We start from the raw sequence: 57,134 nt of genomic DNA, 5'->3' as shown, positions 1-57,134 counted from the left end.
TCTACAAGCCCCAGGGCAATCTCAACATGCACGCGGGTTATTCCGACGTCGATGCGGGCGACCGCCACATCGCCGGGATCGTCGAGGCGCTGAAAGCCTCGCCGCAGTGGGAGAGGATGCTGGTTGTCATCACCTTCGATGAGAACGGCGGCTGGTGGGACCACGTCGCGCCGCCCAAGGGTGACCGCTGGGGGCCGGGCACGCGCATCCCCGCGCTGATCGTCTCACCCCATGCGAAGAAGGGCGAGGTTGACCACACGATCTATGACACCGGCTCGATCGCGCGCTTCCTCACCCGTCGCTTTGGCCTGCGCAAGCTGCCGGGGCTTGTCGAGCGGGAGCAGGCGATGATCGCGGCTGGTGGCCCGCCGCCGGGTGACCTGACAGGCGCGCTGCGCTTCGGCTGATCCCACCGGGCGGGCGGATCAGTTGGAAGGATTGAGCCGCCCGGCCTCCAGGATCGGCAGGCCGCCTTCGGTCGGCACGTAGATGATCTGCCCCTGGGACTGCTCGAGGTTCTGGATGTAGAGATAGCGCAGGTAGCCTTCGGGGCCGCCCAGGCTGTCCGCAACGATGCGGTTCGCTTCGGCGAGACCCTTTGCGCGCTCGACTTCGGCGGCGGCTTTCAGCTTGGCGCTGTCGAGTGCGGCCTGCGCTTCGAGCACGGCGATACGGCGGTTCTGCGTTGCCTGCGCCAGTTGGGCTTCGCCCGCAACCTGGGCGTTCCAGACGCGCAGGCCATTGTAGGCGGCGCACGATCCGAGGCCTCCGCCGACGAGCACGACGATCAGAAGAATAAGTGCCAGGCCGACCCGGATCAGGCTGTCGGACGTATGCCCCATGTGCGAACCCCTCAGTTGCTGTTAGCGCCGTGTCTAGCAGGATGGGCGCGCTACACCAGCGGAACCGGATCAGGGGCGTGCGATATTCAGCTTGTATTCCCTAGAGTTGACCGCTCTGTGCCGCGCGAACGAGGCGGGTCAGCACCTGGTCGAGCGCGGAAAGAAAGCGCGAGCGGTCCTGTTTGGAGAAAGGCGCAGGGCCGCCGATCTGATCGCCCCCGGCACGAAGGTCGGCCATGATCGCGCGGGTCGCGATGGCACCGCCGATGGAGGCCGTGGTGAAGGGCTTGCCATTGGGCGCCAGCACCTCGGCACCCGCCTTCAGGCAACGGTCCGCCAGCAGGATGTCGGCAGTGATGACGACCGAGCCCTTGCCGCAGTTCTCGGCGATCCAGTCATCCGCGGCATCGAAGGCATCGCTCACGATCTGGCGCGTGACGAGGGCGCTTTGCGGAATGCGGATGATCTGGTTGGAGACGGCGACGACCGGCACCTTGTAGCGGGCGGAAACCTTGTAGGTCTCCTCCTTTACCGGGCAAGCATCGGCGTCGATCAGGATGCGCAGGGAGGTCAAACCGAGCGAGGCCGCCTTAGCCGCACTGCCCGCGCTGGAGCAGCTTGTGGTCGGCCAGCACCAGCGCCATCATCGCCTCGACCACGGGGACGCCGCGAATGCCCACGCAAGGATCGTGGCGGCCCTTGGTGAAGAGTTCAGTCGCCTCGCGCTCGCCCTTTTCGTTGGGGCGGGTGACGGTGGGCTGGGGGGTGAGGATCGAGCTGGTCGGCTTGAATGCGACGCGGCAGGTCACCGGCTGGCCGGTCGAGATACCGCCCGCAATGCCGCCCGCGTGGTTCGCCAGGAACTCGGGCGCGCCGTCGGGGCCGGTCTCGGTGTTGGGGCGCATCGGGTCGGCGTTGCCTTCCCCGGTCAGACGCGCGGCGGCAAAGCCATCGCCGATTTCCACGCCCTTGACCGCGTTGATGCCCATCATGGCGGCGGCAAGGTCGGCGTCGAGCTTGCCGTAGAGTGGGGCGCCCCAGCCTGCAGGCACGCCGCTGGCGTAGCATTCGACCACCGCGCCAACCGACGATCCGCTCTTGCGGGCATCGTCGACGATGGCTTCCCAGCGCTTGGCTGCGGCCGGGTCCGGGCAGAAGAAGGGGTTGTTGCCGATCTCTTCCAGATCAAAGTTCGCCGGATCGATAAGGTCGCCGCCAATCTCCGAGACATAGGCAACGATGGTGACTTCGGGGATGACGAGGCGGGCGACCGCGCCGGCGGCGACGCGGCTGGCGGTCTCGCGCGCCGAGGAACGTCCGCCGCCCCGATAGTCGCGAAAGCCGTACTTGGCGTCATAGGCATAGTCCGCGTGGCCCGGGCGATAGGCACGCGCGACGTCCGAATAGTCCTTCGAGCGCTGGTCGACGTTCTCGATCATCAGGCTGATCGGGGTGCCGGTGGTGCGCTGCACGCCGTCGGGTGCCTCGAACACGCCCGAAAGGATGCGGACCGCGTCGGGCTCCTTGCGCTGCGTGGTGAACTTGCTCGTCCCCGGACGGCGCGCGTCGAGGAAAGGCTGCACCACGCTCTCGTCCAGGGCGAGGCCCGGGGGGCACCCGTCAACGACGGCGCCGATGGCGGGCCCGTGGCTTTCGCCCCAGGTGGTGAATCGGAACAGGCGGCCAAACGTGTTTACGGACATAGCGGGCGCTTTGTCGCGCAACGCATCGTTTGTCCAGTATTAGCGCTTGCATACGATTGTTGCGGGCCCCATCTCGGGCCGCGATGTTTCTTGTCGTCTTCCGCAACCGCAAACGCGCGGATATCGATAGCGTGGCTTACGCGCGCGATGCCGCCGCGATGGAGGATCTGGCGCGCCGCCAGCCCGGCTTACTTGCCTTCAAGAGCTATACCTCCGAGGATGGCGAGGTCGTGGCTCTCTCCGAATGGGGAGACGAAGCGGCCGCACGTGCCTGGGGGCGTCAGGCCGAACATGCGCGGGTGCAGGGCGAGGGACGCCATCGTTACTATCAGAGCTATACCCTCTTCGCGTGCGATTCGCCGCGAACCCATGAATTCGAGAACAAGGAGGCCCCCTCGTGAGCCTTGAAGTCTACGGCATTCCCAACTGCGACACCGTGAAGAAGGCCCGCAAGTGGCTTGAGGCGCGGGACATCGAGTACACCTTCCACGACTACAAGAAGGAAGGGGCCGATCCGCAGAAGCTGGCCGCCTGGGTCGAGGCCGAAGGCGTCGAGACGGTCCTCAACACGCGCGGAACCACCTTCCGCAAGCTGTCGGACGAGGACAAGGCCGATATCGATGCGGCCAAGGCGGTGCGGATCATGGCCGAGCACACCAGCACCATCAAGCGCCCGGTCGTCGAGCACGCCAAGGGTATCTTGGTCGGCTTCAACCAGATGCAGTGGGAAGCGGTTCTGAAGTGAATGAAGTTTAACAGTCGAAAGGCGCAGGTCCGAGGGCTATCGCCCTCGGGCTCCCCAAACTGTCGGGCTCACCTGTGTCGCGCCGCGGTGTTCGAGAAAGGTGAGGTTGCCGATTGTGGGGTCAAGGGGCGATGGCCCCTTGAAAATCTACTTCTTTTTCAACCCTCGACCGAAGTCCCGAACAGCGCAGCGGCCAGGCCGAGCACGGTCAACGCACCGAATCCGCCAATGCGTACAGGCCCGGCGCCCGCCGTGCGCGAGCGGATCGCCGCAAGCGCGGACTGGATCGCGTAGTAGAGCGCAAAGGCGCGGCTGGCGAAGCTGACGATCTCGAAGACATCGGCCAGCCAGGTGAGGGCAAGCCCCGAAGCGATCAGCAGGACATAGGTGGGCTTCATGCCAAAGCGCTGGTGCGTGAGTTCGGCGACGAGCCCGCCCGAGCCGTTGGTGTCGGCCACCGCGGCGCTGAACTGGGCGCTCAAGGCGGCGAGGATCAGCAGCGGTCCCAGAATGGCTGAAACGGTGCGCATCATGTCGATGATCGCGGTTTCGCTGAGTTCAAAGCTGCCACTGCGAAAGCTCATGGCCAGGAGCACGACGTAGGCCATGTAGATGGCGCTGGCGATTGCCTGGGCCAGCTTCATGGAGCGCTGGCGCTCTGTGGCGGTATAGTGATCTCCCAGGTAGCGCGAGGTCTCGAAGCCCTGCACGGTAACGATCAGGCCGAACATCAGCTGCAGGGCGGGCCAGGGCGCGAGTGTCATGCCGCTGCGCGTGACCGTGCCGGTCTCCCACTCGATCCCGGCGTGGACGCACAACGCGCCGATGAGGGCGGCGATGATGATGAGCTTGACCGAGACAGTAAGCTGCTCGAGCCTTTCGAGGAGGGAAAAACCCTTGGTGAGGCCCGCCAGAAGGATCAGCGCATAGGCCCCCGTGGTGATGAGCCGCGCGAGCGTGTCGGAAGGCGCGCCGAAAATGCGCGCGGCAAAGGCGCCGAAGAGGTTGAGATAGTAGGCAACCGAGATCACGTAGGCGAAGGCGAGCGCCCAGCTGGAGATGCGCTCCAGCCCGGTCGAGAGCGGGGTCTCGTGCGCGCCCTCGTCCAGACGGGCGATGTTGGTGCGGATCGCCGCGCCGAAGAGGTAGCCCGCGAGGCACAACAGGGCCATCGCCGCGATGCCCCAGGTGCCAAAGCTGTCGGTCAGGATCGGCCCGAGGATGAGGAACCCGCTGCCGATGATGGAGGCCAGCGGCGTGATCCCGGCGCGCCACAGCCGGGCGCGCGACAAACGCGGCCAGGCGAGCAGCGCAGCGGTGCCGAGCCCCGCAAGCGCGAGGGCGATCTCAATGCCAAGCTGGCCCATGGGTGCCGGGTTCAGTCCTCGGACGCACCCGCGCGGCGCGCGGTCACGATGAAGTTGAGCGAAAGATCCTCGGAGAGGTGGAGCCCGCGCGTCGGTGACCAGGAGATCCCGGTGGGCTCACCCAGTGCCAGGCCCGCCTGTGTGGCAAGCTCGGTCAGTTCCTCGAAGGTGGGGAAGGCCGACCAGTCGTGCGTGCCGCGCGGGACCATGCCGAGCCGCTCGGCGCCCTCGACCAGTAGCAGGCGCGAGAGTGCGCTGCGGTTGGGGGCCGAGAGGATCATCAGGCCGTCCTCGGCAAGCGTGGCGGCAAGACCTTTCAGGAACGCGGCCTTGTCGGCGACATGCTCGATCACCTCGAGCGAGCAGACAAGGTCGTAGCCGGCAAGGCCCAGGCTGGAGAGCTCACCGCAGCGGTAGTCGATGGCCAGGCCCGAAGCCTCGGCGTGGGCACTGGCGGCCGCGATATTCTCGGGCGCGGCGTCGACGCCGGTAACCTCGCCGCCCAGGCGCGCGAGCGGTTCGCACAGCAGGCCCGCTCCGCATCCGGCGTCGAGCACGCGGCGTCCGGCCAGAGGCTTGAGCGCGCGCGAATCGCCTCCGAAATGCGCATCGATCGCCTTGCGAATGAAGCCAAGGCGCACCGGATTGAGCTTGTGCAACATGGCTGAGGATCCCTTGGGATCCCACCATTCCGCGGCCATCGCGCCGAAGTGGGCGGCTTCCTCGGGGCGGATCGTTGCCGGAGTGGGCGCAGCCGGATTCGCCTGCTCGGGCGCACGGGGAGTTGCATTGTTCATAAGACCCCCCTAACAGCGCGCCCGAACCTTATCCATATTGCGCGTCGATTGAAATTTTCGCAAACCGTCGCGCAATCCCCTTTTTAGACGGGAGCACTGACACCTTGGCCCGTATCGTGATGAAATTCGGCGGCACCTCCATGGCCGGCACCGAGCGAATCCGGCGCGTGGCGGGTATTGTCAAACGCCAGCAGGAAGCCGGGCACGAAGTGGCCGTGGTTGTCTCTGCCATGGCGGGCGAGACCGACCGGCTGGTGAACTTCTGCCGCGAAGCCAATGCGCTCTATGACCCGGCCGAGTACGACGTGGTCGTCTCCTCGGGTGAGCAGGTGACCTCGGGTCTCCTCGCGCTGACGCTGCAGTCGATGGGCTGCAAGGCGCGTTCGTGGCTGGGCTGGCAGGCGCCGATCAAGACCGACGACGCCCACGCCAAGGCCCGCATCGAGGAAATCGACCCTGAAGGCGTGCTCGCCTCGATGGCCTCGGGTGAGATCGCCGTGTTCCCGGGCTTCCAGGGCGTTTCGCCTGACGGGCGCGTGACCACGCTCGGCCGCGGCGGTTCGGACACCTCGGCGGTCGCGGTTGCCGCGGCCATCGGCGCGGACCGCTGCGATATCTACACCGACGTTGACGGGGTCTACACCACCGACCCGCGCATCGTCGCCAAGGCCCGCAAGCTGCCGCTCGTGACCTACGAGGAAATGCTCGAACTCGCCTCTGTCGGCTCGAAGGTGCTGCAGACCCGCTCGGTCTCGCTCGCCATGAAGGAAAACGTGCGCGTGCAGGTGCTCTCCTCGTTCATCGACGAGAACGCCCCCCCGGCGGACGACCTGCCCGGCACGATGATTGTCAGCGATGAAGAATTGGAAGAAAGCGACATGGAACGCCAGCTGATCACCGGTATCGCCGCCGACAAGAACGAGGCGAAGGTTACCCTTACCCGCGTGCCCGACCGTCCGGGCGCGGTGGCCTCGATCTTCACCCCGCTTGCCGAGGCGAACATCAACGTCGACATGATCATCCAGAACGTGGCGAAGGAAAAGGGCGAGACCGACGTCACCTTCACCGCGCCGATGGCCGATCTTGCACGTACGCTGGCCATGCTCGAAGAGCGCAAGGAGCAGATCGGCTTCTACCGCCTGATCTCGAACGACAGCGTCGCCAAGATCTCGGTCGTGGGCGTGGGCATGCGCAGCCATGCGGGCGTTGCGGCGACCATGTTCAAGACGCTGGCGGATCGCGGCATCAACATCCAGGCGATCACCACCAGCGAGATCAAGGTCTCGGTGCTGATCGACGCCGACGAGACCGAACTGGCTGTGCGCGTGCTGCACTCCGCCTATGGGCTCGACGCCAAGGGTTGATCCCAGGCCCCGGCTGCGGCCGGAGCGACATCGCATTGCAAGCGGCTCGGAAGGCTCCATGAAGGAGTTTTCCGGGCCGTTTGCGTGTGGGCGTCAGGCGAGATCGTCCTCGCGGACCCGGGCCAGTGTGACGAGATAGGTGCGCACGTCCGCCGGCCAGTCCGCCACGGCCTCGCCAAAGGCGGCCATGTCGCCCGCAAAGAGCTGGCGCGCCGCGTCCTCGAACCCTGGATAGTCCCCCGCAAGAGCCGACATCGCGCGGTAGCAGCGCTCCTGCGCGGTGCGCTGGGCCGTGCGTCCGCCATCGGCCCGCCGCGCCTCATCGACAAGCCGGCGTAGCGCCTGCGAAGCGCCGCCCGGCTGGCGCGCGAGCCAGTCCCAGTGGCGCGGCAGCAGCGTAACTTCGCGGGCGGTGACACCCAGGCGTGGCCGGCCGCGTCTGCGGGGTGGTTGCGGCTCCTCCGGGGCAGGCTGCGCGGTATCCCGCCAGTCGAGATCGACCACCCGGCCGCTGGCGTCCTCGAACACCAGGACCCCGGTTGGGTCGGCACGAAGCTCACGAACAAGCTGGGCGCGGGTGCCTGTGGTCAGGCGCGTGCCCTCGCGAAAGGCGGTGCAGGTATCGGCGGGCAATGGGTTCATGATTTTGCCCGGGTAAATTGATCTGGGGTCTCGGTCAATATATCCGGGTGAAAATGGTTCGCCGCGAAGGGAGACTCAAGCCATGATGAACAAGGAACACCGCAAGAGCCTGAAGGCCGATTACCGCGGCAAGGTTGCGCGCCCGGGTGTCTACGCGCTGCGCGCCAGCGATGGAGAGGTGTGGGTGGGGGCGGCGAGCGATCTCGACACGATTGCCAACCGGGTCCTTTTTACGCTCCGCCAGGGGACAAGCCCGCACCGCAGTCTGCAGGCGGCGTGGAACGCGGCGGGTGGGGGCGGCCTTGCCTGGGAAGAACTGGAAGAGCTGGACGGGGAGGAGCTTGGCCTTGCTGTTCCGCGCGTGCTCAAGGAGCGTCATCTGCACTGGCGTGAGAGGCTGGGCGCGACGCGCATCTGAGGGCGCACTCGTGCGCCCTGCTTTCGTGCGTATATTGCGACACAGCGGGCGTCATAGGCGCTTTTTTTCGTGTTGATTTACCGCTACGCGGATAGTGTCGGGCTTGAGAATGTATCGTGCCTGCCCGTGCAACCTAGTCTCACGCGCAATAATAGAACGGGGCGCAGCGTAGTGACGGAATCGGGGCAGGGCGAGGCCGCTCACCCGTGCGAGAACATTGCGCCGGCCGCCTGCGAGGCGTCCTGGCCCGCGCCCCGTTCGCAGAGCCTATCTGGAGTACATGATTTGAAAGCCAACCTCCCCACCGCACGCCGCACGCCGACGCGCCGCGTGCTCGGGCGTCTTCTCCTGATGGCGACCTGCCTGGTTCCGGCGGGCGCTCTGGTCGTGGGCGGCATGGCGAACCGGGCCGAGGCGCGCGCGGCGGCAAGCTCCGAGGATGCGGCGGTCACCGCGCGGGCAAAGGCCCTGCTGGCGCAGATGACGCCCGAGGAAAAGGCCGGCCAGCTGGTCCAGTACTTCTATCTTGGCGAAGCGTCGGCAACCTCGTCCGAAGCGATGACGAGCGCAATCAGCGTGGAAGACGCCGTGGCGCGCGGCGAGGTGGGCTCGCTCCTGCTGATGACCGATCCGGTCGAGATCAACCGCCTGCAGAAGATCGCAGTCGAGAAGACGCGCCTGGGTATTCCCCTGCTGTTCGGCTTCGACGTGATCCATGGCTTCCACACGATCATGCCGGTGCCCCTCGCAATGGCCGCGTCCTGGGACCCGTCTGTCGCCGAGAAGGGCCAGGCGGTCGCGGCGGCAGAGGCGCGCGCGGCGGGCGTCAACTGGACCTTCGCGCCGATGGTCGACATCGCGCGCGATGCGCGCTGGGGCCGTATCGTCGAGGGCGCGGGCGAAGACCCGGTGCTGGGCGCGGCGATGGCGGCCGCACAGGTGCGCGGCTTTCAGGGCGAGAAGATCGGCACCCCGGGGCGCATCCTGGCCGGTCCCAAGCACTTTGCCGGTTACGGCGCGTCGCTTGGCGGACGTGACTACGACGAGGTCAACCTCTCCGACAACGAGCTGCGCAACGTCTACCTCCCGCCCTTCAAGGCGGCCATCGATGCAGGCGCGGGCAACATCATGGCGGCCTACATGCAGCTCAACGGCGTCCCTGCGACGACCAGTTCGTGGCTGCTGAACGAAGTCCTGCGCAAGGAATGGGGCTTTGACGGCTTTGTCGTCTCCGATGCCAACAACGTCTCCTCGCTGGTGCGTCAGGGCGCTGCGGCGAACCCGGAAGAGGCCGCGGTCCGCGCGATCCGTTCAGGTCTCGACCTGTCGATGGAGATGCCGTCCAGGACCAGCCCGATGCTCTCGCTCGCGCAGTCGCTGAAGGACGGCACGCTCGATGCAAAGACGCTCGACACGGCCGTGCTGCGCCTTCTCGAAGCCAAGATCCGGCTCGGCCTGTTCGAACAGCCTTACGCGGATCCTGCGAAGGCCAAGTCCGTGGCCGCCAAGGCCGAGCACCGCGACATCGCGCGCATGGCCGCCGAGCGCGCCGCGGTCCTCCTGGAAAACGGCAAGGGCGTGCTTCCGCTCGACACCAGCAAGACCCAGTCGATTGCGCTGATCGGCCCCTTCGCGAATGCGCCGCACGACCAGCTTGGTCCCTGGGTGTTTCCCGGCCCCAAGCCGACCGGCGTCAGCGTTCTGGAGGGGCTCAAGGCCAAGCTGGGCGATACGGTCAAGGTGACCTATGCACCGGGTGTGGCGATCCCCAAGCGCATCAACCGCTCCTTCTTCGATGACATCAACCCGCCGGTCGATCTGCCCGAATTCGCAGAGGCCGACGAGGCTAAGACGGCCGCGGAGTTCGACCGCGCGGTGGCCGCGACCAAGGCCGCAGACGTTGCCGTCCTGGTCCTGGGCGAGGCGCAGAACATGGCAGGGGAAGCCGCCTCGCGTGCCTCCTTCGAACTTCCCGGCCAGCAGCAGCGCTTGCTGGAAGAGGTCATCGCGACGGGCAAGCCGGTCGTCGTCGTCCTGATGAACGCACGTCCGATCAACCTGCAGGGCGCCAAGCCCGATGCCGTGCTGGAAGCGTGGTATCCGGGCTCCGAGGGCGGCCCCGCCATCGCCAACCTCCTCACCGGCGACGCTGTGCCGGGCGGCAAGCTGCCGATCAGCTGGGTCCGCGACGGCTCGCAGGCGCCTTTCAGCTATGATCGCATGATCTCGCACGCTCCCTGGGGCGCGGACACGCGCTACTGGGACCAGGCGAGCAACGCGCCCCTCTACGAGTTCGGCTATGGCCTGAGCTACACGACCTTCGAATACGGCAACCTCACCGTGGCGAAGGACGCCGTGGCCAAGGGCGAGCCGGTCGAGGTGTCCTTCGATCTTACCAACACCGGTTCGCGCGCCGCGGACGAGGTGGCCCAGCTCTACATCCACCAGCGTTCTGGCACGTCTTCGCGCCCGGAACGCCAGCTCAAGAAGTTCCGCCGCATTGCGCTCCAGCCGGGCGAAACGCAGCGCGTCACCTTCACGCTGACGGCGGACGATCTGCGCTATTGGAGTTCGGTCACCAAGGACTGGATCCAGGATGCCAGTGTCTTCGACGTATGGGCAGGTGGCAGCTCCAAGGCCGATCTGGCAGGGGAGTTCACGGTTACGCCGTAAGGGCGTCGAGTTACGCGACCCCGGTCCCTCGTGGACCGGGTGGAACGTCCGCCGGGCATGGTCTCATGGGGGTGAGGCCTTCGTGCCAGGCGGATCGCGACGCGGCCAGGGGGCGGGGGGATTGCCCCCTGGTCGCGCTTTATTCCCGACAGGCCAGGCCGTCGGGAAATGCTTGTGCGAGGGTGTGCCCGGCATCTGGCCGGGCCCGCGATCAGGCCGCGACGCGCCGCAGTTCGGCAAGCCGCGCGGCAATATGTTCCTGCTCGCGCTGCATCGCGCCGGTGTTGCGATCGTTGAAGGCGTCGAGCATGCGCGCGATGCTGGGTTCAAGTTCTGAGAGGCCGCCTGCGGCAGGCGCGGTTGCAACTTTATCCAGGCATCGTGGATATCGATAACGTCGGGGCGGACGCCCATGTTGGTCGTGCTGGCGGCAAGCCGAACGGCGGCCTCAAGGTCGAGGACGTCCTCGAAGGTTTCGCCACTGAGCTGGTAATCTGATGGGATCTGCATGACTTTCCGAAATGGGGCGGCTGAGGTCAGCCCTTCGGTCTTAGATAGGAACATGCAGCAGCCTTTGTAAAATGAACGTCAGTTCATAACGGAGGTGATCCGATTTGGTTCCCGCTTCGCGTCTTGTCGGGGACGATTCGTGCCCTTATGGCGCTTCGTTCGGCTTCACGCGCAAAGGACCTTCGATGACCGCACACGACAAGACACTCGCCCTGATGGCTCGGGGGCGCGAATTCCTCGGGACCGAGACGGCGATCCTGTGCGGCGCCATGTCGTGGGTGTCCGAGCGCAACCTGGTTGCCGCGATCAGCAATGCCGGCGGCTTTGGTGTGATCGCCTGCGGGGCGATGACCCCCGAACTGCTCGATGCCGAGATTGCGGCCACGAAGACGCTGACACAAAAGCCTTTCGGCGTGAATCTCATCACCATGCACCCCCAGCTCTTCGAGCTGATCGCGATCTGCGCGCAGCACGGTGTGGGCCATGTCGTGCTGGCCGGTGGCATTCCGCCCAAGGGCAGCGTCGAGGCGATCAAGGAGGCCGGTGCCAAGGTGATCTGCTTTGCCCCGACGCTGGCCCTTGGCAAGAAGCTGCTGCGCTCGGGCGCCGACGCGCTGGTGATCGAGGGCAACGAGGCGGGCGGCCACATCGGCCCGGTTTCCACCTCCGTTCTGGCGCAGGAAATCCTGCCGACGCTGGCCGAGGACAACATCGTCTTCGTGGCCGGCGGTATCGGCCGCGGCGAGGCCATGGCGGGCTACCTCGAAATGGGCGCAGCGGGCGTGCAGCTGGGCACGCGCTTTGCCTGCGCCAGCGAATCCATCGCGCACCCCGATTTCAAGAAGATGTTCTTCCGTGCCTCGGCGCGCGATGCCATTGCCTCGGTCCAGGTCGACCCGCGCCTGCCGGTGATCCCGGTTCGCGCGCTGCGCAACAAGGGCACCGAGGCGTTCACCGCCAAGCAGATCGAGGTCGCCAAGAAGCTCGATGCGGGCGAGCTCGACATGGGCGAGGCCCAGCTCGCGATCGAACATTTCTGGGCCGGCGCCCTTCGCCGCGCGGTCATTGACGGCGATGTCGAAGGCGGCTCGGTCATGGCGGGCCAGTCGGTCGGCATGGTCAAGGCCGAGGAGCCGGTGGCCGAGATCATCGCGGCGCTCCTTGTCGAGAGCGAGGCCGCGCTGACCAAGCGTTCGGCGGCCTGAACGCCCGACTTCTGCCCTTAGCTGTGCCAGGCACCTGCCGGGCAGGCCTCGGGAAGTCACATTTTTGCAGGTGATCAAGGCCGTCCTGGGCTCGACATCCGGGGCGGCCTATCGCATTCTGAACAGACAGGAATTCATGTTGCCGTTCGATGCGGGCAAGGGCGCGCGCCAGATGCGTGCCGCAACTTGCCATCCCCCCGGTTCGGTCGGCTCCTGGAACACGCTCAAGACGAGGAAAGAAACATAGTGTCGCAGCCCCTCATTCTCGCGCTGTCGTGTGCGGACAGGCCTGGTATCGTCGCGCGCGTGACCGGCTATCTCGCGCAGTGCGGGTGCAACATCGTCGAGGCGCAGCAGTTCGATGACCTGCTCGAAAACAAGTTCTTCATGCGCGTGGCCTTTGATCCGGGCACGACCGACCGTGAAGAGATCCGCGAGGGCTTCGGGCCCATCGCGCTGGAATACGGCATGGCCTGGACGATGCAGCGCCGCGACCGTGCGCGCCGCGTCCTGCTCATGGTCAGCAAGTTCGACCACTGCCTGGCCGATCTGCTCTATCGCCAGCGCATTGGCGAGATCAACATGGATATCGTGGGCGTGGTCTCGAACCACCCGCGCGAGGCGGTGACGACGCACCTGCTCGACGGCATCCCCTTCCACCATCTCCCGATCACCAAGGAGACCAAGCCCGAGCAGGAAGCCAAGCTGCGCGCGCTGGTCGAGGAAACCCGTGCCGAGCTGGTCGTGCTGGCCCGCTACATGCAGGTCCTCTCGGACGACATGACCCGCTATCTCTCGGGCCGCTGCATCAACATCCACCACTCGTTCCTGCCCGGCTTCAAGGGTGCCAAGCCCTATCACCAGGCCCACGCGCGTGGCGTGAAGATGATCGGCGCGACCGCGCACTACGTCACTGCGGACCTCGATGAAGGTCCGATCATCCATCAGGACGTAGAGGCCGTGACCCACGCCGCGACGCCCGAGGACATGGTGCGCAAGGGGCGCGACATCGAACGCCGCGTGCTCGCCGAGGCGGTGCGCCTGCACCTTGAGGAGCGCGTTCTTCTGAACGGTGGCCGCACGGTCGTCTTCAAGGGCTGATGGCCCGAAAACTGCGTTTCGTGAATGGCCCGCCCCGCGCTGATCGGCAGGGGGCGGGCCTTTTTGCACGATGAGGGCAACTGTGGGCCTCGCCAGCGCGTTGCCTGCCCGATAGTCTGGCGCGAGCGCCAAGCGAGGGAGACGAGGTTCCATGTGCGACGAATTCACCGAGGCCGATGATGCGGTGCGCCGCTCTGGTGGGCTCAACCGCCGCCAGTTCGCCGCGCTGGGCGCAGGAGCGGCTCTGGTCGGCTGCGCGGGCAAGACCGGCAGTGCCGGCGAAGAAGGCTCGGACCTGCGCGAGCGGATGGTCTCGATCACCACCGAGGACGGCGTGTGCGATGCCTTCTTTGTCCACCCCTCGACCGGGCGGCATCCCGGCATCGTGATGTGGCCGGACATCGCGGGCCTGCGCGATGCGAAGAAGATCATGGCGCGCGCGCTGGCCGCCGAGGGCTACGCGGTTCTTGTCGTCAACCAGTACTACCGCTCCAGTCCCGCGCCGGTGCTGACCAGTTTTTCCGACTGGCGTAGCGAGGAGGGCAAGGCGAAGATCGCCCCCATGCGCGAGGCCTTGAGCCCCGAAGCGGTGACCCGTGACGGCGTAGCTTTCGTCGCGTTCCTCGACGCGCGCGAAGAGGTTGATACCTCCCGCAAGATCGGCTCGAACGGCTATTGCATGGGCGGCCCCTTCACCGTGCGCACGGCCATTGCCGCGCCCGAGCGGGTGGGGGCGGCCGCCTCCTTCCACGGGGCCGGCCTTGTCACGGGAGAGCCCGACAGTCCTGACGCGCTGCTGGACGAAACCAAGGCATCCTATCTTTTCGCGATCGCGCGCAACGACGATGCGCGCCAGCCCGAGCAGAAGACGAAGCTGCGCGAAGCCGCAGCGCGCGCAGGCCGCGAGGCGGAGATCGAGGTCTACGACGCCGATCACGGCTGGTGCGTGCCGGATTCTCCGGCCTGGGACCCTGATGAGGCCGACCGCGCGTGGAAGCGGATGATGGTGCTGTTCGGCACTTTGTGAGGCCGCTTGGCATTTGCGCGGCGATGCCCATATCGCGTGCCTGAGACAGCGGAGAAGCCGATGACCGACGACAAGCTTGCCATGACCGAAGCCGAATGGCGCGAGAAGCTCACGCCCGAGCAGTACCATGTGCTGCGCGAGGCCGGAACCGAACGCGCCTTTACCGGCAAGTACGACAAGAACTATGCGGACGGCACCTACTTCTGCGCCGGGTGCGGCGCACCGCTCTTCACCAACGAGGCCAAGTACAACTCGGGCTGCGGCTGGCCCGCCTATACTGCCCCGGTCGAGGAAGATGCGGTCGAGACGCGGCGCGACATGTCGCACGGAATGGTGCGCGTGGAAGTGCTGTGCTCGCGCTGCGAGGGACACCTGGGCCACGTCTTTCCCGATGGCCCGGGCCCGACGGGCCTGCGGTATTGCATCAACAGCGCCTCGCTGGATTTCGAGCCGGAGGACGGCGAGTAGTCAGCCTCAAGGAAGAAAGAAGGGGTTCCGAGGGCCATCGCCCTCGGGCTCCCCGAACTGTCGACCCCACCTTACACGCGCCACGGTGGGTAAAAACGGTGAGATTGCCGATCTTGGGGTCAAGGGGTGATGACCTCTTGAATCCTGTCCTTTGCTTCTGCGGTGCACCGGCCTCTCGATGAAGCGCTGAACACGCTCGAAGGGCGCTGTTAACGGCAGGTTACAATTCCATCTGCAAGGTGTAGGGCGTCGAACGGACAATCGTCGTCCGCAAGAGGGAATTCCACTACTCCGATGGCCAAGAAACCCGGCCGGGGCTCCGCATCCGGCGCGTCCCCCCGCAAGAAGTCGCCGTCCAAGCCGCCGCTGGCGCGCCGCATCGTGCGCGGCGTGCTCATCTGGGGCACGGCGCTGGCGCTACTCGGCGCGATCTTCCTCGGCACAGCCGTGTTCTTCACCATGCGCGAACTGCCCGGGATGACCTCGCTCAAGAGCAGCCAGAACGGGCAGATGATCGTCGTGCGGGCGAACGATGGCTCCGAACTGGTCTCGCTGGGCCCCAGCTACGGCAAGTGGCTGAGTTACGACCAGATTCCCAAGGTGATGAAGGACGCCATCGTCTCCACCGAGGACCGGCGTTTCCGCGATCACATCGGCGTTGATCCGGTGGCGCTGGCACGCATCTTCAAGGTGCGTGTGGAGCGCGGGCACTTCCGCGAAGGCGCTTCCACGATCACCCAGCAGCTGGCGCGCAACATCTTCCTCAACAACGCCCGCACCTTCGGGCGCAAGGGGCGCGAGATGATTCTGGCGCTCGCCATGGAGCGCAAGTTCAGCAAGGACCAGATCCTCGAGCTCTACCTCAACAAGGTCTATTTCGGCGGCGGTGCCTATGGCATCGACGCGGCCAGCCGCAAGTTCTTCGGCCATCCCGCGACCGAGCTTTCGACCGGCGAGGCGGCGATCATCGCAGGCCTGGTGAAGGCCCCGTCCCACTATTCGCCGACCGCGGACGTCGAAGCCTCGATCGGGCGCGGCAAGGTCGTGCTCGGCCTCATGGCGGAAACCGGCGCGATTTCGCAGGCCGAGGCCAATTCGATCGACCTTTCCGAGATCGAGATGGCGGTCGATGCCGGGCAGAACTCGGTCCGCTACTTCACCGACTGGGCGCTGCCCCAGCTCGACATGCTGCTGCCCGAAACCAGCGAGCCTATCGAGGTGTGGACCACGCTGGACCCCAAGATGCAGGAGGCGGCAACCAAGGCGGTCGATGCCAACGCGCCTGAGGGCGCGCAGGGGGCGCTCGTCAGCCTGGACCGCGATGGCGGCGTGCTCGCGATGGTGGGCGGCACCGACTACGTCACCTCGAACTACAACCGTGCGACGAGCGCGGTGCGCCAGCCCGGTTCGGCCTGGAAGCTGTTCGTCTACATGGCCGCGCTGGAAGCGGGCTACACGCCCGATGACAAGGTGGTCGACGAAGCCGTGACGATCGATGGCTGGAGCCCGCAGAACGCCAACCGCAAATACTCGGGCGAGATCGACGTGCGCACCGCCTTTGCGTATTCGAAGAACACCATTGCGGCCAAGCTGGGCTCGGAAGTGGGCTTCGGGACGGTCGCCAGCATGGCGCGCCGCTTTGGCATTTCCACGCCGGTCTCCACCAATCCCTCGATGGTGCTGGGGACTTCGGAAGTGCGCGTGATCGACATGACGCAGGCCTTTGCCGCAGTTTCGGCCGGGGGCACGTCGGTTGAACCCTTCGGTATCCGCAAGGTCACGACGACCTCGGGCGAAGTCCTCTATGAGCACAAGTCGGTCCAGGGCAAGATGCTGGTCCCGCCATACGTGGCGGCGGGCATCACCGACCTGCTGCAGACCACGGTGGCCACGGGCACCGGCCGTGCGGCGCAGATCGGGCGTCCGGTCGCGGGCAAGACGGGCACGACGTCTTCCAACAAGGACGGTTGGTTCCTCGGCTTCTCGAGCGGGATCACGACGGGTGTGTGGATGGGCCGCGACGATGCCAAGCGCGTGGCGGGCCTTTCGGGCGGACACGCGCCTGCGCGCGCCTTCCATGACTACATGGCCGTCGCGGTGAAGGGCCGTCCGGTCGAGCAGTTCGAGACCGAGCTCAAGCTTCCCGAATGGCAGCTGGAACCCGACGACGAGTACCTCCAGGGCGACCCGGATGAGTATTACTACGTCGATGAGTACGGCAACGTCGTCTACCCCGACACGCGAGGCCCGGGCGCGAACGGCGATGAACCGCTTTACGAGGATGGTTCGGGGGTTGGCGATCCGGCCTATGGGCCAGGGCCGGCTCCGGCCTATGCCCCGGCGCCCGCTCCGCAGGGCCCCGCCGCGGCGACTGATGATTTTCTCAACCGCGCGACCGGCCGTCAGCCAAATGGGCCTCCCCCCGTCAACGTGACACGCGGGCAGGGCAGTCCGCGCCCTATGCGCACACCTCCGCCTCCGGCGCCCGCAGCGCCGGGGCAGGTACCTTACTAGCGATGTTCAGGAGCGGGGGCGGACCGGACAGGGTCTGCCCCCGTTGCCGTTCAGAAGCTGTCCCGGTCGAGTTCGGGAAGGTCGAGCGCGGCGCATAGGGCCGCACGCGCGGTGATGCACTGGGCCCAGAGCTGGGGGGTCGCGAGGTCCTCGGGCGCGATTGTCTCGGGCCAGTGGGCTTCGACCACGGCGGCGATGGCGTCGAGCTTCTCGGGCGTGGCAAGAAAGCGTGCGTCCACGTCAGCCGGATCGGCGACTACGCGAAGGCGCAGGCAGGCGGGACCGCCGCCGTTCGCCATGGATTCGCGCAGGTCGTGGAGGAAGAGCTGGCGGATCGGACCGTTGCCCGCGACATGCTCCTCCAGCCAGTTCCAGACTGCGGGTGTCTCGCGCGCTTCGCCGGGCAGCACCAGCGCGGCTTCGCCCGAAGGGAGTGTCACCAGCTGGGCGTTGAACAGGTAGGACGTGATCGCATCGGCAAGGCTGACCGCGTGGGCAGGCACTTCGACAATCTCGATTTCGGGCAGCTTGGCACGTAGCTCGGAATAAAGCGCGTCCTTGTCGGCGAAGGCCTGCTCGTGCGTGAAAAGCACGCGCTCGTTGGCGACTGCGACGACGTCGTTGTGGAAGGCCCCCCCCGCGATGGCCTCGGGCGACTGGAGCGCGAAGACGGTGCGGGCGGGATCAAGTCCATGTCGCCGCGCGATAGCCTCGCTCGCTTCGCGGTGCTGGCGCGCGGGGAAGGGGCCGCCGGTCTCGCCGTAGACGAAGACCTCGATGCCCGGCGCGTCATGGCGCGCGCACAGGCGCATGTGGTTCGCCGCGCCCTCGTCGCCGAACGGCGCGGGGACTGGCGCGTGGACGGCGAAGGCCTCTTCGTCCGAAAAGGCGAGGAGAAGCTGGGCCAGCGTCTCGCGCCACTCGTGGCTGCGGTGGGGCATGGTGACCAGATTGGCGACCGTGATGTGGCACCGGCCATCGGCGCAATCCGAAGCCGGGCTGACCGTGCCCGCGTTTGCGGCCCACATCGAGGAAGCGGAAAGCGCGTTGGCGCGCAGCGCGGGACTGGCCTCTTCGATGGTCGTGCCCAGCTGCTTCAGCCAGCCCTCGTCGGGGCGGCGCTGGGGCAGGAACAGGCCCTGCCGCAAGCCGCGCTCAAGGTTTGCGCGCATCTTGGCAAGGCCCTGGAGCGCGGCCTCGCGCGGGCGCGCGATCTTGCCGGTGTTCTTCGCCGAGGCGAGATTGCCGAGCTAAGGCCGGCGTAGTTGTGGCTGGGGCCGACGATGCCGTCGAAGTTGATTTCGGTGATCATGGTGGGCGGGTCCTCAGACGGGCGCGATGGTGACGGTGTCGCCGGGGGCGACCTGCAGGAGTGCGGCGCTTTCCGCGTCAAGCGTGATCGCGCCGCTGCCAGCCTCGTCGACTTGCGCAAGGCAGGCCCGGAAATCGGCGAGCTTGCCGCACGAGACGATGTGGCTGGGCGGATCCTCGCTGGCAACCGACAGGCTGGCGATGCGCACGTCCTGGGCGTCCTGGATGGTGCGGATGCGGTCGGTCTCGGCCATCATCGAGGGGCCGCCGTCGAAGATGTCGACGTAGTTCTGGAAGGCGAAGCCCTCGCTTTCCAGCATGCGTTTGGCCGGGCGGCCCGAAAAGTGCGGCTGGCCCATGACCTGCCGCGCGGCCTCGGAGAGGAGCGCGGTATAGATCGGGTGCTTGGGCATGAGATCGGCAATGAACTGGTGGCCGTGGCGCGCGTTGAACTCGTCCGCGTCGCGAAAGGACATGTCGAAGAAACGCCCGGCCAGCCCGTCCCAGAAGGGGGAGTTGCCGGCATCGTCGATGGCGCCGCGCAGTTCCGCCAGGGTGCGGTCGGCAAAGCGTGCGCGGTGGCCGCGCATGAACAGATAGCGGCTGCGCGCGAGCAGCTTGCCCACTCCGCTCGCGCGTTCGCCCGCATCGAGAAACAGCCCGCCCACCTCGCTCGACCCGTCAAGGTCGGTGCACAGCGTCAGCATCTCGGCGCGGAAGGTGCGGTCCAGCTCCTTGGAGTGCTGGGTGATGCGTCCGATGCGGTAGGAGTAGAAGGGGTACTTGATGCCCACCTGCGAGAAGATCTGGCAGGTCCCGGCAATGCGTCCGGTCTCGGTGTTTTCCAGGATGAAGAGGAAGAGATCATCGCCCAGAGTCTCTTCGGTGCGGGCGAAGGAGGCGGCCGCCGTCACCAGTTTGGTGCGCAGGGTGGGGCGGTCCGGCGGGAGGTTGGTGAAGCCACCGCCCGTCGACTTGGCCATGCGGTAGAGCGCTTCGAGGTCCTTTTCGCGGGCGGGACGCAGAAGGAAGGTCATGCAGGCAGGCCTTTGCGGTCAATGCGGTGAAGAACAAGCGCGGTCAGCTGCGCGCGCGGGGCGAGCGAGGAGGCGAGCATGAACTCATCGGGGGAATGGATCGCGCCGCCCAGAACCCCCATCGTGTCGAGGACAGGTACGCCGGTGGCGGCGATGTTGTTGCCATCGCACACCCCGCCTGTGTCCTTCCAGCTCATCGGCTGGCCAAGGTCCGAAGCGGCTTTAGAGACGACACCGTAAAGCGCATCAGTCCGGTTCGAGATCGGCTTGGGCGGGCGTGAGACGCCGCCGTGGACGTGGATCGCGACTTCGTGAAGGCGGGTGACATCGGCAATCGCGGCCTCGACCAGCGCTTCGGCGGCTTCGGCCAGTTCGGGCGTGCGCGGGCGCAGGTTGAAGTGGAGGATGGCGAGGTCCGGCACGGTGTTGTTGGGGCCGCCGCCCTCGATCCGGGCGGGGTTCACCGACAAGCCGTCGCGCCGTCCCGCAGCCAAGCGCAGGGCAAGGTCGCTGGCGGCCAGGATGGCGTTGCGCCCGTCCTCCGGATTGCGCCCTGCATGGGCCGAGCGGCCGTGGATCACCACCGCGTAATTCCCCGAGCCAGGCCGTGCGCGGGCCATCGAGCCATCGGGAAGCGCGGGCTCGTAGGTAAGGGCAAAGAGCTTGTCCTTCGCAAGCCGGGCAATGAGGGCGTTCGAGGACAGCGAGCCTGTCTCCTCGTCGGCGTTGATCATCACATCGTAGCCCAGCGTCGGCTGCGCCTTCTCGTAAGCCAGGAGCCCTTCGAGCATGAGCGCAAGGCCGCCCTTCATGTCCGCCGTGCCGGGGCCGTGCAGGGTGTCGCTATCCAGCCAGTCGCAGGTCTGGAAGGGGTGCTCCCGGGCATAGACCGTGTCCATGTGGCCGGTCAGGATCACGCGCCGTGCCGCTTCGGGGCGGACCGAGAGGACGAGGTGGCGCCCGTGGGGCTGGGCCTGCGGCCTGCCTTCGCTGTCCACCTTCTCGACCTCGGTCGGTTCGACCAGCGAGATCTCGCCCGGCAGCTGCGCGAAGGCATCGCCAAGCTTGCGCGCCATGCTGGCGAGCCCGTCCAGGTTGGCGGTGCCGCTGTTCACGCCCGCCCAGTCGAGCGTGCGCGCCTCGATCGGCGTGCGTTCGATGGGCGCGATCAGCGCCTGTTCCTCGTGGGTCAGTCCGGTCATCCGGCGCGGTCCTTTCCCTGTTTGATCATTTTTCGAGTACGAAACATAATTATAACGGGAGGGCAAGCGCGGGGTTCCGGCTCAGTGTTCCAGTGGGCGGATGCGAGTTCGCCACGCCCGATAGCGACGCTGGATAAGTACAAATCCCATATAGAGCGCGGGGATGGCGACTATCGCCCAGAGAACAACGAAAAGAGCTACCTCGTAGGGGCCGTGATGGCGAAGGAGCCGGAAGCTGTACCAGAGATCCTGGATCAGACACTTGTGATGGCAGGAAAAGCCATAGGCCTCTCGCCAACCGATCTGTGCCGAGAGCCACGTCGCAAGGCCAGCGTAGGCAGCGATCACGGCAACTGTTGCGGCCACAAGGACGATCGACCGCTTCCAGCCCAGGTGTCGGAACAGGGCAAACGTGTGCCTTAGATTGCTCACCCGTGCGCGCCGAACTCGTTGGCGATGGCCGTGGTGATGCGAAGGCCCAGTGCGTGGCTGCGCTCGATTGGCTGGATGTAGTCCTCGTGGATCTGGCCATAGCCTGCCGCGCTGCCATCGGGGTATTCGCTGGGCTCGTCGATCTCGAAGTCCTGGATCGAAGGGAAGTGGATCGGGAAGGCGCGGCGTAGCTGGGTAAGGGCATCTTCGGTGCGCAGGGTAAAGACCATCTCCAGCACGTCGTCACGGCTGATGTCGTTGGCACGGCTGAAGGCCGGGACCATGACCGCGCGCAGGAACATGTGCTTCATCAGCGCGATGCGCAGGGCCTGGAGCACGCCCAGCGAGCGGCGGGTGTGCTCGCGGTCGGGGAGGGGCTGCTCGTCGGGGACAAGGTCCATCAGCTTGTGCAGCTTCATCGCGTCCACCCGCAGGCGCGAGGCGAGGCGGCGAAAGACGCCGGTGCGGTCGTCCTTGGTGAGGTACTCGCCGATCTTGAGGCAGGCATCGGTGATGTACTGCTCATCGCCCCGGTACGGACGGCTGGCCCAGTAGGCGGAGTTGAACAGCTCGCCGTAGGCGCCCACCGTCTTGATCGAGGCGATGGAATCGGCCGCGCGCACAAGGCGCATGATCTGGCGTCCGCGCGCGCTGTCCTTGAGCAGCTCGGCGATCTCCTCGACGTTGCCATCCGCCGCGGTGCCTACGCCCGCGATCACGTTGACCGGATAGCCCAGCTGCTGGAGGATCGCGTTGTGCGGGATCGCGCGGATCTGGCGCAGGTTCATCGTGCGGTCCGAGGCGAGGTCGGACTGGCGGCGCGACTTGCGGCTGCCGGTGTCGTTCAGCATGCCCAGGCCAAAGGCGGTGATCGCGCGGGAATAGGTGCTCGATTCCAGGTGCGCGTGCTGAACGCTGCGGATGTTGCGGTAGAAGTCGAGGCTGAGGTCGGTCCTCCGGTAGAAGACGTCGGTCTGCGCTTCGGGGTCCGCGCCCCAAAGCGGCCGTTCGGCCATGCGGGTGAGCGTTGCGAGCGCGAGCTCGTCTGAGCCAAACCACAAGTAGCCATCGCCGCCCTGGAAGGAGACTTCGGGTTCCAGCTTGATCCCGGCGCGCAGGAAGCGGCGGCGGGCCCAGGGCGACATCTGCCAGTCGAAACGGTCATCGACGCTGGAGGGGTGGCAGCCTCGGCCCATCGATTCGCCGCCGGTGTTGAAGATGAGCGCGGCAACATCGGTCATGGCGTTGGCCGCCATGGCTTCGGCCAGGCGCCCCTGCAGGCGCTCGATGGCCAGCGCGGCGGGGATCTGCCCGACGAAGCGGCCCGCGTCGGAAAAGCCGGTCTGGATGCAGACCCGGCCGCGCAGGCGCGCATAGTCGCGGAAGGCCGGTTCGGCGAGGACGGCGTCGAGGAAGCGGCCCCCGTGTTCGAGCGCGGTCTCGGTCTCGAACAGGGGGGAGACATCGACCATGTCCTCGATCCCGAACTTGCGCGCGAAATAGAGCGCGGCAAGGACGGTGGTGGGCTGCTCGCATTCGGCGACCAGCATGCGGATCGGGGAATCGGCATCGATGTGGGCCAGGATCTGCGCCATGGCGAGGAACTGGCGCACGGCGGTGCTGTTCTCGATGGCGAGCGCCGCGAAGTTGGACTTCACCGGCTTCACCTCGGCCAGCAGCTCGCGCATGCGCATGAGCGCGGCCTGGCTGGAGAGGGAGAGCTTGCCGTCCGGGTCGATGCGGCGGCGGATCGCGTTCTGGAGCTGCGAGGCGTTCACGCGGAAGTGGATGCCGCCCATGCCCAGGCCATCGGCGCGCATCGCGGCGGCGACAACCAGCAGGTCGCGCGCGGTCTCCTGCCCGGCGTGGCGCGCTTCTTCTTCCAGTTCGACGATGGTGCCGTCGAGGCTGACGATCTTGTCGGGATGCGCGGCGGTGAGCGCGTTGGCGGCCCTGGACAGCGCGCCGGGATCGGAGAAATCCTGGGCAAAGAGGGTGGCCATCTCGGAGGTGTGGGCGGCCGCGCGCGCCAGGCGCCCCGCGATCTCGGGTTCGAGCGCCTCAAGGCTGGCCGCATAGCCTTCCAGCCGCATCGCCTTTTCCTGGAGGCGGTAGCGGATCGAGGTGTTCCACGAGATGTCGGTGCGCCCGTCCATGTCGTAGCCGACCCAGGTGGCAAAGCGCACGGGGCAGGGCTGAAGGCTCTTCCAGCGCTTGGGCCAGCGCGTTGCGGCCAGATCAAAGAGGCGCCCGGCCATGCGGTCGCGCGCCTTCTGGCCCCGGGCCAGGGCGGCCATGGCCTTGGCGTGTTCGTAATCGAGACTGATGGTGTCGCGGGTGGCGTCCGCCGTGCAGACGCTGGCCTGCGAGAAATCGCCGGTCGAAGCGGAGCCGGCCACGGCCTCGGTCTGGGCCTCAGTCAGCAGGAATGTCGGGTGCGCCGTGAAGACGACATGTCCGGCCGGGCGCTGCCAGCGTGCGGCAAAGGCGGTGAAATCGTCCTCGCTCGCCGCCGTGTCGAGCGCGGTGTCGTTCGCTTCGGGGGGGAGCGTGCCCAGGATCCGGTCAAGCCGGGCGGCGCGGGCGCGCAGGCCCTCGCACTCCATCTCGGCGACCAGCGCCTCGATGTCGTCGAGCGACATCTCCCCGTTTTCCAGCTTGCGCGAGAGTTCGAGCCCGAGCTGGAAAACGGGATTGTAGAGCGGCGTTTGCGCTGTGAGCTTGTGCAGTTCACGAAGGCGGGCGGTGAGGTCCTCGACGGTGGTGAGGGCGGGTCCGGTCATCGTCATGTCTCCTTCGCGAACTGCAGGCAGGTGGGGAGGGAAAGGGGTGGGATCAGGCCTTCAGGGCAGCGGCCTCGCGCGCATCGGCCTCGATCCTGGCGACATCGGGCGCGCCCTTGGGCACCATCCAGCTGCCGCCGACGCAGATGACCGCATCGAGGGCAAGCCAGTCGGGCGCGTTGGCGAGCGAAACGCCGCCGGTGGGGCAGAACTTGGCCGCCGCGAGCGGCGCCGAAATGGCCTTCAGCGCCGGGGGGCCGCCTGCGGCCATCGCCGGGAAGAATTTGAGGCGCTCAAAACCCATGTCGAGCGCGAGCATGACATCGGTCGCGTTCGACGTGCCCGGAAGCAGCGGGGCATCGGCCTTGAGCGCGGCTTCGCCAAGCTGCGGGGTCAGGCCGGGCGAGACCAGGAATTCGGCGCCCGCATCGAGCGCTTTTGCCATGTCGGTCGGGTTGAGCACGGTACCTGCGCCGACAGTTGCGCCGGGCACGGTCTTCATCGCCTTGATGACGTCGAGCGCGCAGGGGGTGCGCAGCGTCACTTCAAGGGCCGGCAGGCCACCGGCGACGAGCGCCTCGGCGATCGGCACGGCGTGGGCCACATCCTCGATCACGAGAACGGGAACGACAGGGGCGAGGCGCATTACGGCCTCGACGCGGGCTGCATAGTCGGACATCAGGAAAGGTGCTCCCGGACATAGGCCGCGGCGGCTCCGAAGAGGCCGGGCTGGGGATGGGTGATAAGCTTGACGGGAAGGTTTGCCATCATGTTGGCAAAGCGCCCCTTGGCGCAGAACTTCTCGGAGAAGCCGGACTTGAGGATGGTCTCGCGGATGCGGTAGCCAAGGCCGCCCGCGATGACGACGCCGCTGGCGCCCTGTGCGAGGGCGTAATCGCCTGCCGCCGCTCCCAGCGAAAGACAGAAGCGGTCAACCGCAGCGGCGGCCAGCGGGTCTTCCTTGGAATCGGAGGTGCCCGCGGTCCAGATCTCGATGTCGGTCTTGTCGACATGTGGGGTCTGCTGCATCGCGGCCAGGGTCTCGTAGATATCGACGATGGCGGGTCCCGAGACCACGCGTTCGACCGAGACGCGGTTGTGGCGCTTGCGCAGCCGCGCCAGGATCGCATCGTCGATGAGGTCGAGCGGCGAGAAGTCGATGTGGCCGCCCTCGGTCGCCTGGACGTGGTAGCCCTTCACGCCGTCGCGCCAGACATGGGCGACGCCAAGGCCCGTGCCCGGCCCGAGAACGCTGAGGGTTCCGCGCGGGGGCAGGGGGGTGTCGGGGCCTGCGAGGTGGATGAATTCGCTCTCATCGGCGCAGGCGACCGCGTGGCCCACGGCCTCGAAATCGTTGACGATGGTGAAGCTGGTGGCGCCGAGGCGCTCCTCGATCATGGCCGGGCGGATGATCCAGGGGTTGTTGGTGAACTTGATCACCTCGCCCCCGACCGGGCCGGCCACCGCGAAGGAGACGGCCTTGGGGAGCGTGCCCCCGTTCATCTGGGCAAAGGCCTGCCAGGCGAGCTGGAAGCTGCCGTGGTCCTTGGTGTGGAGCGTTGCCGGTTCACCCAGCGTGATCGCGCCATCGGCATCGACCGTGGCAATGGCAAAGCGGGCATGGGTTCCGCCGATGTCGACGGAGACAAGCTGGGTCATCTCTCTCTCCGGTTGCCCGGCCATGCCGTTATTCGGCGCAGCTTCGGGCCGTGCGATGGTCCCGGCCGCGCTCACAGGCCGGCGACCTGGAGCATGGCCGAGCCGCCCTGTTCCGCGCCGCTGGCGGACAGGCGGAACATGGCGAAAAGCTCGCGGCCCATGCCCATCGCGGGCTTGGGCGCTTCAGCGGGCGCGCGGCTGGCAAGATCGGCGGTGGTCGAAAGCTCGCCCGTCTCGGCGCAGACCTTCACGATGTCGCCATCCTGGAGGTAGGCCAGCGGGCCCCAGTTGCCTTCGACATCCGCGAGCGCTTCGGGGGTGACGTGGATCGCGGCGGGGACCTTGCCCGAGGCGCCGGACATGCGCCCGTCCGTTACCAGCGCAACCTTGTAGCCACGATCCTGCAGGATGCCGAGCGGCGGGGTCAGCTTGTGCAGTTCGGGCATGCCGTTGGCGCGCGGGCCCTGGAAACGCACGACGACGACGACGTCGCGGTCGAGCTCGCCTGCCTTGAACGCGGCGGAGACCGCTTCCTGGGTTTCGAAGACACGGGCCGGTGCCTCGATCGTCCAGCGCTCCTTCTCGACCGCGCTGGTCTTGAAGGTGGCGCGCCCGATGTTGCCTTCGACAAGGCGCATGCCGCCATCGGGCTGGAACGGCTCTGCGACAGTGCGCAGCATGGTGTCATCGCCCGAGGTTTCGGGTGCGGGCTTCCAGGTCAGCTGGTCGCCGTCCATCGTGGGTTCGGTGGCGTAGGCGCGCATGCCGCCTTCCGCGATGGTCAGGACGTCCTCATGGGCAAGGCCAGCATCGAGCAGTTCGCGCACGACCCAGGCCATGCCGCCCGCGGCGTGGAAGTGGTTCACGTCGCCCGATCCGTTGGGGTAGACGCGGGTGAGGAGAGGAACGGCCGAGGACAGCTCGGAAAGGTCCTGCCAGTCGACAAGGATCCCTGCCGCGCGCGCCATCGCGGGAATGTGGATGGCATGGTTGGTCGAGCCGCCCGTGGCGAGGAGGCCCACCATGGCGTTGACGATGGCCTTTTCATCGACGACTTCGGCCATCGGGCGGTAGTCGTCGCCCTTGCGGCTCATTGCGGCGACACGGTGCGTGGCGGCACGGGTGACGGCCTGGCGCAGCGGCGTGTTGGGCGGCACGAAGGCGGCGCCCGGCATGTGCAGGCCCATCATCTCCATCATCATCTGGTTGGAGTTGGCCGTGCCGTAGAAGGTGCAGGTGCCCGCCGAGTGGTAGCTGGCGCTTTCGCTGGCGAGCAGTTCCTCGCGGCCGACCTTGCCCTCGGCGTAGAGCTGACGGGTCTTCTGCTTCTCCTTGTTGGAGATGCCGCTGGGCATGGGGCCTGACGGGATGAACACGGCCGGGAGGTGGCCGAAGCGCAGCGCGCCGATGACGAGGCCGGGCACGATCTTGTCGCAGATGCCCAGCAAGGTCATGCCGTCGAACATCGCGTGGGACAGCGCGACGGCGGTCGAGAGCGCGATGGTGTCGCGGCTGAAGAGCGAAAGCTCCATGCCATCGAAGCCTTGCGTGACGCCGTCGCACATGGCGGGCACGCCGCCTGCGACTTGCGCGGTCGCGCCCACTTCACGGGCATAGAGCTTCATCTGCTCGGGGTAGCGACCATAGGGCTGGTGGGCCGAGAGCATGTCGTTGAAGGCGGTGACGATGCCGATGTTGATCGTGCTCATCGCCGCGATCGCGCCCTTGTCCTCGCCGCTGGCGGCAAAGCCGTGGGCCAGGTTCGAGCAGGACAGGAACGAGCGGTCCGAGTGCTTTCCGGCTTCGCCGCGCACCATCTCCAGGTACGCCGCGCGGCTTTCCTTTGAACGTTCGATGATGCGGTCGGTGACGCGGTCTACCACGGGGGCGAGGTGGGTCATGGGTATTCTCCTGATCGCGCTTCACGCCGCCTGCCCGGCCGAGGGGGACGGCGCGTGCGCGTGCAATCTTCAAGTTTCCGGCCCGAAAGAAGGGCCGCGAGAGGTCGCAGGCCGGCCTTATTCGTGCCAGGTCACGCCGTCGCGCTCGGCAAGGGCGATGGCGGCGGACGGTCCCCAGCTTCCAGCCGTATAAGTCTTGGGCTCGATCCGGTGTTCCTCCCAGGTGGCGCGGATCGCGTCGATCCACTCCCACTGGGCTTCCACTTCGTCCGGCGCACGAACAGGGTCTGGTCACCTTCGATCAGGTCGAGCCAGAGGCGTTCGTAAGCGATGCGCCGCTGCGGTCCGGCAAAGGCGTCGGGCATCGAGATGGCCAGCGGGATTGCGCGCAGGCCAAAGCCCTCACGGTCAAGCCCGGGCATCTTGGCCATGAGCGAGAGCGTGATGTTCTCGTCCGGCTGGAGCGAAATGACGAGGCGATTGGGCACCGTGCGCGCGCCGCGTCCCGAGAAAATCGAGTGGGGCACGTCGCGGAACTGGACGACGACCTCGGTCGTGCGCTTGGGCATGCGCTTGCCCGTGCGCATGTAGAAGGGCACACCCTGCCAGCGCCAGTTGTCGATGTGGGCCTTGATCGCGACGAAGGTCTCGGTGCCGGACGGTTTGCCCAGTTCCTCGTCGTAGCCGGGGACGGCTTCGCCGTTGATGGCGCCTGCGCGGTACTGCCCGGTGACGGTTTCCTCGGCCTTGATCTGGCGCAGCGAGCGCAGGACCTTGACCTTTTCATCGCGCACCGTCGTTGCCTCGTAGGAGACGGGCGGCTCCATCGCGACGAGCGCGAGGAGCTGGAGCATGTGGTTCTGCACCATGTCGCGCAGCGCACCCGAATCGTCGTAGTACCCCACGCGTGATTCCAGGCCCACAGTCTCGGAGACGGTGATCTGGACGTGGTCGATGTGCGCTGCGTTCCACAGCGGCTCGAACATGAGGTTGGCAAAGCGCAGCGCGATCAGGTTCTGGACGGTTTCCTTGCCCAGATAGTGGTCGATGCGGAAGATGCGGTCCTCGGGGAAGGCCGAGGCAACGGCATCGTTGATGACCTTGCTGGAGGCAAGGTCGATGCCCAGCGGCTTCTCGAGCGCGATGCGCACGTTGGGGCCAGCCAGGCCGTTCTGTTCAAGGCCGCGGATCGTCGGCTCGAACAGGCTGGGCGCGGTCGAAAGAAAGATCGAGAGGCCCTGCTTGGGCTCGCCCACCTTGGCCGCGAGCGCCTTGTACCCTTCCGGGTCGTTCGCATCGAGTTGCTGGTAGAACAGGCGGTTGAGAAAGGTCGCCATGCCGCCGCGGCGTTCGGGCGCGAGGAACTGCTCCAGCGATTCGCGCGCGAAGTTGCGAAACGCCTGGTCGTCCATCTCGGAGCGCGCGGTGGCGATGATCTGGATATCGGGATCGAGCAGCCCTTCGGCATCCAGCGCGCAGAGCGAGGGCAGAAGCATTCGACGCGAAAGGTCGCCCGTCGCGCCGAACAGGAGGAGTCGATCGGAAGTGAATTTGGTCACGTAAGCCTTTCCACCTGAGGCCGAGCTCCTCCTCCCGGCCATCGTGAATCTTGTGTCACGGCCTCTTTGGACCACGCGGGCGCAGCATATCAAGGGTATATGTCATCCGCTAGGCAGTTGCTCCGTTTTGAATGCAGCTTGCACCCCACGCGGGGCGCAGATGTGCAAGATGCATCGCACGGCCTTGCCGCTTGCCACAGGACTGTCGTCTTGCGCCTCTAGCAAGGCTTGCTGATCGTGTGGCGGCGTTGCATGACGGAGTTTCCGCTGCAGCGCTGTTCGGGGGGTGAGAGCCTGAAGCGGGAAAGCCCTTGGGGCAGGGGCGGGAAGCTGGTGGATGAAGATTGAGGATACGCGATTGATGGTCATCGAAGGGGTGGATCTGCTGGAGCATCTCCAGACACCGGCGGTCATGGTTGCGCGCGGGCAGGTGCGCTTTGCCAATTCGGCGGCGAAGGACCTGTTGGGCGCGCACATCGTCGGGCAGGACGTGCGCATTGCGATCCGCGACCCCAAGGCGGTCGCCGCGATCCTCAGCGAAACAGGCGGTACGGCCCGGATCTCGGGGCTTTCCACCGGGGGTAGCGTGTGGGAAGTGGATTGCAAGGTGCTGCCCGGCGGTGACCGGATCGTCAGCCTTTATGACCTTTCCGAGCGAGTGAGCGTGGCCAAGTCGCATGCGGACTTCGTTGCCAACGCCAGTCACGAGCTGCGCACGCCGCTCGCCAACGTGATCGGCTACGTCGAAACACTGATGAACCCCAAGGCGGGCGGCAACGAGGAACTGCGCGAACGCTTCCTTGGCACGATCCGCCACGAGGCGCAGCGCATGCAGGCGCTGATCTCGGACCTCATGTCGCTCTCGCGCATCGAGGCGGTCAAGCACGAGGTCCCTTCGGACAGCGTCGACATGGTCCAGCTCGCCCAGGAAGTTGCCGGGGAATTCCGGAGCAGCGCCACGATCGAGCTGGTCGTCAACGCAGAACACGCGGTGATCGCGGGGGACAAGGGTCAATTGCTGCAGGTCCTGCGCAATCTCATCGACAACGCGCTCAAGTACGGCAAGGCGGACGGCACCGTGCACCTTTCGGTGGAGGTCGCGCGCACCGGCTGGGTGCTGGTCATGGTGCGCGACGAGGGTGAGGGCATTGCGCCCGAACACCTGCCCCGCGTGACCGAGCGTTTCTACCGCGCCGACAACAGCCGCAGCCGTGCGGCAGGCGGCACCGGACTCGGACTTTCCATCGTCAAGCACATCGTCGAGCGTCATCGTGGCCGATTCGATATCGACAGCCGTCCTGGCGCGGGCACGACCGCGTCGCTGATGCTGCCGCTGCGCGAAAATTGATTTAAGTACGAAGACAAGCACTTGAGCATTTGAACGCGTCGTTGCTTCGGCGTTCGCCCCTCTGTTGCTGGATCGTGTCATCAAAGTGACATTTGCTGGTCATAGTGGCGTCGCCGGACAGACACATCGACGTTAGAAAATGAGGTCTCGGGTTGCGTTCAGTTCTTGGAATTTCGGCAGCGGCCGTAGCACTCGTGCTGGCTGGTGGTGCCCCAATCGATGCCTATGCCGCGGATGGCGCACAGGCAGGTGCGGATAGCGCCGTCGCGCGCGAACTTGCGGAGATGCGCGCGCAGATGGCCCGCATGGCCGCACGTATCGCGGATCTGGAAGCCCAGGTGGCGCAAGCGCCCGCTGTGCCAGCGGCCGTTCCTGCCGCGGCTTCGGCGCCTGCGCTCGCGGCCAGCGCCCCGGCAAGTCCTGCTCCTGCGGTAGCCTCCGCAGCGGCCCCCGCCAAGGCGGCCTCGCCCGACGTGAAGATCAAGTTCAAGGGCGGTCCCGAGGTCACGACCTCAGATGGCTGGGCTTTCAAGCTGGGCGGACGCCTCAACCTCGATGCGGGCTACATCGATGCGCCTGACAGTCTGGGGCCGAGCGACGGCTTCGGCAGCGAAGTGCGCCGCGCGCGTCTGCGCGTGACCGGCAAGATACCGGGCGGCTTTGGCTACAAGTTCGAGACCGAGTTCGCTCCCGGCGCGGCCAACTTCACCGACGCCTACGTCAGCTACGAGGACGGCGGGCTCGAGATCATCGCGGGCCAGCACAACACCTTCCAGGGGCTGGAAGAGCTCTCGAGCAGCCTCAACACCTCGTTCATCGAACGCGCGGCCTATACCGACGCCTTCAACTTCGAGCGCCGCATCGGCATCTCGGCCCAGTACAGCACCGGCGACCTGCTGCTACAGGGCGGCATCTTCTCGGACAATGCCGAGGATACGCCCAACAAGAACTTCAGCGTGGACACGCGCGTCGTCTATGCCCCGAAGATCGGCTCGGCCCAGGTGCACCTGGGTGGTTCGTACCACTACGCCAAGCTGCCCGAGCAGGGCTCGGCCGTGCGCTACCGCCAGCGTCCCTTCGAACACTTCACCTCGACCCGCTACATCAACACCGGGCTCTTCTCGGCCGACGCCGAGATTGGCTATGGTCTGGAGAGTGCGGTCATCGCCGGGCGCTTCCACGCGAGCGCGGAAGGCCACTGGCAGCACGTTTCGCGCCCGGTGGGCGACGCCGATCCGACCTTCTTCGGTGGGGCCATCGAAGTGGGCTACTTCCTCACCAAGGGGGATACCCGCGGCTACAAGCACGGCACCTTCGACCGCGTGAAGCCCGCGCGTCCGGTGGGCGAGGGCGGCTTCGGGGCGCTCCAGGTGAACTTGCGCTACGATTATCTCGACCTCACCGATGCGGGGATCGTGGGCGGCAGCCAGAAGGGCTATGAGGCTTCGCTGATCTGGACACAGACCGACTACACCCGCCTCATGCTCAACTACGCGCGCCTCGATTACACCGATGCGTTCTATCAGACCGCGGACGGCAGCCGTTCCTACGGGGTGGATGTGATCGCGATGCGCGCGCAGGTCGACTTCTGATCCTGTACTGACAAACGGGAGGCGCAGGAGCGATCAGCACCGCCTGCGCCTCCCGGGTCCTGACCTTGCGGGTTTTCCTGTCCAAAAGGAGGAGGAAATCCCGACCTTTGCGCGCCCGGTGCAGCTTGCATCGCTTCGGGGCACGCCCTAGACCCGCAGCGGGATGGCCAGCCCAGGAGGGGCTGGCCGCCTGCGCGGAAGACCAACTTAGACCGAACCTGACACGACCTATTCCGGGCCCCGCCGAAGAATGTCATGCTTTCGTCATGGAAGTGTCATTCAAGGCCAATAGGGGCGTCGGCACGTCCAGACCAAGGGATATCTTCATGCGATCCATCAGTTCTCTCGTCCTCGCCGCGGCTTCGGTGTTCGCGCTCAGCGCCTGCGGTAGCTCGGGCGGCGGCGCCTCGGGCGCGCGCGACTACGTGACCGCCGTCGGCTCCTCGACGGTCTATCCCTTCGCGACCGCGGTTGCCGAGGACTTCGCCCGCAGCTCGGGCAGCAAGTCGCCGGTCATCGAATCGACCGGCACGGGCGCGGGCATGGAACTCTTCTGCCAGGGCGTCGGCTTCGACTTCCCCGATGTCGAGGACGCCTCGCGCCGGATGAAGAAGTCCGAATACGAAACCTGCAAGGCCAACGGCGTCACCGAGATCATGGAAATCCAGGTTGGCATCGACGGCATCGCCTTTGCCGAGGCCAAGGATGGCCCGGGCATGGCGCTGACGCCGGCCGACATCTACAAGGCGCTCGCCGCCAATCCGTTCGGCAAGCCCAACACCGCCAAGACCTGGAAGGACGTGAACCCGGCGCTGCCCGACATGCCCATCCTCGTCTACGGTCCGCCCTCGACCTCGGGCACGCGTGACGCGCTCAAGGAACTGATCCTGGAAGCGGGCTGCAAGACCGACGCGGCGACCAAGGCGCTCAAGGACAGCGACAAGGACAAGTACGAGGCGACCTGCCACCAGATCCGCGAAGACGGCCCCTATGTCGATGCGGGCGAGAACGACAACCTGATCGTTCAGAAGATCTCGCAGAATTCGAAGGCCGTGGGTATCTTCGGCTACTCGTTCCTCGAAGAGAACGGCGACGTGCTCAAGGGCATCCCGATGTCGGGGGTGACCCCGACCTACGCCTCGATCTCCGACTTCTCCTATCCCGGCGCACGTCCGCTTTACATCTACGTGAAGAAGCAGCACATGGCCCCGATCAAGGGCCTTGCCGATTACGTCGCCGCCTGGCCCAAGGCCTGGGGCCCCGACGGCATCCTCAAGAAGAAGGGCATGGTGATCTCGCCCGATGACGTGCGCGAAAAGAACGCGAAGGTCATCGCCGAGGGCACGCTCCTCGACCCGAGCGAACTGAAGTAAGAAGGACCGGCTGCCGGCCATGATTTTGACAGGAATTCTCCTGGCCGTAGTGGGCCTCGGCCTCGTCGGCTGGTTCGTGGGGAGGGGGCGTGCGCGCCTCCTCTACGACGGGCGCGGATCGATGCACTCGATGCCCAACTATCATGGCTGGCACCTGGCGCTGTGGATCGTGGTCCCGGCGCTTGTCGTCTGGGCCGTGTGGTCGGGCATCCAGCCCGGTCTCGTCGAAGGTGCGCTGCTGGCCGATCCGGCCGCTGCTGCGCTCCCTGACAACGCGATGCACCGCAGCGCGATCATCTCGCAGGCCTACCTCCTCGCCAACGATCCTGGCGCGGCCGTCTTCGCCTCCGAGGCGCAGGCCCTTGCCGCGCCGCTGCGCGCGATCATCACCCGCTTCTCGCTGATCGGCGCGCTGCTGGTCTTGATCGTCGCCTTTACCGGCGGCGCCTACGGTTTTACCCGCATTCGCGCGCGCTTCGAGGCGCGCACCCAGGTCGAACGCGTGGTCATGGGCGTGCTCCTGCTCGCCTCGCTGATGGCGATCCTGACCACCTTCGGCATCGTCGCCTCGCTGGTGTTCGAGGCCGGGCTGTTCTTCAAGGACGTCTCGCCGATCGCGTTTCTCACCGGCACCCACTGGTCGCCGGGCAACGCGATGGGCGCCGACATCGACGAGAACTTCGGTGCGGTTCCGCTGTTCTGGGGCACGATCTACATCGGCGCGATCATCGCCATGGCGGTTGCCATTCCGCTCGGCCTGATGAGCGCGGTCTACCTCACGCAGTACGCCTCGCGCCGCGTGCGCAAGTGGCTCAAGCCCATCCTGGAGATCCTCGCGGGCATCCCGACTGTCGTCTACGGCTACTTCGCCGCGCTGACGGTGGCGCCGATGATCCGGGATTTCGCCGCTTCGATGGGCGCGCACAACCCCTCCACCGAAAGCGCGCTGGCCGCCGGTCTCGTCATGGGCGTGATGATCATTCCCTTCGTGTCCTCGATGGCCGACGACGCGCTGGCCGCCGTGCCGCGCGCGATGAGCGACGGCTCGCTGGCTCTGGGCGCGACCCGTTCCGAGACGATCAAGAAGGTGCTGCTTCCCGCTGCGCTTCCGGGCATCGTTGCGGGCGTCATGCTGGCAATCAGCCGCGCCATCGGTGAAACGATGATCGTCGTCATGGCGGCGGGCGCGGCGGCCAACCTTTCGGCCAATCCCCTCGATTCGATGACCACGGTCACCTTCCAGATCGTCCAGCTCCTGACGGGCGACCAGGAATTCAACAGCCCCAAGACCCTGTCGGCCTTCGCGCTGGGCCTGATCCTGTTCATCGTCACCCTCGTCCTCAACATCATCGCGCTGCGCGTGGTGAAGCGGTTCCGGGAAGCTTATGAGTAATCCAACCTGGCAATCGCCCGAGGCGCAGAAGCGCCTTGCGAAGCGGCACGCTGCCGAACGCCGGTTCAAGGCCCTGGGGCTTGGCGCCGTCGTCCTCTCGGTCGCGTTCCTGGCGCTGCTCCTTGTCATCATGCTCAAGAATGGGCTGGGCGGCCTCGACTGGTCGTTCCTCTCGGGCGCGGACTCCACCAACCCGGATCTCGCGGGTGTGTGGGGCGCGGCCAAGGGCTCGCTCCTGACCATGGTGGTGACGCTACTGCTGGCCTTCCCGATGGGCGTGCTCGCCGCGATCTACCTTGAGGAATTCGCGCCCAAGAACAAGTGGATCGACATCGTCGAGGTCTCGATCAACAACCTGGCCGCCGTGCCCTCGATCATCTTCGGCCTGCTGGGCCTTGCTGTCTTCATCAACACGCTGCACCTGCCGCGTTCCTCGCCGATGGTCGGCGGCCTGACGCTGGCGCTGATGACGATGCCGGTCATCGTCATTTCCGGGCGCAACGCGATCAAGGCCGTTCCGCCCTCGATCCGCGAGGCCGCCTACGGCATTGGTGCAAGCAAGGTGCAGACGACCTTCCACCACGTGCTGCCGCTGGCGCTTCCGGGCATTCTCACCGGCACGATCATCGGCATGGCCCGCGCGCTGGGGGAAACTGCGCCGCTGCTGATGATCGGCATGCGCGCCTTCGTCGCCACCCCTCCGGGCGGCGTCACCGACCCTTCGAGCGTGCTTCCGATGCAGATTTTCCTGTGGTCGGACGAGATCGACAAGGGCTTTGTCCAGAACACCTCGGCTGCCATCATCGTCCTGCTGGTCTTCCTGCTGGCGATGAACGGCCTGGCCATATACCTTCGAAACAAATTCGAGGTCCGCTGGTAGGATTATGACCGAACCCAAGCTTATTGCCCGCAACGTCGACGTCTTCTACGGCGAGAAAAAGGCGATCGACAACGTCTCGATCGACATCGACAACGGCATCGTCACCGCCTTCATCGGCCCTTCGGGCTGCGGCAAGTCCACGTTCCTGCGTTCACTCAACCGCATGAACGACACCATCGCCGGCGCGAAGGTGACGGGCGAGATCCTGCTCGATGGTGAGGATATCTACGCGGCCTCGATGGACCCGGTTGCCCTGCGCGCGCGCGTGGGCATGGTGTTCCAGAAGCCCAACCCGTTCCCCAAGTCGATCTACGAGAACATCGCCTACGGGCCGCGCATCCACGGGCTTGCCCAGGGCAAGGCGCAGATGGACGAGATCGTGGAGCGCTCGCTCACCAAGGCGGGGCTGTGGGACGAGGTGAAGGATCGCCTCTCCGATGCTGGGACCGCGCTTTCGGGCGGCCAGCAGCAGCGCCTGTGCATTGCGCGCGCCATCGCGGTCAGTCCCGAGGTCATCCTCATGGACGAGCCGTGCTCCGCGCTCGACCCGATCGCGACCGCGCGCATCGAGGAGCTGATCGACGAGCTCAAGGACACGTACGCCATCGTCATCGTGACCCACTCGATGCAGCAGGCCGCGCGCGTGTCGCAGCGCACCGCCTTCTTCCATCTGGGCCACCTGGTCGAATACGGCGAGACGAGCGAGATCTTCACGACCCCGCGTGAGGATCGCACCAAGGACTACATTACCGGCCGCTACGGCTGATAGCTTCAGTCCCGCTAGACCCCTGCAAAAGGGGCGCGGGCCAACAGGGACATTCGTATGGTTGATCATACCGTCAAGGCCTTCGATTCCGAGATCGGTCAGCTGCGCGGCCTCGTCGCCGAAATGGGCGGCCTCGCCGAAGTGGCCATTCGCGACGCGATCAAGGCGCTGACCCAGCACGACGACGAACTCGCCCGCGAGGTCGTGGCCAACGACGCAAAGCTCGACGCGCTCGAGGCCGAGGTGGACCGTCTTGCCGTGCGCACCATCGCGCTGCGTGCGCCCATGGCCGACGATCTTCGCGACGTCATCGCCGCGCTCAAGATCTCGGGCGTGATCGAGCGTATCGGTGACTACGCCAAGAACATCGCCAAGCGCATCGACGCGCTTGACCGGGCGGCCAACATCGATCCCGTGACCCTGGTCCCGACCATGGCCGAGATCGCCGAAGGCATGGTGCGCGACGTCCTCAACGCCTATGGCTCGCGCGATGCGCAGCTGGCCGTCGAGGTCATCCGCCGCGACGCCAAGCTCGACCACTTCTACAACACGCTGTTCCGTTCGCTGCTCACGCACATGATGGAGAACCCCTCCACCATCACCGTGGCCGCGCAGATGCTGTTTATCGCGCGCAACCTCGAACGCATCGGCGACCACGCGACCAACGTGGCCGAGATGGTCTACTACGCCGCGACGGGCGAATACTGCACCGAGCGCGACAGCCAGACCGACGATACCGGCGGCTTCGCCTGAACCTTGTGAACCTGATCCGGGGGGCGCCGGGCAGGTGCCTCCCCCAGCTAGGGAAGATCCGATGAACCCCTCGGTCCTTGTTGTCGAAGACGACGTCGCCTTGTGCGAACTGCTCACCTGGAATCTTTCGGCCGAAGGCTATGACGTGCGCAGCACGGGCGATGGCGAGGAAGCCCTCGTCATGGTGCGCGAGCAGGCGCCCGACGCCATCGTGCTGGACTGGATGATCGAGCAGATCCCGGGCATCGAGGTCTGCCGCCAGCTGCGCAAGAGCCAGGAAACGGCGCAGATCCCCGTCATCATGGTCACCGCGCGCGGCGAGGAAGAGGACATGATCCGCGGCCTCAAGACGGGCGCCGACGACTACATGACCAAGCCCTTTTCCCCGCGCGAGCTGATGGCCCGGATCGAGGCGCTGCTGCGCCGCTCGCGTCCCAGCCTTGCGGGCAACGTCCTGCAGTGGGGCGATATCGAGCTTGACGCAACGAGCCACCGCGTGCGCCGCGGCGGCGAGCCGCTGCACCTGGGCCCCACCGAGTTTCGTCTCCTGCGCTACTTCATGGAGCGTCCCAACCGCGTGGTCTCGCGCCAGCAGATCCTTGACGGGGTGTGGGGCATGGACTCCGACATCGACGAGCGCACGGTGGACGTCCACATCCGGCGCCTGCGCAAGGCGATCAACCGCGACGGCGAAGCTGATCCCATCCGCACGGTCCGTGCGGCGGGTTACGCGATGGACGTCAACTGAATATCCGCCGGGGGCCGAAAGGCTCCCGGCGTTTTCATTTCAGGGACGGCGTAGGCCAGGGGCGGGAAAGGGCGCGTCTCAGGCCGCTTCATGCGCGCGGCCGTCCTCGGCCGCTTCGACGGCGCGGGTGATGGCGGTGAGGAACTGGTCCGTCGCCCGCTCCCAGGAGTAGAGGCTGCCCAGTGTCGCGGCATCCTCGCGCGGGATCGCCAGCGCGCCCTCGATGGCGCGGGAAAGTTCGGTGTCGAGCACGCCCGCCGGGCAGACGACCGGAAGATCCACGCCGCACCCGTCTTCGCCTAGGATATCGATCGGGCCGGTTACCGGATAAGCCGCCACGGGCACCCCGCAGGCGAGGGCCTCGATCACGACGAGGCCGAAGGTGTCGGTACGGCTGGGGAAGACGAAGCCGTCGGCCGCGCGATAGGCGCTTGCCAGTTCCTCGCCGCGCATCGGGCCGAGGAAGTGGGCGTCGGGGTAGCGGCGCTTGAGGCTTTCCAGAGCCGGCCCATCACCTACCACAACCTTGCTGCCCGGTATGTCGGCGTCGAGGAAGGCTTCCAGGTTCTTTTCCGGTGCGACGCGCCCGACGTTGAGAAGGACGGGGCCCGGCAACGTGGCCATCACCGGGTGACGCGGTCCTTCCGGGCGGAACAGGTCATGGTCGATCCCCCGGCTCCAGGGCATGGTGTTGGCGATCCCGCGTCCGGCCAGTTCGCGCGCGAAGCTGCGGGTCGAGACGAGGACCCCGCTCGACGGCGCGTGGAAACGCTGCATGATCGGCCAGAACCGCTCGGCACTGATGCCGGTGCGCACGGCGGCATACTCGGGAAAGCGGGTGTGGAAGGCGCTGGTGAACGGCACCCCGCGTGAGAGGCACCAGCCGCGCGCAGCCCAGCCAATGGGGCCTTCGGTGGCGATGTGGACGAGCTGCGGCTGGGCGGCATCGAGCATGCGCCGCACGCCAAAGCGCGGAGCCATCGCCAGCCGGATTTCGGCATAGCCGGGCATGGGCACGGTCAGGAACTTGTCGGGGGTGACGGTCTCGACGCTGTGGCCGCGGGCCGTCAATTCCTCAAGTGTGGCGCACAGGGATCGGACGACACCGTTGACCTGCGGCAGCCAGGCATCGGTTGCTAGGGCCAGTCTCATGCAAGGGCTCCGGTTGCCGCAGGGGCGGGCAGGGGCGCAGGCGTGGGCTGCCCGGCGCCTTGGGGCGCGTGCTCCGGCGCGGCGGCAGGTGCCGTGCGTCCGCCTGTCTCGGCGACCCAGTCGACGATCGAGATCGCGCCGGTGAAATCCTCGACCAGCGCGGTGCAGCTCTCCACCCAATCGCCGTCGTTGTAGTAGGTGATGCCGCCGAATTCGCGGATCTCGGCGCAGTGGATGTGGCCGCAGACAACCCCGTCAAAGCCGCGCTGGGTGGCTTCGGAGGCAACCGCTTCCTCGAACGAGGAGATATAGGCCACCGCGTTCTTCACGCGCTTCTTCATGTAGGCCGAGAGCGACCAATAGGGCATCTTGAGACGGCGGCGCACCGCGTTGAAGACGATGTTCGCGCGCAGCAGCAACCCGTAAGCCTGGTCGCCAAGGTAGGCGAGCCACTTGTGGTAAAGGACAACGCCGTCATAGGCATCGCCGTGGGTGACAAGGAGGCGCCGCCCGTCCCGGGTCTCGTGGATCGCTTCCATGACCAGTTCGACCCCGCCGAAGGTGAGCCCGGCGTAGTCGCGGAGCATCTCGTCGTGATTGCCCGCGATGAAGACCACGCGGGTTCCGCGATGCGCCATCTTGAGAATGCGGCGGATCACTTCGTTGTGCGCATCGGGCCAGTACCAGTTCTTGCGCAGGCGCCAGCCATCGACGATGTCGCCCACCAGATAGAGCGTGCGGCACTCGACCGAGCGGAGAAAGTCGACGAGCATGTCGGCGTTGCACCCGCGCGTGCCCAGATGCACGTCCGAAATCCAGATGGTCTCGTACTTGCGCTTTGGGCGAAAGCCCTTGGGGTCGGGCAGGTCGAGCCACTCGGGGATCTTGCCAGCCATCTCGAAAAGTGCGTCCACGTCCTTGGCCATGCGTGGCCTCCCCGGTTGCTCCAGCGTGTCCCTGTGAACTGCCATGAGGCCGTTGCGCGGGCGTGACGGTTGGGCGGCACTTGTGTGACAATCTGTACCTGTGTGCCAAATTCACGCGGACGTCGCCGATTTGTCACCTGCCCGTCACACTTCGCCTGCAAGTAGCCGCGGAACCTTAGGGGAAAAGGGGCCAATGCGGCGTATTGATATCCTGTTGGCCAGCGAACTCTCGGGCGGCTACGCGCCGTTTCGCCACGACGACTTCGACGTGGTGCTGCACCGCTGGACAGATTATTGCGAATTGCCGCTGATCGAGGGCGCCTTGTGGGTCTTCGTGGACTGGGTGCTCCCCGAAATGTCGGGTCTGGAGCTGTGCCGCCGCCTGCGCGCCGATGCGCTGACCGCGCATGCGCATGTGACAATGGTGCTCGAAGAGGACAATGTCGAGGATCGCAAGCGCGCGCTGCGCATGGGGGCGGATGACTACATGGTCGGCCCGCTCGTGCGCAACGCGCTGCTTGACCGCGTGCTGGGGGCCAATGTCAGCGAACATGACGCCACCGGGATCCGCACTGTGGCCCAGGGGGACCTGACCGTCGATGTCGCCGCCTTCCAGGCGCGCTGGCAGGGCAAGCCCATTTCGCTCATGCCCAACGAGCTGCGTCTCCTGCGCTACTTCATCGAGCATCCGGGGCGGGTCTTTACCCGCGCGCAGCTGATCGCGGCGCTGGGCAAGCAGGAGCCGCCGGTCGACGAGCGCACCGTGGACGTGTGGATCGGGCGCCTGCGCCGCGCGCTCAAGGGCGTGGGGGCAGGCAATCCGCTACGCACCGTGCGCTCGCTCGGTTACGTGTTCGACGCGGCCTGAGCGGGCCGCGCCGTCACGCGCATTTCAGGCTGTCAGACTGCGCCCATCGCGTGCTCACCCGCGTCCTTCGCGTGGATCGGCTTGCCGGTGATGAGCTTGTAGACCTGCTTCAGGCCCATGTCGGCGGTCCACACTTCGCCATCTGCAATGTCGAAGCGCAGCAGGACGACGTCGGGATCGTCCTTGCCTTCGGGAAACCAGGCCTCGACCGCGTTGTTCCAGAGGTCGCCCCGGCGCGTGACGCTGGTATCTTCGGTGAGGGTGCCCGACAGACAGGCGAAGACGTCGTGGCCCTTGGTCATGACCTGGCCCATCGCCTGGCCGCCGCCCGCGATGCGGTTGGAGCGGCGGGCGAAGAACCAGATCGAATGGGTCGCATCCTTGTCGAGCATCGCCGTCATCGGCTCGGCGTGGCCGGGCGCATCGGACAGCTTCATCATGATGAAGGGGCTGTCGGCAAAGGCCTTCCAGAAGGTGTGCTGAACCTTGTCGTCCATGGCGTGTCTCCTCGTGTTGGTGTTTGGAACCTCAACGCGAGGGAGACGCCATGCGTTCCGGCAGGAAAGATCAGCCGAGCCAGCCCGCGGTCTGGACGAGCAGCCACAGGCCGATTGCCACGAACAGCAGCGCCGCGATCATGTGGACCACGCGCATGGGGACGCGTTCGATGAGCGCATTGCCAAGGAATACGGCCGGCGCATTGGCGATCATCATGCCCAGCGTCGTGCCCAGCATGACCGGGATGACACTCTCGAAGCGGGCGGCGAGCGCCACGGTCGCGATCTGGGTCTTGTCGCCCATCTCGACCAGGAAGAACGCGATCACGGTCGCCAGGAACGGCCCGAAGCGGCCCGGCTTGGGCTCGTCGTCCTCGTCGAACTTGTCGGGGATGAGGGTCCACAGGCCCATGACGATGAAGCTGGCGGCGACCAGGTAGCGGAACCATAGACCGTCGAGGAAGGCCGCCGCCTGTTCGCCGACGAGCGCTGCGAGGAAGTGGTTGGCAAGGGTCGCGACGAAAATGCCGGCGACGATCGGCCAGGGCTTCTTGAAGCGGGTGGCGAGCACGATCGCAAGGAGTTGCGTCTTGTCGCCGACTTCGGCGAGCGCAACGACCGCGCTCGAGGTGAGAAAGGCTTCCATCATGTCGAATTTCCATCAGGGCCGGGCGGGCATTGAACGCAAAGAGGCCATCGGCCCCCGCCCGGCCAGGCGATGGCGTCCGGCGTCTCTGGTCTTGCCCGAAGCGCGCTGGGACGGTCCCTGGACCATTTCCGCGCGATCTCCTGTGCGCCATGGCCTCTCGGCCAAGTGTGTTGACGACAGGGCCTGCCGGAACCCGTGCCAAGAAGCAGGGGCGGGAGGGCAGGCGGCTACTCCCCGTGTGACGAACCGGCCTCTTAGCCGGGTGATCGCTGCGGCGCAAGACGGACGTGTGGCCGATGTTCGCAGGGCGGCAGATCAAAAAAGGCCCGGCCGCATCGCTGCAGCCGGGCTGTGAGGTCACGTGGGGGAAGGGGGCTCCCCTACGTGTTCGCAAGAAACGGTCAGGTCAGAACTTGATCGAGGCCGAGGCCTTGAACACCCGGCCCAGGGCATAGGTGTTGAACTGGACGTCGCCGTCCTCGAAGCTCTGGTATTCCTTGTGGGCACGGCCCGTGAGGTTGCGGCCCTCGAACTTCAGTTCCAGTTCGCTTGCCCCGATCATGATGCCCTGGCGCACGATCACGTCGATGGTGAAGCCGGGGTGTTCGAAGATGTCGGGCTGGCGGATGGTGCCGTTGACGCCGCGGCTGGTCACGCGCTTGGAGGCGTAGTTGAGCATGATCGTCTGTTGCGAGAGGCTGTCGGTGTCTTCCAGGCCGAACTGCAGGTTGGCGATGTGCTTGGACTGGCCGGTCAGCGGCGCGCCGTCGACGAAGTAGTTGGTCGCGGCCGAAAGGAAGCCGTTGACGTTGGTGATGTCATCGGCGGTCACGTTGAGCTGCGACTTGGTGTAGGTGTAGTTCGCGTTGACCGCGATGCGGCGGGTCTCGAAGAACGAGCCCAGGTTGTAGAGGTCGAAGTACTTCTGCAGTTCGACTTCCGCACCGTAAAGGTCGGCACTGGGCGCGTTGGCATAACGGGTGAAGTAGCCGTTCGAGTAGAGCAGGTAGCTCTCGATCGGGTTCTTGATGTGCTTGTAGAAGCCACCCAGCGAGACATGCTCGTCGCGGTTGAAGTACCACTCCCAGCGCGCTTCGGCGTTGTAGAGCTGGCTGTCGATGAGCTGCGGGTTGCCCTGGTAGGTGCGGTTGGTTTCCGGATCGAAGAAGTTCTGGAAGATCAGCTCGCGGAACTGGGGCCGCGCGATGGTCTTCGAGCCGTTGATGCGGATCTGCATCTCGGGATCGATCTCGTAGGTCAGCGTGGCGGCCGGCAGGAAGTACTCGTTCTTCAGCGTCACGCCGCTTTCGGCCACGCCTTCGACCGGGACCAGCAGCGACTGCTCCTTGGCCCATTCCCAGCGAACACCGGCATCGAGGGTAAGGCCATCGGCGAGCGTGCCGTCGACCTTGCCGTAAAAGGCATGGTTGAGCAGGCGCGCGCGGTAGTTGGCGTAAGGCGCGGTCGGGTCCTGGAGCTGCAGGTCGTAGTCCAGCCCGGTGCGATCAAGGTACCACTGGCCGGTCTGGAGCAGCACGTCGAGACGCGCGGTGCCCAGCGCTTCGATGAGTTCGGAATCGCCGTTGGCGATAACCAGGAACTGGCGCTGTCGGCTCTCGCGCGAGTTGATCTGGTAGGCATAGCCGACCGTGCCCGACCAGTTGGTCGAGAAGCGGTGGCTGACATCGGCGCCCGCCGACCACACGTCCTCGTTGAGGCGCGAGAAAGAGATCGAGGTGGGGGCGGAACCGGTGCCGCTGCCCAGCGCGTTGGTGAACAGGTCTCCCACGCCGCCATCGCCCGTGTTGCGGCGGATGTAGCGCGAGACGATCTCGTAAGGCGCGAGGCGCTTGGAGTTCGCGTACCCGGCGCGCAGGTCGATCGTGGTGTCGTCGGTAGGCTTGAACTCGCCGGTGAACTGGCTGTCGATCAGCTGACGTTCGTACCAGCCCGTGCTCTGCTCCATGAAGTCCCAGTTCGCGTTCTGCTGGGGCTGCTTGAAGGAGGCGAGGGCGGCGTACTTGTCGGTGTCGTGGATGTAGACGTTGGTCCAGCGGATCGAGTTCTCACCCCATTCCAGGCCCAGGCCAAGGAGGCCATTGACGATGACACGGTTGTCGCTCTGGACAGTGGTGCCGTCCTGGTCGCGGTCCTCGTAGGCGCCCGAAAGGAGCTGGGTCGACTGGCGCAGCGCCTGGCGGGTCTGCGTGGTGTTCGAATAGCCTGCGGTTGCGATCACGCCGAGCGTCGCGCCGCCAAGGTCGAAGGAGGTGCCGGCCGAAAGGTCGGCGCTGAAATTGGGCTGCGTGTTCTCGATGGTCTGGATCACCGAGTTGCGCGGCGTGAACAGGATCGAGCCGATGTCGTCGGCCAGTTCGCTGTTGGGGTTGAGCGCCAGGTTGCTGTCGAACAGCGCCTGCATGTCGTGGGGCACGCGGCGCAGGCCGTTGTCGTAGCCCGTCCAGTCGGTCTTGGAGCCGTAGTAGGAATAGCTCAGCTTGTTGGTGGTCTCGCCGTCCCAGCCAATGCCGCCGCCGATCTTGAGGAAGCTTTCCTCGGGCACGGCCTGGGTGGTCAGGTTGATCACGCCGCCGCCGAATTCACCCGGGAAGTTCACCGAGTAGCTCTTCTGGACCATCGAGGAGGCCACGACGCTGGTCGGGAAGAGGTCGAGGGGAACCACGCGCTTGAGCGGTTCGGGGCTGGGAAGGGGGGAGCCGTTGAGCAGCGCGAGCGAGTAGCGATCGCCCAGGCCGCGTACGTAGACATAGCCATTGCCCACGACCGAAAGGCCGGTGACGTGGCCCAGAGCGCCCGCAATGTCGCCTTCGCCGGTGCGCGCGATGTCTTCGCTGGAGAGAACCGAGAGGACCTCGGTCGCGGAGCGCTCGACGTTCACGACGCGCCGTCCGGTGACGATGATCGCGCCGCCCGGGATCGAGACGTCGGGAGCATCCCCTTCGGGTTCGTCCTGCGCCGTCTCGGCGGGAGCGGCGAGGACTTCAGGTGCAGGGGCTTCGGGCGTGGTAGTGCTGTCCTGCGCTTGCGCGATACCCGGCGTCATCACCGTGGAGAGAAGCAGGAGCGGGACGAGCCGCGACTTGGTCATGGGAAGGTTCCCCCTCAGAAACACATAAATTCGGATCAGCGAAAGGGGCGGCCCGACAGACCGCCCCTTTCCCCGTTCAACGGGCGATCGTTCAGGCGACCGGAAGACCGGTGCACAGGCTGCCGGTGCCGAAATCGGCGGTGGCGTTGTCGCAGGTCCAGCCGCGGTACCAGGTGTCGTTGGCATCGCGCACGGCGCCGATGTCGTCGACGACGTCGAAGAAGCTCGAGAAGCTGGCGATGTTGGCGTAGGCCACGACACCGCTCTCGTTCGAGCCGTTGACGAAGGTGCTGGTCAGCGTCGAGGTGATCGAGGCGTTGTTGTTGGTGCCGGCGTTGAACATGTTTGCCGCCGTGTTCGTGCCCGAGTACTGGCTGCCCGTGCTCAGGAACGGACCGGTGTCACCGCAGGTCATGACCACCGAATTGGCGGTGAAGGTCGCCGAACCGGTGGCGGTACGACCATCGACGCGGATGCACTCGTTGCTCGGCGTGTTGATGATGCCGTTGACGAAATTGATGTCCGCATCGCCGCGCACCAGGATGCTGGCTTCGTCCGAGTTGTCCGGACGGTTGCCCGACTGGATCGCGGTGAAGTTGGCGAAGGTCGAGCGCTGACGGTCGGCCGGATCGGAGTTGATGTTGTTGTTCGAGTCGATCTCGAAGAAGGCATCGCCCGCACCCGCACGCTGGAGCAACAGCAGGTACTGGAAGTTGCCCTTGAGGCCGGTGTCGGTGTCGAGGCTGTCATCGTCGGCGTTGACCGCGATGTAGTGCTTCATGTTGACCGCGCCGCCGAAGAACTCCGAACCGTCGTCCGAGCTGTTGACGGTCTGGATGTAGTCGAGCGTGGTGCCCGTGCCCAGGCCGCCGCCGGTGAGCGACTGGAGTTCGGCGTCGGGCGCCAGGTTGTAGCCCGAGTAGCGGATCTGCACGTAGCGCATCGAACCGGCGCTGTAGCCGTTGTTGCGGCCGCCGAAGGTGGCGGGGGTCGCGGCGCCTTCGGTCTCGCGCTGGCAATCGTCGGTGGCGACGCTGCCGCCCGCGGTGCAGTCGGTGATGATGCCGCGGCCGAGCAGCACGATGCCGCCCCACTGGCGGTCCGAACTGTCGGTGGCCGAGCCGACGACGTTCTGGCGGCTGGTGAAGACGATCGGCGAGGAGGCGGTGCCGTTGGCCTGGATCGTGTTGCCGCGGTTGACGGCGAGCCAGGCCGGATCGGCGGCGTTCTCGGCGTAGACGATGACGCCCGGATCGATGGTCAGCTCAACCGAGGTGTCCGAGGTCAGGCTCGAGATCCCGGCGTTGAGGCACGAGGCGGTGGTGGTGGTGTAGGGCGAGCCCGAGGACGGGACCGAGAAGCCGCCGTCGCAGCCCACGTCCACGCGGCCGTTGATGCGATAGAGAACGCCCGCCTCGTTGGGCAGGCTGGAGCTCGCATCGACCAGCGCGGGCAGGGTGCAGATGCGCCAGGAGTTGCCGTTGGGGTCCTCGATGGTGCCGTCGTTCGAAAGGCCGCCCGTCGCGTTGAAGGTCGGGCATTCGGCAGCCGCTTCGATGATGCCGGTGGTCGGCGTGGGTGTCGGCGTGGGCGTGCCACCGCCGTTGTTGACCACGACGCTGCCGGCACCCGGCGAGGCAATGTCGTCTGCGCCGCAGCCGGCGAGAGCGAGAGCGCTGCAGCCCAGAAGCATCAGGCCAGAGAATTTCTTCACGTGTATTCCCCCGTTGGATCGGTTTCGATCGGATGGATCAAATTCGACGATCGCGGCGGGCCCGCCATCGTTGGCGGCGTCCTAGGGGTGGGGGGTGACAATTTGTTGGCGTTGCCATGACAGAAATATGGACTTTTCTGACGCTGGTGTGACTTCCATGTGTCAAGGTGGGTACGGGTGGAAAATGGCCCGAGGCGACTCACGTATTTCTGCGGGGTTCGCATCAAGATTGCAGTTTTATGACACTCTTGTCATTTTGCTTGAGGGCTGTGGCTTTTCGCGCACAATCGGTCGCATTGATGAACTCGAGGGAGAAAACCGCATGTCCTTGACCGCCGCAGCCCTGGCTCTCCTTGCTGGCCAGTCCGCCCTTTCGCTCACGGTCGAACTGCCGCGCGCCGAATCGCAGGACGTGGCCTATTCTGAACTTGTGGCCGGACAGGATCAGGCGGCGCTTGCCAAGCTGTTGGCCGCGCGCGAGGTGCGCGGGGAGGACCCTGCGCTGCTGATCAACCTGGGGGCGGCCTATACCCGCCTTGGCCGCGTCCACGAAGCGCGCAAGGCCTACGATGCGGCCATTGTCAGTGACGAGCGCTATGACCTCGAAACCGGCAGCGGCAAGTGGATCGATTCGCGCTACATCGCCCGCACTGCCAAGCGTGAAAGCCTCGACGCGCAGCGCACGCTCGCCATGCTCTGAGGTTTCGCCTCCCTTTTCGAGTACCAGGCCCACCCCCGGCACACGCGCGCGAGTCTTTGGATCCTTGGGTGGGCCTTTGTCCGCGTCCTCTCCTGTCCCGGTCCGGGGCGCTTGCACGCGCCCAAGATTGCCTTTCACGCGGCTCGCCGGTGTGGTCGCGACCGGGCCGCTCACCCCTTCTTGCCTCGCTTCTACCCCCGATGCCCTACCTCGGATGGTTGCCTTTCGGGTCGCGCCGGCACCATCTAGAATGGCACCTGCTTCGTCAGCGCCTGCGTCGCCAGCCGGGCCCCGTGGGCGCTCTGGCGCAGGGGAGATGGGAGAATGACGTCTTCGCCGTGTGATCGTCACAAGCTTGTCACAAGATTCGCGCAATCCGCCCCCAGACACAGGGCAGGATGATTCGAGTTATGACGTTCGTTTGCGTTTCAGGGCGATCGCTTTCCAAGGTTTTTTCGGGGTTGCTGGCCCTTGCCACGATGCTTCTCAGCCCCGTGCGCGCCTTCGCGCAAGCTGCCGGGCAGCAGGACCCTGCCGGTTCGGGCCCCATCGTCAACGCGCTCACCTGGTTGCAGGGAACCCTGCTCGGCAATGTGGCAACGGCGGTGGCCGTCATGGCGGTGGCCGCCGTCGGCTTCGGCATGCTGACCGGCCGCATGAACTGGCGCTTTGGTGCCACGGTCATCATCGGCGTCTTCGTGCTGTTCGGGGCGGGCGCGATCGTATCGGGCATCCAGCAGGTCGCAGGCTGAGCCGCGATGGCGCTGGCCCGCTTCCCGGTTCACAGGGCGCTGACCCGGCCGCAGATGTTTGCCGGAGTGACCTTCAGCTACTTCATCATCAACGGGATGGTGACGACCGAGGTCTTCCTGCTCACCAAGAACTTCGTGGCGCTGCTCGCCTTCGCGGTGATGCACGTGATCGGCTACCTTGCCTGCCTGCGTGAACCGCGGGTTTTCGATCTCTGGCTCAAGAAAGTCAGCAAGTGCCCCCGCGTGCGCAACTGGAAGCGCTGGGGCTGCAACAGTTACGCGCCTGAGGGGCGCTCGCGGGGGGAATGACAATGGGTCGTCGCTTCAAGGACGTGCTGACGGGCTGGGCCGCCAAGGAAGCGGTGGCGGGCGACCGTCTGCCCTATGCGCAGCTTGTCGATGAAAGCGTGGTGCGCCTGCGCGATGGGTCGCTGGCGCTGGCGCTGATGGTGCCGGGCCTCGCGTTCGAGACCGCCGATACCGACGAACTCAACGCCCACGTGGCGACGCGCGAGGTGCTGCTGCGCTCCTCGCTCGATGCGCGCTTCGTGCTCTACCACCACGTCATCCGCCGCCGCGTCGAGGTCGAACTCGACGGCCACTTCGAGGACCCGCTCGCCGCGCATATCGACGCACGCTGGCGTGAGCGGACGCGCTCGGGGGATCTGTTCGTCAACGACCAGTTCATTACCCTGGTGCGCCGTCCCGCACGCGGCAAGGCGGGCTGGGCCGATCGTCTCTCGCGCAGCTTGCGGGGCAACACGAGCGAGGATGGCTCCGGCATCGACCCCGCTGACGTGCGCGCGCTGCGTGCCGCTGCCACCGCGATGGTGGCCTCGCTCGGCGCCTACGGTGCGCGACTTCTGGGCGCCTACGAAGGGAGCACGGGGACCTGTTCGGAAGTCCTTGAACTGCTGAGCGCGCTCTACAACGGTGAGATGCGGCCCGTGCGTCGTCCGGCTGCGGGCACCGACATCGGCCACATGCTGCCCTATCGCCGCATCAACTTCGGGCTCGATGCATTGGAACTGCGCGGCGCCGATGGCCGGCCTGCCTTCGGCGCCATGGTCAGCCTGAAGGAATACCCCGATGCGACTTCGCCCGGGCTGACCGATGCGCTGCTGCGCCTGCCCGCCGAGATGGTGCTGACCGAAACCTACGCTCCGTGTGATCGCCAGATCGCGCGCGAGCGCATCGATCTTGCCATTCGTCGCCTGCGCTCGGCTGACGAGGAAGCCATGGCCGAGCGGTCCGAAATGGTGTCCGCGCGCGACGCCCTGGGCACTGGCGCGGTCGGCTTTGGCGACCATCACCTCTCGGTGCTGGTGCGCGCCGACACGCTTGATGAACTCGACATGGTGAGCGCGGCCTGCACTGCCTCGCTAGCCGATGTGGGCGCGGTTGCGGTGCGCGAGGACGCGAACCTGGAGCCCGCCTTCTGGGGGCAGTTCCCCGGGAACGAGGAATTCCTGGTGCGCCGCGCGCTCATTTCCAGCGCGAACATGGCCTGTTTCGGCTCGCTCCACGGCTTCTCGCTGGGCCAGGCGAGCGGCAACCACTGGGGCGAGGCAGTGACGCTGCTCGCGACCACCAGCTCGACCCCGTTCTTCTTCAACTTCCACCAGGGTGATCTTGGTAACTTCACTGTCATCGGACCGTCGGGTTCGGGCAAGACGGTGGTCATGAACTTCCTTGCCGCGCAGGCGCAGAAGTTCGCGCCCCGCACGATCCTCTTCGACAAGGATCGCGGCGCCGAGGTTTTCCTGCGCGGCATCGGCGGTACCTACAGCCGCATCGCGGCGGGCCACCCGACCGGCTTCAATCCGCTCGCGCTGCCCGATACCGACGCCAACCGCGCGTTCCTGCGCGACTGGCTGGGCGTCCTGCTCGAGGCCAAGGGTGCCGAAGAGATGGCGACGATAGCGAGTGCAGTCGATGCGGCCTACCACAACGATGCCTCGCTGCGCCGTCTTTCGCACTTTCGCGAACTGCTGGCCGGCGCGCGCCGTCCCGAGCCGGGCGATCTTGCCTCGCGACTCGATGCCTGGATTGCAGGGGGCGAGCATGGCTGGCTCTTCGACAACGCCGAGGACCGGCTCGATCTCGACACCCGTGTCCTGGGCTTCGACATGACCGCGCTCCTGGAAAGCCCGCGCCTGCGCACGCCGGTGATGATGTACCTGTTCCACCGCATCGATGAACGTCTGGACGGCGAGCCGACCATGATCCTCATCGACGAGGGCTGGAAGGCGCTCGACGACGAGGTCTTCGCCGCGCGCATCCGCGATTGGCTCAAGACCCTGCGCAAGCGCAACGCGCTGGTCGGCTTTGCCACCCAGTCCGCGCGCGACGCGCTCGACAGCCGTATTTCGACCGCGCTGGTCGAGCAGACCGCGACCATGCTCTTCATGCCGAACTCGCGCGCGCGGCCCGAGGATTACTGCGAGGGCTTCGGCCTGTCGCTCCACGAACTCGAAGTCATCCGCACGCTCCCGGCGCACTCGCGCTGCTTCCTCATCCGCCAGAGCGACGCCTCGGTCGTGGTGCGTCTCGACCTTTCGGGCAGTCCCGAGGTGCTGACGGTCCTGTCGGGCCGCGAGAGCACCGTGCGCAAGCTTGATGCGCTGCGCGAACGCTATGGCGATGCGCCGCGCGTCTGGTACCCCGCGCTCACCGGCCAGACCTGGCCGGGTGACAGCGGTGCCGCTGCGGCCGACGACGCGCTCTGGATCGAGGCGGCCGAGTAGAGGTCATGGCCAGCGACACCTGCCAGCGCCTGACCGAACTTGCCTCGGAGGGGGTGGCCCCGGCTCTGCGCGCGGTTGACTGCGTGGCGAACGAGATGGCCGCGGGCGCTTTCGGGCGTCTGTTCGGCAGCGACGGCGCGCTCGTGCCGGCGATCTCGATCCTGCTCGCGCTCTACATCGCACTTTTCGCTTTCCTCCTGATGACGGGCCGCGCCTCGGTGGGTGTGTCCTCGCTCATGCCGCGCATGATCACCATCGGCGTGGTGCTGCTCTTCACCAGCAGTTGGTTGGCCTACCAGGGCATGGTCTGGAGCTTTGCGCTGGCAGGTCCCGACTGGATTGCGGGGCAGCTGATGGGGGCGGACGGTTCGGCCACGCAGATCTTTGCCGACCGCATCGACATCGTCTTCGGTGTCATCAACGAGATCGGCACCAATGCCGGATCCGGCGGGGGCTCAGCCGGAGAGGCCGCCAAGGAGGCGGCGGACGCAGCCTCGATGATGTCGCCCGAAGGGCTGATGTGGATGGGCGCAATCCTGCTTCTGCTGGGTACGGTCGGCATTCTCCTCACCGCGCGCATCGCGCTGGGTATCCTCATCGCGCTGGGGCCGCTCTTTGTCATTCTGGGGCTGTTTGGCGCAACACGAGGGCTTACCGCGGGTTGGCTGCGTGGCATGGTGCTGACCGCCTTCACGCCGCTCTTCGTGGTCATGGGGGGAGGCATCATCCTCGAACTGCTCGTGCCGATCGTCTCTGCGCTGGTTACGTCGGCGCAGATGGGGGAGATCGACGGGCGCGCGGCCATGGCCTTCTTCACGGTCGCGGCGGTCCACGTCGCGCTCATGGTCATGGTGTTCAAGGTGGCCGGCACGATGGTCTCGGGCTGGCGGGTCTTTGGCCTGGCGGCCAGCCGTGAAGAGCGGGCGGGACCGAGTGCCGCCGTGCCCGCACCTGCGCCCGTGGCCCCGATGCTCCAGCCGCTGGGCGTTGCCACCTCGCGCACCGGGCACATGAGCGCGTTGGCCGCCAGCCACGCTACGCAGGCAGGGCCAGGCGGCAACGGCGGGGAGGGCGCTTCGGGCCGCTCGGGTGAGCGGCGGACCGTGACCACCCACGTTACCGGCGGCGGCATTGCGCCCGCCGGAGCCGGACAGGACATGCGCGCGAAGGGCATTGGCAGCCGCTTTCGCAGCGCCTCGAACGACACCGGCCGCGCGCCGGTCAAGGAGAAGACACGATGACGCACGCCTTCACGCTGCGCACCACATTTTCGCGCCTGATGCTGGGGTCGGTTCTTGCCGCAGGGCTGCTGAGCGCCCCTGTCCGCGCCGACGACCGCCTGGTCGAGCACGCCTACCGCGCCGACGAGGTCGTCACCATTCCCGGGCGCACCACGGTTCAGGCCACCATCGCCTTCGGCCGCAACGAAGCGATCGAAAACGTCGCGGTGGGTGACAGTTCGCAGTGGCAGATCACGCCCAACAAGCGCGCGGACCTGCTGTTTGTGAAGCCGCTGGAGACCAGTGCGCGCACCAACATGACGGTTGTGACCAACAAGCGCACCTACTTCTTCGACCTTGTCGCAGGAGCCAGGGCCAAGCCGCTCTACATGCTGCGTTTCACCTATGCGGACGAGGAAGAGCCGGTCGATGACACCCCGCTTGCCCGCCCCAGCGAGGCGGAGCGCCTGGCCCATCTCGATCCCGCCGAGCGTGCTGTGGCCGAGGGCGATCCCCTGGCGATGCCCGCCGAGGGCGCCGCACTCAACTTCGCGTGGGAGCGCAAGGGCGCGGCCAGGCTGCAGCCGGTCCGGGTCTACGACGATGGGCAGGCTACGTACCTCGTCTGGCCCGAGCAGACGCCGAACCTGCCCGCCATCCTTGTCGAGAACGAGAAGGGCGACGAGGGGCCGGTCAACTATGCCGTGCGCGGCCCTACCATCGTGGTGAGCGATGTGCCCGACCGCATCATCCTACGCCGCGGCAAGGACGTGGCCGAACTGCTCAACACCGTTCCGCTTGGCGAACGGCCTGCGCCGGCACTCGCGCAGCGTGCAGGTACAACCCCGCCGGTTTCGGCACAGTGAGAAGGGCCTGAACGATGGCGCCCCATTCCTCTTCCGTTTCCGCCCTTCACGAGCGTCGCTTCGGCGCCAACGCGACCGACCCGCGCGAGGGTGAGGGGGGTGAGGTTATCGACCTTGCCACCCGCAACGTCCTGCCCCAGGTCTCGCAGCGCAAGAAGGCCGATGGTCTGGGCCTGGTCGCGGGGATCGTCTTCGTCGCCGCGCTGGGCGGCCTTACCTTGTGGATGATGGACGGCGCGCGCAACGCGGCGCCCGAACAGGATCTTGCCGCCGCGCCCGCGCCGGTCCCCGAGGCGCCGGTACCGACGCCGTCGGTGCGCCCCGCGCCGGTGCCGGTGGCGCGTCCGGCCACTCCGCTGGCCGCGCCCGCGCCCGCGCCCGTCCTTGCGAACGATCCCAACGCCCAGGCCGGACCCCAGGGCAACCCTTACGCCAACCCCACGGTCGTCTATGACGCCAGTGCAGGCGCGGTCGGCGCACCGGGCCCGGCTGGAGGAGAGGTGAAGGCAGGCGGCGCCCCGAACGATGACTTCGCCTCGCGTCTTGCGGGCACGAACTCGACCGCAGCGGCCGCGCGCACCTTCAATCCGGCGACCACGGTCACACAGGGCACGCTGATCCCGGCGGTTCTCGAAACCGCCATCGATACCGAAGTGCCCGGCTACGTGCGCGCCATCGTTTCGACCGACGTGCGCAGCTTCGATGGCAAGAAGGTGCTGATCCCGCGCTCCTCGCGCCTCATCGGCCAGTACAAGAGCGGTCTTACCGCCGGACAGAAGCGCGCCTACGTGATCTGGACCCGCGTGATTCGTCCCGATGGCGTTTCGGTCGACATCGGTTCGCCCGCGATTGCCTTTGGCGGGGAGACGGGCCTTCCGGGCAAGGTCAACACCCACTTCTTCGAGCGCTTCGGTTCGGCCATGCTGCTCTCGGTTGTCGATGGCCTGACGACGCTGGCAACCGGCGGTGCGTCGGTCGTCGTGGCGGGCGGTTCTTCGGCGGCTGCACAGGCCGTGCAGGGCAGCTCGAACATCGGCCCGACGATCCGCGTGCGCCAGGGTGAGCCCATCCGCGTCTTCACCGCCAAGGATCTCGACTTCGGTCCGGTGCAGTGATCGTCCACGCAATTACCAAGGCAGGATTTCGCCATGGCCGACGTTCTATCGCTGGTGCCTGCGGCTGCGGGCACGCCGATGTCTGAGAACATGCCCGAGGTGCAGGTGGAAGCGTCGGTTCCGCGCAGCGTCTATCTCGACGCCTACCTGGCTCCTTTGCGCCCCTGGCTTGACCGTGAGACGGTGACCGAGATACTGGTCAACCGTCCGGGTGAGATCTGGGTTGAGGATGCCGCGCACGCCGATGGCGGTGCGGGGATGAAGTGCATCGCGCTTCCCGAGATGGACAACCGCCTGCTCCAGCGCCTCGCCGAGCAGGTGGCGCGGATCAGCCATCAGGGCATCAACCGCGAGCATCCGCTGCTCTCGGCAACGCTTCCGGCTTACGCCGGGCAGTCCGGTGCGCGCATCCAGCTGGTCGGACCGCCCGCGACGCGCAGCAACTGGGCCATGGCGATCCGCCGTCACCGCTTGCTGAACCTGCCGCTCGATGCCTATGATCGCGGTCCCATTACTCCGCCTGAGGAAGCGCCTACACCCGATCCGATGGCGCAGCCCATCGCCTTCCTCAAGGACGCGATCCAGCGCCGCCGCACGATCCTGATTTCGGGCGGCACCTCGACGGGCAAGACCACGTTCCTCAACGCCATGCTGGCCGAGATCCCGCAGGACGAGCGCGTCGTGCTGGTGGAGGACACCGCCGAACTCAAGCTGCCGGGCGCCAATGGTGTCGGCCTTATCGCGGTCAAGGGCGAGCTGGGCGAGGCCAAGGTTTCGGCCAACGACCTGCTTCAGGCGGCGCTGCGCCTGCGCCCCGACCGCATCGTGCTGGGCGAGCTGCGCGGGACCGAGACGGTCTCGTTCCTGCGCGCCATCAACACCGGCCACCCCGGCTCGTTTTCGACCGTCCACGCCAACACGCCGCGCGGCGCGCTGGAGCAGATCGCGCTCATGGCTATGCAGTCGAACATTGGCCTCACCCGCGCCGAGACGCTGGAGTACGCCGCCAGCGTGATCGACATCGTCGTCCAGCTGGACCGTCAGGACGGCAAGCGCGGGATCGGCCAGATCGCCGAGAGCCGCACACTGGTGGGCTGACAGGGAAGGACGCCACGTGAGCCCTCCCGTCCAGTCTCAGAATGCGGCCTGCACGCCGGTGACCAGCACATTGCTGCGGGCGGAATGGACCGACCAGGTCGACCCGTCGGGGAAGTTGGCGCCGCTCAGGAAGTTGAGCGGTACGTAGCCCACTGTGTGGACGTACTCGCCAAAGAGGTCGACGCTGTCGGCCAGGCGGTGCGAGAGGCCAGCCACCCATTGCTCCTGGCGCTCCCACGGCGCGCCGTCAGGGCCGGAGTTGAAGCGGCTGAACTCGAAGCTGACATTCGTCTCGCGCACCGAAACCGGCAGGTTGTAGCGCGCGCCCAGCGTCAGCGAGGAGATGCGGCTGGCGGGGTAGTGCGCCAGGTCCGGGTTCACCGCGTCCGGCACCTGCGTACCGGGCAGGACCCGGGTGGTGCGTGCAAAGTCGCCGATGAGGTGCAGGCGTCCGGCATCGAGCTTGCCGTAAATCCCCCAGGCCGGGTTGCGTCCCTCGCACGGGTTGAAGTGGAAGACCGGGTAGCTCTGGCAATAGGCCGTGCCATGCAGGTAGCTGCCGCCAAGGCGCAGCTGCGTAGTGGGGGCAAGGTTCAAGGTGTAGCTGGCATCAAGCGCGAAGTTGTTGACCTTGGAGGGCACGTTGGTGCCGTCGACCGAGGTGTTCGCACCGCGGAACTGCGAGCCGCCCACGATCGCCATCGCGCGCAGCGACAGCCCCTTGTCGTAGTATCCGGCCAGCCCGCCATAGGCGAGCGGGGCAAAGGCGTGCCAGTTGGTCGAATTGGTGAAGGGGCTGACGGTGTCCTGCAGGCCGAAGGGTACGTCCATCTTGCCGATCGCGGCATAGAGCGGGCTGCGCGATAGGTCACCGGCCATGACCCACGCCTTGCGCAGCTGGACCTGGTTGCGGCTCAAGGTGGTTATCGTACCCGAACCGAAGCTCTGTTCGGGATCGTAGAGCATTTCGGCGTAGGCGGTGATGCCGCGCGTGGGCGCCACGGTGAAGGCGAGCTGCGCGCTGTGAAGCACGATTTCCTGCGTGGCGCGGGTGCGCTCGTTGCTGCCGGTCGGATGGCGCATCAGGTAGCCGAACTTGTTGGTCGTGTTCGACCATTGCGCGTCGGCAATGGCGGTCACCGCGCCGCTCAGCGTGACCATCGCGTCCAGTTCGCCATCGCGCCGCGCTTCGAGCTGGAGGATCTGGCGCCGGTTGATGTTCTCGGCATGGTCGAGGAGCGCGTAGCCATAGGCGGGCGCAATACCCAGTGCAGGGCCGCTTGCGGAATTGGTCGCGGCTGCAGGGAGGCTTGTGGCCGTGTCCGGCGCAGCTGCGCGGACAGGCTGGGGGGCGGCACGTGCGGTTGCAGCGGTCGGTGCTTGCTGGATCGGGGGCGTGGAGCTGTGCTCCTGGGCCTGGCGCAGGCGTTCGACTTCGGCGGTCAGTCGGGCGTTGGCGTCCTCAAGGGCGCCAAGACGTGCGACGAGTTCGGCAATGCTCGGCTCGGATGCCTCCTGCGCGCGGCTCGCCGAAGAAAAAGGGTGGCCGTTACAACACACCCGAGCGCGATTTGTTTGCGCATGCTTTTTTGTTCCCCCCACTCTCAC

Annotated in this window: 48 protein-coding genes and 2 pseudogenes (1 of these 50 running past the window's edge); 29 read left to right on the top strand and 21 right to left on the bottom strand. The window is 66.4% G+C overall.

The features are described from left to right. On the top strand, positions 1-407 hold the end of the coding sequence (gene acpA / locus MBENS4_RS01415; protein WP_039388230.1) for an acid phosphatase. It extends 1,276 nt beyond the left edge of the window; the window shows 407 of its 1,683 coding nt (coding positions 1,277-1,683); its start codon lies off the left edge, out of view; its stop codon occupies positions 405-407. Positions 408-425: 18 nt separating this feature from the next. Here acpA and MBENS4_RS01410 read toward each other — a convergent pair whose 3' ends face one another. The 3 genes from MBENS4_RS01410 to aroC all read right to left on the bottom strand — a co-directional run bounded on the left by MBENS4_RS01410 (position 426) and on the right by aroC (position 2,545). Continuing rightward, positions 426-842, bottom strand: coding sequence for a hypothetical protein (locus MBENS4_RS01410; protein ID WP_052321923.1), 417 nt, complete (start codon positions 840-842; stop codon positions 426-428). A gap of 100 nt (positions 843-942) precedes the next feature. Then, positions 943-1,407, bottom strand: a complete 465-nt coding sequence (locus MBENS4_RS01405) for a YaiI/YqxD family protein (protein ID WP_039391511.1) — start codon at positions 1,405-1,407, stop codon at positions 943-945. Positions 1,408-1,432: 25 nt separating this feature from the next. Next, on the bottom strand, positions 1,433-2,545 hold the full coding sequence (gene aroC, locus MBENS4_RS01400) for a chorismate synthase (protein ID WP_039388229.1): 1,113 nt from the start codon (positions 2,543-2,545) through the stop codon (positions 1,433-1,435). An 83-nt stretch (positions 2,546-2,628) separates the two neighbouring features. On the opposite strand from aroC, the gene MBENS4_RS01395 reads away from it, so the two are divergent. Further along, the gene (locus tag MBENS4_RS01395; protein ID WP_039388227.1) at positions 2,629-2,946 is read left to right on the top strand and encodes an antibiotic biosynthesis monooxygenase family protein; all 318 of its coding nucleotides are present in this window, start codon (positions 2,629-2,631) and stop codon (positions 2,944-2,946) included. Further along, a complete protein-coding gene (locus MBENS4_RS01390; RefSeq protein ID WP_039388225.1) occupies positions 2,943-3,290 on the top strand; it encodes an ArsC family reductase in 348 nt (115 codons plus the stop codon). The genes MBENS4_RS01395 and MBENS4_RS01390 overlap by 4 nt, the downstream gene beginning before the upstream one ends. Before the next feature lie 158 nt (positions 3,291-3,448). Here MBENS4_RS01390 and MBENS4_RS01385 read toward each other — a convergent pair whose 3' ends face one another. Then, a complete protein-coding gene (locus MBENS4_RS01385) occupies positions 3,449-4,657 on the bottom strand; it encodes a hypothetical protein (protein ID WP_039388223.1) in 1,209 nt (402 codons plus the stop codon). An 11-nt stretch (positions 4,658-4,668) separates the two neighbouring features. Then, positions 4,669-5,454, bottom strand: coding sequence for a bifunctional 2-polyprenyl-6-hydroxyphenol methylase/3-demethylubiquinol 3-O-methyltransferase UbiG (ubiG, locus tag MBENS4_RS01380; RefSeq protein ID WP_039388220.1), 786 nt, complete (start codon positions 5,452-5,454; stop codon positions 4,669-4,671). Between the two features lie 104 nt (positions 5,455-5,558). On the opposite strand from ubiG, the gene MBENS4_RS01375 reads away from it, so the two are divergent. Continuing rightward, a complete protein-coding gene (locus tag MBENS4_RS01375; RefSeq protein ID WP_039388218.1) occupies positions 5,559-6,818 on the top strand; it encodes an aspartate kinase in 1,260 nt (419 codons plus the stop codon). 93 nt (positions 6,819-6,911) lie between these two features. Here MBENS4_RS01375 and MBENS4_RS01370 read toward each other — a convergent pair whose 3' ends face one another. Continuing rightward, positions 6,912-7,460 carry a DUF2239 family protein gene (locus MBENS4_RS01370; protein WP_039388215.1) on the bottom strand — a complete coding sequence of 183 codons (549 nt, stop codon included), beginning with the start codon at positions 7,458-7,460 and terminating at the stop codon, positions 6,912-6,914. 82 nt (positions 7,461-7,542) lie between these two features. Between MBENS4_RS01370 and MBENS4_RS01365 the strand changes: the two genes are divergently transcribed. The 8 genes from MBENS4_RS01365 to MBENS4_RS01330 all read left to right on the top strand — a co-directional run bounded on the left by MBENS4_RS01365 (position 7,543) and on the right by MBENS4_RS01330 (position 17,376). Next, positions 7,543-7,878, top strand: a complete 336-nt coding sequence (locus MBENS4_RS01365) for a GIY-YIG nuclease family protein (protein WP_199904327.1) — start codon at positions 7,543-7,545, stop codon at positions 7,876-7,878. 285 nt (positions 7,879-8,163) lie between these two features. Then, complete coding sequence (locus MBENS4_RS01360; RefSeq protein ID WP_199904326.1) at positions 8,164-10,551, top strand: glycoside hydrolase family 3 N-terminal domain-containing protein; 2,388 nt, start codon at positions 8,164-8,166, stop codon at positions 10,549-10,551. 695 nt (positions 10,552-11,246) lie between these two features. Beyond that, positions 11,247-12,266: an NAD(P)H-dependent flavin oxidoreductase gene (locus tag MBENS4_RS01355; protein WP_039391506.1), complete on the top strand. Its 1,020-nt coding sequence runs from the start codon at positions 11,247-11,249 to the stop codon at positions 12,264-12,266. Between the two features lie 64 nt (positions 12,267-12,330). Further along, complete coding sequence (locus MBENS4_RS01350) at positions 12,331-12,513, top strand: hypothetical protein (RefSeq protein ID WP_039388213.1); 183 nt, start codon at positions 12,331-12,333, stop codon at positions 12,511-12,513. Beyond that, positions 12,513-13,367, top strand: a complete 855-nt coding sequence (gene purU, locus MBENS4_RS01345) for a formyltetrahydrofolate deformylase (protein WP_039388211.1) — start codon at positions 12,513-12,515, stop codon at positions 13,365-13,367. Before MBENS4_RS01350 ends, purU begins: the two co-directional genes overlap by 1 nt. A gap of 151 nt (positions 13,368-13,518) precedes the next feature. Further along, positions 13,519-14,394, top strand: a complete 876-nt coding sequence (locus MBENS4_RS01340; RefSeq protein WP_039388209.1) for a dienelactone hydrolase family protein — start codon at positions 13,519-13,521, stop codon at positions 14,392-14,394. A gap of 60 nt (positions 14,395-14,454) precedes the next feature. Continuing rightward, the gene (msrB, locus tag MBENS4_RS01335) at positions 14,455-14,862 is read left to right on the top strand and encodes a peptide-methionine (R)-S-oxide reductase MsrB (RefSeq protein ID WP_039388207.1); all 408 of its coding nucleotides are present in this window, start codon (positions 14,455-14,457) and stop codon (positions 14,860-14,862) included. 294 nt (positions 14,863-15,156) lie between these two features. Continuing rightward, entirely contained in the window at positions 15,157-17,376 is a 2,220-nt protein-coding gene (locus MBENS4_RS01330) for a transglycosylase domain-containing protein (RefSeq protein ID WP_039388204.1), read from the top strand. 50 nt (positions 17,377-17,426) lie between these two features. On the opposite strand, the pseudogene MBENS4_RS01325 reads toward MBENS4_RS01330, so the two are convergent. The 8 genes and pseudogenes from MBENS4_RS01325 to zwf form a co-directional block, all read right to left on the bottom strand. Next, positions 17,427-18,688 (bottom strand): annotated as a pseudogene (locus MBENS4_RS01325) (N-succinylarginine dihydrolase). 13 nt (positions 18,689-18,701) lie between these two features. Beyond that, positions 18,702-19,724 carry an arginine N-succinyltransferase gene (locus tag MBENS4_RS01320; RefSeq protein WP_039388202.1) on the bottom strand — a complete coding sequence of 341 codons (1,023 nt, stop codon included), beginning with the start codon at positions 19,722-19,724 and terminating at the stop codon, positions 18,702-18,704. Then, positions 19,721-20,926, bottom strand: a complete 1,206-nt coding sequence (locus MBENS4_RS01315; protein WP_039388201.1) for a hydrolase — start codon at positions 20,924-20,926, stop codon at positions 19,721-19,723. Before MBENS4_RS01315 ends, MBENS4_RS01320 begins: the two co-directional genes overlap by 4 nt. 428 nt (positions 20,927-21,354) lie before the next feature. Continuing rightward, a complete protein-coding gene (locus tag MBENS4_RS01305) occupies positions 21,355-24,141 on the bottom strand; it encodes a phosphoenolpyruvate carboxylase (protein WP_039391505.1) in 2,787 nt (928 codons plus the stop codon). A 52-nt stretch (positions 24,142-24,193) separates the two neighbouring features. Further along, positions 24,194-24,820: a bifunctional 4-hydroxy-2-oxoglutarate aldolase/2-dehydro-3-deoxy-phosphogluconate aldolase gene (gene eda / locus MBENS4_RS01300; RefSeq protein WP_039388198.1), complete on the bottom strand. Its 627-nt coding sequence runs from the start codon at positions 24,818-24,820 to the stop codon at positions 24,194-24,196. Then, complete coding sequence (locus MBENS4_RS01295; RefSeq protein WP_039388195.1) at positions 24,820-25,800, bottom strand: glucokinase; 981 nt, start codon at positions 25,798-25,800, stop codon at positions 24,820-24,822. The genes eda and MBENS4_RS01295 overlap by 1 nt, the downstream gene beginning before the upstream one ends. Before the next feature lie 71 nt (positions 25,801-25,871). Continuing rightward, positions 25,872-27,701 (bottom strand): phosphogluconate dehydratase, encoded by a 1,830-nt coding sequence (gene edd, locus MBENS4_RS01290; protein ID WP_039388193.1) that lies wholly within the window; start codon positions 27,699-27,701, stop codon positions 25,872-25,874. 117 nt (positions 27,702-27,818) lie between these two features. After that, a pseudogene (gene zwf / locus MBENS4_RS01285) lies at positions 27,819-29,260 on the bottom strand (glucose-6-phosphate dehydrogenase). A 337-nt stretch (positions 29,261-29,597) separates the two neighbouring features. Between zwf and MBENS4_RS01275 the strand changes: the two are divergent. The 8 genes from MBENS4_RS01275 (at position 29,598) to phoB (ending at position 38,113) form a co-directional block, all read left to right on the top strand. Beyond that, positions 29,598-30,608, top strand: a complete 1,011-nt coding sequence (locus MBENS4_RS01275; RefSeq protein WP_239026356.1) for a sensor histidine kinase — start codon at positions 29,598-29,600, stop codon at positions 30,606-30,608. Between the two features lie 152 nt (positions 30,609-30,760). Beyond that, entirely contained in the window at positions 30,761-32,200 is a 1,440-nt protein-coding gene (locus tag MBENS4_RS01270; RefSeq protein WP_052321922.1) for an OprO/OprP family phosphate-selective porin, read from the top strand. A gap of 326 nt (positions 32,201-32,526) precedes the next feature. After that, positions 32,527-33,573 carry a substrate-binding domain-containing protein gene (locus tag MBENS4_RS01265; protein WP_039388189.1) on the top strand — a complete coding sequence of 349 codons (1,047 nt, stop codon included), beginning with the start codon at positions 32,527-32,529 and terminating at the stop codon, positions 33,571-33,573. A gap of 19 nt (positions 33,574-33,592) precedes the next feature. Further along, the gene (gene pstC / locus MBENS4_RS01260; protein ID WP_039388188.1) at positions 33,593-34,966 is read left to right on the top strand and encodes a phosphate ABC transporter permease subunit PstC; all 1,374 of its coding nucleotides are present in this window, start codon (positions 33,593-33,595) and stop codon (positions 34,964-34,966) included. Continuing rightward, positions 34,959-35,846, top strand: coding sequence for a phosphate ABC transporter permease PstA (gene pstA, locus MBENS4_RS01255; protein WP_039388187.1), 888 nt, complete (start codon positions 34,959-34,961; stop codon positions 35,844-35,846). The genes pstC and pstA overlap by 8 nt, the downstream gene beginning before the upstream one ends. Before the next feature lie 4 nt (positions 35,847-35,850). Then, entirely contained in the window at positions 35,851-36,612 is a 762-nt protein-coding gene (gene pstB, locus MBENS4_RS01250) for a phosphate ABC transporter ATP-binding protein PstB (RefSeq protein ID WP_039388185.1), read from the top strand. Positions 36,613-36,669: 57 nt separating this feature from the next. Continuing rightward, positions 36,670-37,365, top strand: a complete 696-nt coding sequence (gene phoU / locus MBENS4_RS01245; protein ID WP_039388184.1) for a phosphate signaling complex protein PhoU — start codon at positions 36,670-36,672, stop codon at positions 37,363-37,365. A 61-nt stretch (positions 37,366-37,426) separates the two neighbouring features. Continuing rightward, positions 37,427-38,113: a phosphate regulon transcriptional regulator PhoB gene (phoB, locus tag MBENS4_RS01240; protein WP_039388183.1), complete on the top strand. Its 687-nt coding sequence runs from the start codon at positions 37,427-37,429 to the stop codon at positions 38,111-38,113. A gap of 78 nt (positions 38,114-38,191) precedes the next feature. On the opposite strand, the gene MBENS4_RS01235 is transcribed toward phoB, so the two are convergent. Both MBENS4_RS01235 and MBENS4_RS01230 read right to left on the bottom strand, forming a co-directional pair. After that, positions 38,192-39,265, bottom strand: coding sequence for a glycosyltransferase family 4 protein (locus MBENS4_RS01235; RefSeq protein ID WP_039388181.1), 1,074 nt, complete (start codon positions 39,263-39,265; stop codon positions 38,192-38,194). Further along, positions 39,262-40,191: a UDP-2,3-diacylglucosamine diphosphatase gene (locus MBENS4_RS01230; RefSeq protein WP_052321921.1), complete on the bottom strand. Its 930-nt coding sequence runs from the start codon at positions 40,189-40,191 to the stop codon at positions 39,262-39,264. The genes MBENS4_RS01235 and MBENS4_RS01230 overlap by 4 nt, the downstream gene beginning before the upstream one ends. A 193-nt stretch (positions 40,192-40,384) precedes the next feature. On the opposite strand from MBENS4_RS01230, the gene MBENS4_RS01225 reads away from it, so the two are divergent. Continuing rightward, positions 40,385-41,059, top strand: coding sequence for a response regulator transcription factor (locus MBENS4_RS01225; protein ID WP_039388180.1), 675 nt, complete (start codon positions 40,385-40,387; stop codon positions 41,057-41,059). Between the two features lie 32 nt (positions 41,060-41,091). On the opposite strand, the gene MBENS4_RS01220 is transcribed toward MBENS4_RS01225, so the two are convergent. The 4 genes from MBENS4_RS01220 to MBENS4_RS01205 form a co-directional block, all read right to left on the bottom strand. Further along, complete coding sequence (locus tag MBENS4_RS01220) at positions 41,092-41,556, bottom strand: pyridoxamine 5'-phosphate oxidase family protein (protein WP_039388179.1); 465 nt, start codon at positions 41,554-41,556, stop codon at positions 41,092-41,094. 70 nt (positions 41,557-41,626) lie between these two features. Next, positions 41,627-42,202, bottom strand: coding sequence for a TMEM165/GDT1 family protein (locus MBENS4_RS01215; protein ID WP_039391502.1), 576 nt, complete (start codon positions 42,200-42,202; stop codon positions 41,627-41,629). A 409-nt stretch (positions 42,203-42,611) separates the two neighbouring features. Continuing rightward, positions 42,612-45,314 (bottom strand): TonB-dependent receptor domain-containing protein, encoded by a 2,703-nt coding sequence (locus MBENS4_RS01210; protein ID WP_052321920.1) that lies wholly within the window; start codon positions 45,312-45,314, stop codon positions 42,612-42,614. Between the two features lie 91 nt (positions 45,315-45,405). Then, positions 45,406-47,028, bottom strand: coding sequence for a hypothetical protein (locus MBENS4_RS01205; protein ID WP_039388178.1), 1,623 nt, complete (start codon positions 47,026-47,028; stop codon positions 45,406-45,408). A gap of 322 nt (positions 47,029-47,350) precedes the next feature. Here MBENS4_RS01205 and MBENS4_RS01200 point away from each other — a divergent pair, with 322 nt between their 5' ends. The 8 genes from MBENS4_RS01200 to virB11 all read left to right on the top strand — a co-directional run bounded on the left by MBENS4_RS01200 (position 47,351) and on the right by virB11 (position 55,526). After that, positions 47,351-47,728 (top strand): hypothetical protein, encoded by a 378-nt coding sequence (locus tag MBENS4_RS01200; protein WP_039391500.1) that lies wholly within the window; start codon positions 47,351-47,353, stop codon positions 47,726-47,728. Positions 47,729-48,126: 398 nt separating this feature from the next. Next, positions 48,127-48,480: a TrbC/VirB2 family protein gene (locus MBENS4_RS01195; protein ID WP_255352632.1), complete on the top strand. Its 354-nt coding sequence runs from the start codon at positions 48,127-48,129 to the stop codon at positions 48,478-48,480. A 6-nt stretch (positions 48,481-48,486) separates the two neighbouring features. Then, the gene (locus MBENS4_RS01190) at positions 48,487-48,789 is read left to right on the top strand and encodes a type IV secretion system protein VirB3 (protein WP_039388175.1); all 303 of its coding nucleotides are present in this window, start codon (positions 48,487-48,489) and stop codon (positions 48,787-48,789) included. Positions 48,790-48,791: 2 nt separating this feature from the next. Further along, positions 48,792-51,227 (top strand): VirB4 family type IV secretion/conjugal transfer ATPase, encoded by a 2,436-nt coding sequence (locus tag MBENS4_RS01185; RefSeq protein WP_039388170.1) that lies wholly within the window; start codon positions 48,792-48,794, stop codon positions 51,225-51,227. Positions 51,228-51,232: 5 nt separating this feature from the next. Continuing rightward, positions 51,233-52,468: a type IV secretion system protein gene (locus MBENS4_RS01180; protein WP_039388169.1), complete on the top strand. Its 1,236-nt coding sequence runs from the start codon at positions 51,233-51,235 to the stop codon at positions 52,466-52,468. Next, positions 52,465-53,313 carry a TrbG/VirB9 family P-type conjugative transfer protein gene (locus MBENS4_RS01175; RefSeq protein WP_084591908.1) on the top strand — a complete coding sequence of 283 codons (849 nt, stop codon included), beginning with the start codon at positions 52,465-52,467 and terminating at the stop codon, positions 53,311-53,313. Before MBENS4_RS01180 ends, MBENS4_RS01175 begins: the two co-directional genes overlap by 4 nt. A 14-nt stretch (positions 53,314-53,327) precedes the next feature. Continuing rightward, positions 53,328-54,428, top strand: coding sequence for a TrbI/VirB10 family protein (locus MBENS4_RS01170; protein WP_039388166.1), 1,101 nt, complete (start codon positions 53,328-53,330; stop codon positions 54,426-54,428). A 33-nt stretch (positions 54,429-54,461) separates the two neighbouring features. Further along, positions 54,462-55,526: a P-type DNA transfer ATPase VirB11 gene (gene virB11, locus MBENS4_RS01165; protein ID WP_039388165.1), complete on the top strand. Its 1,065-nt coding sequence runs from the start codon at positions 54,462-54,464 to the stop codon at positions 55,524-55,526. A 36-nt stretch (positions 55,527-55,562) separates the two neighbouring features. On the opposite strand, the gene MBENS4_RS01160 is transcribed toward virB11, so the two are convergent. Then, the gene (locus MBENS4_RS01160; RefSeq protein ID WP_052321919.1) at positions 55,563-57,086 is read right to left on the bottom strand and encodes a hypothetical protein; all 1,524 of its coding nucleotides are present in this window, start codon (positions 57,084-57,086) and stop codon (positions 55,563-55,565) included. Positions 57,087-57,134: the final 48 nt, after the last annotated feature.

Origin of the sequence: Novosphingobium sp. MBES04, from assembly GCF_000813185.1 — a bacterium.
Taxonomy (GTDB): Bacteria; Pseudomonadota; Alphaproteobacteria; order Sphingomonadales; family Sphingomonadaceae; genus Novosphingobium; species Novosphingobium decolorationis.
This window is presented reverse-complemented; position numbering and strand designations above follow the sequence as displayed.

Bases quoted from the DNA above. Each gene is read 5' to 3' on its own strand.
- MBENS4_RS01295 (WP_039388195.1), bottom strand. From the start codon at position 25,800: ATGACCCAGCTTGTCTCCGTCGACATCGGCGGAACCCATGCCCGCTTT.
- msrB (WP_039388207.1), top strand. From the start codon at position 14,455: ATGACCGACGACAAGCTTGCCATGACCGAAGCCGAATGGCGCGAGAAG.
- MBENS4_RS01315 (WP_039388201.1), bottom strand. From the start codon at position 20,926: ATGACCGGACTGACCCACGAGGAACAGGCGCTGATCGCGCCCATCGAA.
- MBENS4_RS01220 (WP_039388179.1), bottom strand. From the start codon at position 41,556: ATGGACGACAAGGTTCAGCACACCTTCTGGAAGGCCTTTGCCGACAGC.
- MBENS4_RS01185 (WP_039388170.1), top strand. From the start codon at position 48,792: ATGGGTCGTCGCTTCAAGGACGTGCTGACGGGCTGGGCCGCCAAGGAA.
- MBENS4_RS01275 (WP_239026356.1), top strand. From the start codon at position 29,598: ATGAAGATTGAGGATACGCGATTGATGGTCATCGAAGGGGTGGATCTG.
- MBENS4_RS01355 (WP_039391506.1), top strand. From the start codon at position 11,247: ATGACCGCACACGACAAGACACTCGCCCTGATGGCTCGGGGGCGCGAA.
- MBENS4_RS01230 (WP_052321921.1), bottom strand. From the start codon at position 40,191: ATGGCCAAGGACGTGGACGCACTTTTCGAGATGGCTGGCAAGATCCCC.
- pstC (WP_039388188.1), top strand. From the start codon at position 33,593: ATGATTTTGACAGGAATTCTCCTGGCCGTAGTGGGCCTCGGCCTCGTC.
- phoU (WP_039388184.1), top strand. From the start codon at position 36,670: ATGGTTGATCATACCGTCAAGGCCTTCGATTCCGAGATCGGTCAGCTG.
- phoB (WP_039388183.1), top strand. From the start codon at position 37,427: ATGAACCCCTCGGTCCTTGTTGTCGAAGACGACGTCGCCTTGTGCGAA.
- MBENS4_RS01305 (WP_039391505.1), bottom strand. From the start codon at position 24,141: ATGACCGGACCCGCCCTCACCACCGTCGAGGACCTCACCGCCCGCCTT.
- MBENS4_RS01320 (WP_039388202.1), bottom strand. From the start codon at position 19,724: ATGACCTTCCTTCTGCGTCCCGCCCGCGAAAAGGACCTCGAAGCGCTC.
- ubiG (WP_039388220.1), bottom strand. From the start codon at position 5,454: ATGAACAATGCAACTCCCCGTGCGCCCGAGCAGGCGAATCCGGCTGCG.
- MBENS4_RS01210 (WP_052321920.1), bottom strand. From the start codon at position 45,314: ATGACCAAGTCGCGGCTCGTCCCGCTCCTGCTTCTCTCCACGGTGATG.
- pstB (WP_039388185.1), top strand. From the start codon at position 35,851: ATGACCGAACCCAAGCTTATTGCCCGCAACGTCGACGTCTTCTACGGC.
- pstA (WP_039388187.1), top strand. From the start codon at position 34,959: ATGAGTAATCCAACCTGGCAATCGCCCGAGGCGCAGAAGCGCCTTGCG.
- MBENS4_RS01410 (WP_052321923.1), bottom strand. From the start codon at position 842: ATGGGGCATACGTCCGACAGCCTGATCCGGGTCGGCCTGGCACTTATT.
- aroC (WP_039388229.1), bottom strand. From the start codon at position 2,545: ATGTCCGTAAACACGTTTGGCCGCCTGTTCCGATTCACCACCTGGGGC.
- MBENS4_RS01225 (WP_039388180.1), top strand. From the start codon at position 40,385: ATGCGGCGTATTGATATCCTGTTGGCCAGCGAACTCTCGGGCGGCTAC.
- MBENS4_RS01265 (WP_039388189.1), top strand. From the start codon at position 32,527: ATGCGATCCATCAGTTCTCTCGTCCTCGCCGCGGCTTCGGTGTTCGCG.
- MBENS4_RS01195 (WP_255352632.1), top strand. From the start codon at position 48,127: ATGATTCGAGTTATGACGTTCGTTTGCGTTTCAGGGCGATCGCTTTCC.
- MBENS4_RS01370 (WP_039388215.1), bottom strand. From the start codon at position 7,460: ATGAACCCATTGCCCGCCGATACCTGCACCGCCTTTCGCGAGGGCACG.
- MBENS4_RS01200 (WP_039391500.1), top strand. From the start codon at position 47,351: ATGTCCTTGACCGCCGCAGCCCTGGCTCTCCTTGCTGGCCAGTCCGCC.
- MBENS4_RS01340 (WP_039388209.1), top strand. From the start codon at position 13,519: ATGTGCGACGAATTCACCGAGGCCGATGATGCGGTGCGCCGCTCTGGT.
- virB11 (WP_039388165.1), top strand. From the start codon at position 54,462: ATGGCCGACGTTCTATCGCTGGTGCCTGCGGCTGCGGGCACGCCGATG.
- MBENS4_RS01330 (WP_039388204.1), top strand. From the start codon at position 15,157: ATGGCCAAGAAACCCGGCCGGGGCTCCGCATCCGGCGCGTCCCCCCGC.
- MBENS4_RS01235 (WP_039388181.1), bottom strand. From the start codon at position 39,265: ATGAGACTGGCCCTAGCAACCGATGCCTGGCTGCCGCAGGTCAACGGT.
- MBENS4_RS01190 (WP_039388175.1), top strand. From the start codon at position 48,487: ATGGCGCTGGCCCGCTTCCCGGTTCACAGGGCGCTGACCCGGCCGCAG.
- MBENS4_RS01395 (WP_039388227.1), top strand. From the start codon at position 2,629: ATGTTTCTTGTCGTCTTCCGCAACCGCAAACGCGCGGATATCGATAGC.
- edd (WP_039388193.1), bottom strand. From the start codon at position 27,701: ATGACCCACCTCGCCCCCGTGGTAGACCGCGTCACCGACCGCATCATC.
- MBENS4_RS01215 (WP_039391502.1), bottom strand. From the start codon at position 42,202: ATGGAAGCCTTTCTCACCTCGAGCGCGGTCGTTGCGCTCGCCGAAGTC.
- MBENS4_RS01180 (WP_039388169.1), top strand. From the start codon at position 51,233: ATGGCCAGCGACACCTGCCAGCGCCTGACCGAACTTGCCTCGGAGGGG.
- MBENS4_RS01170 (WP_039388166.1), top strand. From the start codon at position 53,328: ATGGCGCCCCATTCCTCTTCCGTTTCCGCCCTTCACGAGCGTCGCTTC.
- eda (WP_039388198.1), bottom strand. From the start codon at position 24,820: ATGTCCGACTATGCAGCCCGCGTCGAGGCCGTAATGCGCCTCGCCCCT.
- MBENS4_RS01385 (WP_039388223.1), bottom strand. From the start codon at position 4,657: ATGGGCCAGCTTGGCATTGAGATCGCCCTCGCGCTTGCGGGGCTCGGC.
- MBENS4_RS01175 (WP_084591908.1), top strand. From the start codon at position 52,465: ATGACGCACGCCTTCACGCTGCGCACCACATTTTCGCGCCTGATGCTG.
- MBENS4_RS01365 (WP_199904327.1), top strand. From the start codon at position 7,543: ATGATGAACAAGGAACACCGCAAGAGCCTGAAGGCCGATTACCGCGGC.